The sequence below is a fragment of the Ruegeria conchae genome, assembly GCF_000192475.1.
Lineage (GTDB): Bacteria > Pseudomonadota > Alphaproteobacteria > Rhodobacterales > Rhodobacteraceae > Ruegeria > Ruegeria conchae.
The window spans coordinates 1-57,671 of the sequence record NZ_AEYW01000003.1 but is presented as its reverse complement, the minus strand read 5'-3'; the positions used below and the strand labels follow the sequence as shown (position 1 = coordinate 57,671).

Annotated in this window: 50 protein-coding genes and 1 tRNA gene (1 of these 51 running past the window's edge); 18 read left to right on the top strand and 33 right to left on the bottom strand. The window is 54.3% G+C overall.

All coding sequences use genetic code 11. The annotated features are described in order from the left end of the window. On the top strand, window positions 1-2,059 hold the 3' portion of the coding sequence (locus tag G7G_RS0102315; RefSeq protein ID WP_010437900.1) for a RecQ family ATP-dependent DNA helicase. It extends 3,086 nt beyond the left edge of the window; 2,059 of the gene's 5,145 nt are visible here — the last part of the coding sequence; its start codon lies off the left edge, out of view; it ends in the stop codon at window positions 2,057-2,059. Between the two features lie 438 nt (window positions 2,060-2,497). Here G7G_RS0102315 and G7G_RS0102310 read toward each other — a convergent pair. The 8 genes from G7G_RS0102310 to G7G_RS0102275 form a co-directional block, all read right to left on the bottom strand. Then, window positions 2,498-2,574, bottom strand: a tRNA-Met gene (locus tag G7G_RS0102310). An 82-nt stretch (window positions 2,575-2,656) separates the two neighbouring features. Beyond that, window positions 2,657-3,628 carry an alpha/beta fold hydrolase gene (locus G7G_RS22680; protein ID WP_010437898.1) on the bottom strand — a complete coding sequence of 324 codons (972 nt, stop codon included), beginning with the start codon at window positions 3,626-3,628 and terminating at the stop codon, window positions 2,657-2,659. Then, window positions 3,628-5,100 carry a flavin-containing monooxygenase gene (locus G7G_RS0102300; RefSeq protein WP_010437895.1) on the bottom strand — a complete coding sequence of 491 codons (1,473 nt, stop codon included), beginning with the start codon at window positions 5,098-5,100 and terminating at the stop codon, window positions 3,628-3,630. Before G7G_RS0102300 ends, G7G_RS22680 begins: the two co-directional genes overlap by 1 nt. Window positions 5,101-5,183: 83 nt before the next feature. Then, the gene (locus G7G_RS0102295) at window positions 5,184-5,987 is read right to left on the bottom strand and encodes a PaaX family transcriptional regulator C-terminal domain-containing protein (protein ID WP_010437892.1); all 804 of its coding nucleotides are present in this window, start codon (window positions 5,985-5,987) and stop codon (window positions 5,184-5,186) included. 53 nt (window positions 5,988-6,040) lie between these two features. Next, window positions 6,041-8,065: a phenylacetic acid degradation bifunctional protein PaaZ gene (paaZ, locus tag G7G_RS0102290; RefSeq protein WP_010437890.1), complete on the bottom strand. Its 2,025-nt coding sequence runs from the start codon at window positions 8,063-8,065 to the stop codon at window positions 6,041-6,043. Between the two features lie 28 nt (window positions 8,066-8,093). Continuing rightward, window positions 8,094-9,446: a TRAP transporter large permease gene (locus tag G7G_RS0102285; protein ID WP_010437888.1), complete on the bottom strand. Its 1,353-nt coding sequence runs from the start codon at window positions 9,444-9,446 to the stop codon at window positions 8,094-8,096. Then, the gene (locus G7G_RS0102280) at window positions 9,446-9,949 is read right to left on the bottom strand and encodes a TRAP transporter small permease (protein WP_010437886.1); all 504 of its coding nucleotides are present in this window, start codon (window positions 9,947-9,949) and stop codon (window positions 9,446-9,448) included. Before G7G_RS0102280 ends, G7G_RS0102285 begins: the two co-directional genes overlap by 1 nt. A gap of 54 nt (window positions 9,950-10,003) precedes the next feature. Then, window positions 10,004-11,023, bottom strand: a complete 1,020-nt coding sequence (locus G7G_RS0102275; protein ID WP_010437884.1) for a TRAP transporter substrate-binding protein — start codon at window positions 11,021-11,023, stop codon at window positions 10,004-10,006. 200 nt (window positions 11,024-11,223) lie between these two features. On the opposite strand from G7G_RS0102275, the gene paaG reads away from it, so the two are divergent. The 5 genes from paaG to G7G_RS0102250 all read left to right on the top strand — a co-directional run bounded on the left by paaG (window position 11,224) and on the right by G7G_RS0102250 (window position 14,663). Next, the gene (gene paaG, locus G7G_RS0102270) at window positions 11,224-12,009 is read left to right on the top strand and encodes a 2-(1,2-epoxy-1,2-dihydrophenyl)acetyl-CoA isomerase PaaG (RefSeq protein WP_029621654.1); all 786 of its coding nucleotides are present in this window, start codon (window positions 11,224-11,226) and stop codon (window positions 12,007-12,009) included. Between the two features lies 1 nt (window position 12,010). Further along, complete coding sequence (paaI, locus tag G7G_RS0102265) at window positions 12,011-12,439, top strand: hydroxyphenylacetyl-CoA thioesterase PaaI (protein WP_010437880.1); 429 nt, start codon at window positions 12,011-12,013, stop codon at window positions 12,437-12,439. A gap of 15 nt (window positions 12,440-12,454) precedes the next feature. Further along, window positions 12,455-13,762, top strand: a complete 1,308-nt coding sequence (gene paaK / locus G7G_RS0102260; protein ID WP_010437878.1) for a phenylacetate--CoA ligase PaaK — start codon at window positions 12,455-12,457, stop codon at window positions 13,760-13,762. A gap of 22 nt (window positions 13,763-13,784) precedes the next feature. Next, window positions 13,785-14,381, top strand: coding sequence for a TetR/AcrR family transcriptional regulator (locus tag G7G_RS0102255; protein WP_010437876.1), 597 nt, complete (start codon window positions 13,785-13,787; stop codon window positions 14,379-14,381). Window positions 14,382-14,450: 69 nt separating this feature from the next. After that, window positions 14,451-14,663 carry a hypothetical protein gene (locus G7G_RS0102250; protein ID WP_010437875.1) on the top strand — a complete coding sequence of 71 codons (213 nt, stop codon included), beginning with the start codon at window positions 14,451-14,453 and terminating at the stop codon, window positions 14,661-14,663. A gap of 3 nt (window positions 14,664-14,666) precedes the next feature. On the opposite strand, the gene G7G_RS0102245 is transcribed toward G7G_RS0102250, so the two are convergent. From G7G_RS0102245 to G7G_RS0102210, 8 genes are all read right to left on the bottom strand, one after another. Beyond that, a complete protein-coding gene (locus tag G7G_RS0102245; protein ID WP_029621651.1) occupies window positions 14,667-15,425 on the bottom strand; it encodes a Phenylacetic acid catabolic protein in 759 nt (252 codons plus the stop codon). A 12-nt stretch (window positions 15,426-15,437) separates the two neighbouring features. Next, window positions 15,438-16,511, bottom strand: a complete 1,074-nt coding sequence (locus G7G_RS0102240) for a 2Fe-2S iron-sulfur cluster-binding protein (protein ID WP_010437871.1) — start codon at window positions 16,509-16,511, stop codon at window positions 15,438-15,440. A gap of 14 nt (window positions 16,512-16,525) precedes the next feature. After that, window positions 16,526-16,984, bottom strand: a complete 459-nt coding sequence (gene paaD / locus G7G_RS0102235) for a 1,2-phenylacetyl-CoA epoxidase subunit PaaD (RefSeq protein ID WP_010437869.1) — start codon at window positions 16,982-16,984, stop codon at window positions 16,526-16,528. Between the two features lie 6 nt (window positions 16,985-16,990). After that, window positions 16,991-17,749 (bottom strand): 1,2-phenylacetyl-CoA epoxidase subunit PaaC, encoded by a 759-nt coding sequence (gene paaC / locus G7G_RS0102230; protein WP_010437867.1) that lies wholly within the window; start codon window positions 17,747-17,749, stop codon window positions 16,991-16,993. Further along, complete coding sequence (gene paaB, locus G7G_RS0102225) at window positions 17,749-18,033, bottom strand: 1,2-phenylacetyl-CoA epoxidase subunit PaaB (protein WP_010437865.1); 285 nt, start codon at window positions 18,031-18,033, stop codon at window positions 17,749-17,751. The genes paaC and paaB overlap by 1 nt, the downstream gene beginning before the upstream one ends. 18 nt (window positions 18,034-18,051) lie before the next feature. Next, window positions 18,052-19,044 carry a 1,2-phenylacetyl-CoA epoxidase subunit PaaA gene (gene paaA / locus G7G_RS0102220; protein ID WP_010437863.1) on the bottom strand — a complete coding sequence of 331 codons (993 nt, stop codon included), beginning with the start codon at window positions 19,042-19,044 and terminating at the stop codon, window positions 18,052-18,054. A gap of 15 nt (window positions 19,045-19,059) precedes the next feature. After that, entirely contained in the window at window positions 19,060-20,262 is a 1,203-nt protein-coding gene (gene pcaF, locus G7G_RS0102215; protein WP_010437861.1) for a 3-oxoadipyl-CoA thiolase, read from the bottom strand. A gap of 197 nt (window positions 20,263-20,459) precedes the next feature. Then, entirely contained in the window at window positions 20,460-21,278 is an 819-nt protein-coding gene (locus tag G7G_RS0102210; protein ID WP_010437860.1) for a cyclase family protein, read from the bottom strand. A 266-nt stretch (window positions 21,279-21,544) separates the two neighbouring features. Here G7G_RS0102210 and G7G_RS0102205 point away from each other — a divergent pair, with 266 nt between their 5' ends. Then, window positions 21,545-23,638: a 3-hydroxyacyl-CoA dehydrogenase NAD-binding domain-containing protein gene (locus G7G_RS0102205; protein WP_010437858.1), complete on the top strand. Its 2,094-nt coding sequence runs from the start codon at window positions 21,545-21,547 to the stop codon at window positions 23,636-23,638. Window positions 23,639-23,745: 107 nt separating this feature from the next. Here the strand turns inward: G7G_RS0102205 and rpe are convergent, their stop codons facing one another. From rpe to G7G_RS24500, 4 genes are all read right to left on the bottom strand, one after another. Then, window positions 23,746-24,435 (bottom strand): ribulose-phosphate 3-epimerase, encoded by a 690-nt coding sequence (gene rpe / locus G7G_RS0102200; RefSeq protein ID WP_010437857.1) that lies wholly within the window; start codon window positions 24,433-24,435, stop codon window positions 23,746-23,748. A 180-nt stretch (window positions 24,436-24,615) separates the two neighbouring features. Continuing rightward, window positions 24,616-25,974 (bottom strand): sensor histidine kinase, encoded by a 1,359-nt coding sequence (locus tag G7G_RS22675; protein WP_010437855.1) that lies wholly within the window; start codon window positions 25,972-25,974, stop codon window positions 24,616-24,618. Further along, the gene (locus G7G_RS0102190) at window positions 25,974-26,633 is read right to left on the bottom strand and encodes a response regulator transcription factor (protein ID WP_029621649.1); all 660 of its coding nucleotides are present in this window, start codon (window positions 26,631-26,633) and stop codon (window positions 25,974-25,976) included. Before G7G_RS0102190 ends, G7G_RS22675 begins: the two co-directional genes overlap by 1 nt. A 38-nt stretch (window positions 26,634-26,671) precedes the next feature. Continuing rightward, a complete protein-coding gene (locus G7G_RS24500) occupies window positions 26,672-27,262 on the bottom strand; it encodes a PepSY domain-containing protein (protein ID WP_029621648.1) in 591 nt (196 codons plus the stop codon). A 199-nt stretch (window positions 27,263-27,461) separates the two neighbouring features. Here G7G_RS24500 and G7G_RS23630 point away from each other — a divergent pair, with 199 nt between their 5' ends. Next, window positions 27,462-28,538: a hypothetical protein gene (locus G7G_RS23630; RefSeq protein ID WP_139056588.1), complete on the top strand. Its 1,077-nt coding sequence runs from the start codon at window positions 27,462-27,464 to the stop codon at window positions 28,536-28,538. 264 nt (window positions 28,539-28,802) lie between these two features. On the opposite strand, the gene G7G_RS0102175 is transcribed toward G7G_RS23630, so the two are convergent. The 6 genes from G7G_RS0102175 to G7G_RS0102150 all read right to left on the bottom strand — a co-directional run bounded on the left by G7G_RS0102175 (window position 28,803) and on the right by G7G_RS0102150 (window position 36,884). Beyond that, on the bottom strand, window positions 28,803-28,991 hold the full coding sequence (locus G7G_RS0102175) for a hypothetical protein (RefSeq protein WP_010437850.1): 189 nt from the start codon (window positions 28,989-28,991) through the stop codon (window positions 28,803-28,805). A 390-nt stretch (window positions 28,992-29,381) separates the two neighbouring features. Beyond that, on the bottom strand, window positions 29,382-30,371 hold the full coding sequence (locus tag G7G_RS0102170) for a HupE/UreJ family protein (protein WP_029621646.1): 990 nt from the start codon (window positions 30,369-30,371) through the stop codon (window positions 29,382-29,384). Continuing rightward, entirely contained in the window at window positions 30,368-31,198 is an 831-nt protein-coding gene (locus G7G_RS0102165; RefSeq protein ID WP_010437846.1) for a peptidyl-prolyl cis-trans isomerase, read from the bottom strand. Before G7G_RS0102165 ends, G7G_RS0102170 begins: the two co-directional genes overlap by 4 nt. A gap of 159 nt (window positions 31,199-31,357) precedes the next feature. After that, the gene (locus tag G7G_RS0102160) at window positions 31,358-33,280 is read right to left on the bottom strand and encodes a DUF3604 domain-containing protein (RefSeq protein ID WP_010437844.1); all 1,923 of its coding nucleotides are present in this window, start codon (window positions 33,278-33,280) and stop codon (window positions 31,358-31,360) included. Between the two features lie 273 nt (window positions 33,281-33,553). Next, window positions 33,554-34,720, bottom strand: coding sequence for a reductive dehalogenase (locus tag G7G_RS0102155; protein ID WP_010437842.1), 1,167 nt, complete (start codon window positions 34,718-34,720; stop codon window positions 33,554-33,556). A 631-nt stretch (window positions 34,721-35,351) separates the two neighbouring features. Next, on the bottom strand, window positions 35,352-36,884 hold the full coding sequence (locus G7G_RS0102150; protein WP_010437840.1) for a phospholipase D family protein: 1,533 nt from the start codon (window positions 36,882-36,884) through the stop codon (window positions 35,352-35,354). Between the two features lie 194 nt (window positions 36,885-37,078). On the opposite strand from G7G_RS0102150, the gene G7G_RS22665 reads away from it, so the two are divergent. The 5 genes from G7G_RS22665 to G7G_RS23625 all read left to right on the top strand — a co-directional run bounded on the left by G7G_RS22665 (window position 37,079) and on the right by G7G_RS23625 (window position 42,965). Next, window positions 37,079-38,260 (top strand): adenylate/guanylate cyclase domain-containing protein, encoded by a 1,182-nt coding sequence (locus G7G_RS22665; protein ID WP_010437839.1) that lies wholly within the window; start codon window positions 37,079-37,081, stop codon window positions 38,258-38,260. Between the two features lie 318 nt (window positions 38,261-38,578). Next, window positions 38,579-38,692, top strand: coding sequence for a nitrate reductase (locus G7G_RS24950; protein ID WP_420794970.1), 114 nt, complete (start codon window positions 38,579-38,581; stop codon window positions 38,690-38,692). 31 nt (window positions 38,693-38,723) lie between these two features. Further along, complete coding sequence (torC, locus tag G7G_RS0102140; protein WP_010437837.1) at window positions 38,724-39,911, top strand: pentaheme c-type cytochrome TorC; 1,188 nt, start codon at window positions 38,724-38,726, stop codon at window positions 39,909-39,911. A 10-nt stretch (window positions 39,912-39,921) separates the two neighbouring features. Continuing rightward, complete coding sequence (gene torA, locus G7G_RS0102135; protein WP_010437835.1) at window positions 39,922-42,387, top strand: trimethylamine-N-oxide reductase TorA; 2,466 nt, start codon at window positions 39,922-39,924, stop codon at window positions 42,385-42,387. Continuing rightward, the gene (locus tag G7G_RS23625) at window positions 42,384-42,965 is read left to right on the top strand and encodes a molecular chaperone TorD family protein (protein WP_010437833.1); all 582 of its coding nucleotides are present in this window, start codon (window positions 42,384-42,386) and stop codon (window positions 42,963-42,965) included. Before torA ends, G7G_RS23625 begins: the two co-directional genes overlap by 4 nt. 293 nt (window positions 42,966-43,258) lie before the next feature. Here the strand turns inward: G7G_RS23625 and G7G_RS0102120 are convergent, their stop codons facing one another. Next, window positions 43,259-45,910 carry an AsmA family protein gene (locus tag G7G_RS0102120; protein WP_010437831.1) on the bottom strand — a complete coding sequence of 884 codons (2,652 nt, stop codon included), beginning with the start codon at window positions 45,908-45,910 and terminating at the stop codon, window positions 43,259-43,261. A gap of 1,005 nt (window positions 45,911-46,915) precedes the next feature. On the opposite strand from G7G_RS0102120, the gene G7G_RS0102115 reads away from it, so the two are divergent. Continuing rightward, window positions 46,916-48,751, top strand: a complete 1,836-nt coding sequence (locus tag G7G_RS0102115) for an amidohydrolase (RefSeq protein ID WP_010437829.1) — start codon at window positions 46,916-46,918, stop codon at window positions 48,749-48,751. A gap of 361 nt (window positions 48,752-49,112) precedes the next feature. On the opposite strand, the gene G7G_RS0102110 is transcribed toward G7G_RS0102115, so the two are convergent. Beyond that, window positions 49,113-49,532, bottom strand: a complete 420-nt coding sequence (locus G7G_RS0102110; RefSeq protein WP_029621644.1) for a hypothetical protein — start codon at window positions 49,530-49,532, stop codon at window positions 49,113-49,115. 132 nt (window positions 49,533-49,664) lie between these two features. Then, complete coding sequence (locus G7G_RS0102105; RefSeq protein WP_029621643.1) at window positions 49,665-50,633, bottom strand: ATP-binding protein; 969 nt, start codon at window positions 50,631-50,633, stop codon at window positions 49,665-49,667. Between the two features lie 383 nt (window positions 50,634-51,016). On the opposite strand from G7G_RS0102105, the gene G7G_RS0102100 reads away from it, so the two are divergent. Further along, window positions 51,017-51,517 (top strand): hypothetical protein, encoded by a 501-nt coding sequence (locus tag G7G_RS0102100; RefSeq protein ID WP_010437825.1) that lies wholly within the window; start codon window positions 51,017-51,019, stop codon window positions 51,515-51,517. Between the two features lie 11 nt (window positions 51,518-51,528). Here G7G_RS0102100 and G7G_RS0102095 read toward each other — a convergent pair whose 3' ends face one another. The 4 genes from G7G_RS0102095 to G7G_RS22650 form a co-directional block, all read right to left on the bottom strand. After that, window positions 51,529-54,273: an AsmA family protein gene (locus tag G7G_RS0102095; RefSeq protein WP_010437823.1), complete on the bottom strand. Its 2,745-nt coding sequence runs from the start codon at window positions 54,271-54,273 to the stop codon at window positions 51,529-51,531. Window positions 54,274-54,673: 400 nt separating this feature from the next. Then, entirely contained in the window at window positions 54,674-55,054 is a 381-nt protein-coding gene (locus G7G_RS23620; RefSeq protein ID WP_010437821.1) for a hypothetical protein, read from the bottom strand. A gap of 24 nt (window positions 55,055-55,078) precedes the next feature. Next, window positions 55,079-55,201, bottom strand: coding sequence for a hypothetical protein (locus tag G7G_RS24810; RefSeq protein ID WP_010437819.1), 123 nt, complete (start codon window positions 55,199-55,201; stop codon window positions 55,079-55,081). Window positions 55,202-55,265: 64 nt separating this feature from the next. Beyond that, complete coding sequence (locus G7G_RS22650) at window positions 55,266-55,565, bottom strand: hypothetical protein (RefSeq protein WP_010437817.1); 300 nt, start codon at window positions 55,563-55,565, stop codon at window positions 55,266-55,268. A gap of 696 nt (window positions 55,566-56,261) precedes the next feature. On the opposite strand from G7G_RS22650, the gene G7G_RS0102065 reads away from it, so the two are divergent. Genes G7G_RS0102065 through G7G_RS0102055 form a run of 3 tightly spaced genes read left to right on the top strand, consistent with a single transcriptional unit; the run spans window position 56,262 to window position 57,380 of the window. Next, complete coding sequence (locus tag G7G_RS0102065; protein WP_010437813.1) at window positions 56,262-56,696, top strand: hypothetical protein; 435 nt, start codon at window positions 56,262-56,264, stop codon at window positions 56,694-56,696. Further along, window positions 56,693-57,043 carry an IS66 family insertion sequence element accessory protein TnpB gene (gene tnpB, locus G7G_RS0102060; protein ID WP_010437812.1) on the top strand — a complete coding sequence of 117 codons (351 nt, stop codon included), beginning with the start codon at window positions 56,693-56,695 and terminating at the stop codon, window positions 57,041-57,043. Before G7G_RS0102065 ends, tnpB begins: the two co-directional genes overlap by 4 nt. Before the next feature lie 37 nt (window positions 57,044-57,080). Next, complete coding sequence (locus tag G7G_RS0102055; protein WP_139056586.1) at window positions 57,081-57,380, top strand: hypothetical protein; 300 nt, start codon at window positions 57,081-57,083, stop codon at window positions 57,378-57,380. Window positions 57,381-57,671: the final 291 nt, after the last annotated feature.

Genomic DNA, 57,671 nt, shown 5'->3' with positions numbered 1-57,671 from the left:
GATGGCGGCCTACGCGAGTAAGGGCATCGACGACATCGATCAGGCCCAGCAGCTCGCGCATGACTATTTCGCAATGGAGCAGTCCGACTTCATGAAATCTTGGATGCCGGGGAAAAATTCGGAGTTCAGACGGCAGGCAACGCCCCAGTCCTATGCCGAGATCGTCAACAATCTGGGGAATTCGACACAAGAGCAGATCGTGCGTGACGACCGCGAACAGACCAATGTGCTCGTGCTCGCGGGGCCGGGATCGGGCAAGACACGCGTGCTGGTCCATCGCGTCGCATATCTGGTCCGGATCAAACGCGAAGATCCGAACGGTATACTGGTGCTCGCCTACAATCGTCACGCGGCCGCCGAGATCCGGGAACGCTTGCGTCTCCTGATTGGCGAAGATGCTCGCTTCGTGACGGTCTTGACCATCCATGCCTTAGCCATGCGGTTGGTTGGAGCGAGTTTCGCCGGGCGGGCAGCGGCCGATGAACCTGACTTCGAAACGCTTCTGATCGATGCGGCACGTCTATTGCGTGGCGACGGCCTGGACAAAGTCGAGGCCGAAGCCTTGCGAGAGACCTTGATCCAAGGGTTCCGATGGATTCTCGTGGACGAATATCAGGATGTGGGACCCGAGGAATACGCCTTGATCGCAGCGGTGGCCGGTCGCAGTATCGACGACCCCGATCAACGGATCAGCCTATTCGCGGTCGGCGACGACGACCAGAATATCTATGCGTTTGCCGGCGCATCGGTGCGCCACATCAGGCAGTTCGAACAGGATTACTCTGCCAAGCCGGTCTTTCTGACCGACAATTACCGCTCGTCGAAGAACGTGATCAGCGCAGCGAACGCCGTGATCGAAGGGTCTCGGGAACGTATGAAAACAGGGCATGGGATTACCGTCGACAAATCACGGCAAAAGGACCCGGCTGGGGGTATCATGGAAAGTCTCGACCCTGTTGCGCAGGGGCGGGTCCAAATCCTTGGCTGTCCGGCAGGAAATGACGCTCAGGCCCTTGCGGCGGTCAACGAGATGATCCGCCTGTCAAAACTGATACCGGATTGGAGCTGGAAGGGGGCGGCAATCATTTCTCGTGATTGGCGTAAGCTTCTGCCGGTCCGAGACTTTGCCGAGGCACATGGAATTCCCGTCGAAATGGCGAACGAAAACTTGCCAAGTGTGTGGCGCACCCGTGAGATGCGGAGGTTTATTGACAGCCTACGCGAGAGGCACACAGCCTTGGTTAGCTTGGGCGATCTTACGGAAACCCTGAATGCGATACCAACAAGCCGTTGGACTGACCGGATAGGCGAGGGACTTGGCCAACTTGCGCGTGAAATTGATGGCAAAGCGCTCCCGACCCCTGATGTGATCGAATGGTTTGCTGAATGGTCGAAGGATTCATGGGGCGAGCAGCGCGGCCTCAAATTGTTGACGGCGCACCGCGCGAAAGGCCTCGAATTCGACGATGTCGTGATCTTGGATGGCGGTTGGGAACGGCCCTCGCGAAATGAAGATCAGGACGCGCCCAGGCGATTGTTCTATGTCGCCATGACACGTGCGCGGCGCAATTTGATCGTCATGAGCAATGACAATCACGAATACCTTCCCACCGAGTCGCCTTCCGTCGTCGCGCGTCACGTGGTGCCCGACTTGGCGACAGTCCCCGGCCCCCGACGGTTCTTTCAGTCGCCCGAAATGAAGATGGTCGACCTGTCATTCGCAGGACGCCAAGGTGATCGGCACATTGTTCATGACGCAATCGCCGAAGCACAGGTCGGCGCGCCGATCAGGCTCTCCAGTGTCGGAGATCGCTGGCAGATCGAGGATCTTCAAGGGCGGGCCCTCGGGCGGATGGCAAAAGCATTCGCGCCCCCGATCGGCACGAAATTCGTCGCCGGCGAGATCGCGGCTATAATAAATTGGCGTAAGGAAGATGCTGATGAGCGTTTTCATTACCTGATGAAACGCGCCAATTGGGAAGTGGTGGTGCCTGAACTGGTTTTCGAAGAGGTCAAGGGGGCTGATAGGGTCTTCGGAAAGCATCAGAACGGCAAGTAAGGCGTTCAATCCGTCGTTCGCTGCACTGGAAATAAAGAACTGCTCAGGGCCGTTATCATACGTCCTAACAAACTGACTTATCGCAGCTTTGTCCGCGCACCAGCCGTTAACCGCAATGCCGCTAGTTGACCGCTTCGGCGCAATGCCCGCCACCAACACGACAACGTTTGGAGGCCTAAAAGCTTAGTCGGATTCCCTTGTGAGAATTTCCATAGGCGTATCGAGAAGTTCCAGTATTTTGGATTTTAGGCAGAATTTCCGAGCGCTTATCGCTTTCCGCTTGTTCCAGATTTTCCATATTGCGCCTTACCCGACAAACTACTCAGTTATTCCTGCCGAACGCTGTCAGCTGTCACCCAGAATGTCACCCAGAACAAGGAATCATCGCTACTAGTGATGCCAGAATCCATCCAGTATTTTGATATTGTTAAGGGATTTTGGTAGCGGAGGAGGGACTTGAACCCCCGACACGCGGATTATGATTCCGCTGCTCTAACCAACTGAGCTACTCCGCCACGAGTGAGAGGCGATGTAAGCGACAGACCGGAGAGGGTCAAGAGGGAAATGAGGGTCTGATGGGATTCTTTGTGTGCGCTTTCAGTGAGGGTTTTGTTTTGTCATGTCGGCGTGGGTCATGCCGGCGATCTGGCGGATGAAACGTGCGCAGATATCAGGCTCTGTGATCAGGATCATGTGACCTCGGTGTTCCAGTTTTTCGAAGGTGAGGCCGAATTTCGTCATTGATGCACCGTGTGTCTCAGCCGACAGGATCGGATCTTCGGTGCCGAACAGGATGCCTCCGGGCGTTTTCAGATCACTGTATCGTTGGGTTAATTCACCCATGCTGCTTTCTACGCCGATGACGTCTTGCGACGCGGTTATGAAGGCCGAAGGTCGCAGGCCCAGAGCGCCCCCGGCGCGGTTTAGAAAATCGGCAGGCGCGGGTTCGGGGGCGAAGACATCTTTCAGGACCAGCGGTGCTGTTTTACGGGCCATCGGGACGGCGATGGTGTTTCCGATCAGGCTACGCAACCAATCCGTGCTGATTTCCAGTGACTTAAAGACGGCAGGCGGTTCGGGCATCTGCTGCGTGAGAGGGGCCAGAAGTGCCAGTGCCGAGATAGTGTCGGGATAGTCCAATGCCATTTCCAGCGATAGCGCTCCGCCAAGCGAATGGCCAACCAGTATGGCCTGGTCGACGTTCTTGGTTTCCAGAAACGCTTGGATCATCCGGGCCTGTTCAGGCAGAGCGGCCAGCGCAGCGGTATCACGGGTTGAATAACCGCAGCCTGGTCGGTCGACCGCGAGAACGTGATAGTCCTCTGCCAGATCATCCATCAATGCGTATGTAAAGTGCTGCAATTGGCCCGAGAGGCCGTGGATCATGACAATGGTCGGGTTGGCGGGGTCGCCCTTTTCGACATAGTGGATGCTACCGCCTCGAACGGGCACGATTTGTCCCAATTGTGGCACCATCTCGATCCCTTGACGGGTCAGGTGGCGCGTCCAGAGGTTCATGCACAGCAGGAAAGCCGCCAGCAGCAGGACAATCGTCAGCAGGATCGACATCATGGGTCTCCGATTGTTTCTCTTACAGAATGGTATTGTTCGAGCCCGGATCGCGCCATGCGTTTTCTGAACTCGGACACAGTGCCCGGCCACAGCGTTGTATTGCGCCCCTCAGCGTCCTGATACCAAGAGGTGCAGCCACCTGATTGCCAGACGCTTTCGAGGTGACGGTCCTGCATCTCTTTCGTAAACGCCGCCTGTTTGTCGGTTTTCGGGGTGATGGTGCGAAGACCACCCTCCTGCATTTCTGTTAGAACACGACCTATATGAGCCACCTGTGCTTCGATCATAAGCACGACAGAGTTGTGCCCCAGCCCGGTATGCGGGCCGAGTAACATGAAGAAATTAGGAAACCCGGCAATTGCGGTGCCAAGGTTGGCCTGCATACCCCCTGACCAGGCCTGTTTCAGTGTCCGATCATTGGTTCCAGTTATGTTGAGATTATCGACCACATCAGTGACATGGAATCCGGTTCCCCAGACCAGAACATCAGCGATGAACTCGCGGCCGTCACCCGCGATGATGTGACCTCCGTCGATCCTGGAGACGGCATGCGGCACCACATCCACGTTGTTTCGTGCCAGTGCCGGATACCAGTCATTTGAGCTGAGGATGCGTTTGCATCCAATTGTGTAGTCAGGCGTCAGCGCGGCTTTCAGGTCTGGATCGGTGATCGCGCTGTCCAAGGCCTGGCGCCACATTTTCATTGCAAAATCGACAGCCCGCGGTTCGCCCCGAAACACGCGATGACGAAACTCAAACAGCATATAGATCAGTTGGCGCCGGATGCGGGGCAACACTGGGAAGTACCGATACAAGCGGCGCACCCATGGTGCAATCGGGCCGTCCGGGCGAGGCAGAACATAGGGCGCGCTGCGTTGGAAGATGGTGACCTGCGCCGCAGTTTTAGCGATCTCGGGGACGAACTGAACGGCTGAAGCTCCAGTACCGATCACAGCCACTCTTTTACCAGCTAGCGAGACGTCGTGATCCCATTCTGCGGAATGGAAGCTAGGGCCGGGAAAGCTGTCAGCGCCGGGGATTTGCGGGATGCGCGGCACGTGCAGCGCGCCGATAGCCGAGACCAGAAACCGCGCTGACCAATGGTTGCCGTCCGCTGTCACGACCTGCCATCGCGCACCATCCCACCGCGCAGATTTGAGTTTCCGATGAAATTGACAGAGTTCGTACAGCCCCTCATCCTGCGCGATTTTCTGTAAATAGGATTGGATTTCGGCGCCACCTGCATAGGCGCGGCTCCAATCCGGGTTCAGATGTGTCGCCATCGAGTAGAGATGCGAGGGGATATCGCAGGCGACGCCAGGATAAGTATTTTCTCGCCATGTACCGCCGATGTCGGCTGCTTTCTCCAATATGACAATATCTGCGATGCCGCGCTTTCGCGCCTCAATTGCCATAATTAACCCGGAAAAACCTGCGCCGATGATAAGCATATCTGTTTGCTTCGTCATCCTTCGGCCTCCTCCGTTGGCGCTCCACTTAGCTGATCAGATGATAATGGTCGCAAACGCATTTTGAACAGAGTGCCGTTTGGTCAACCACTCCCGCTTAGAATGGCAGCTGAGGGCCGTGGAAGCAGATCAAGCATGCGAATAATGCTGTTTCGACAGGCAGGGCCGACCCAATCAGGTGGGTAAAAGGCTGCAGGCAGGTCCGGTTGGCGCAGCACCACACGCCGCCATCGATGCACCAGCAGAGTCCGTAATGTGGCGCTCTGCAATGGTGTTGGTGTCCATTCCTCGGGGTGAGTTTTTGCTGCGTTCTGGACTGCAGTTAGCAATGCCCGGCACGAAGCGCGCAGCTCGGGTGGGCATAACCGATCCTGAATCCACTTCGGGGCTGTTTGCGGCGAGATATCCAGCGCAAGTAATCCTTCCGCCTGAAGCGGAGCCGCACCTGCCCTCATTGCTATGTTGCGTCCGATTGGAATGTAGTCATCGCTGAGCATTACATCCTCAAGCACCTGCGTACCCGTTCCGTCCTCGGCAATCAGCAGATGCCAATGTTCAACAGGCGCCGAGTCACGCGCATAAATGCGCGGTGTGACGGCCGCTGATTGGGTTCTGCCAAATTCCGAGAGTACATGACGTGAAACGCGACCGATCCGGTCGCTCTCGATCCAACCATCCTTGCGCAATCGGTGGAGCGCCACCCGGATCGCTTCGGGTTTGATGCCCATCGGTTCAATGATCTGAGTCAGCGCGCCGCCTGAAATCTGCGCGCCCGGTTCCTGTGCCATATCTCCGAACAAAGAGACAATAATCGACCAGACCCGCTGGTCTTGCGGATCCACTAGATCGGCTACGGCCGTTTCGAACCATGAGCTTTGATTGGTCATGGGACCAGTTTAACCCATTAGGCCCAATAAGAAAAACAGGTTACGCTACCGAGTTAGCGGGCATTCATAGTCAAAAGTTCGTATTCTGCGACCGGCTCGTCATCCTGATTGGTCAGGGACACGTGCCAGCGAACCTCGCCATAATCGTCATTGCGTGGGGTTTTCTGCTTGACCGTCAAACGCACTTTGATGCTGTCCCCGGCGACGACCGGCTTCATGAACCGCAACCCGTCCAACCCGGTATTGGCCAACACCGGCCCCTCGTTCGGTTCAACAAACAAGCCAGCCGCGAAGCTGAGCAACAGATAGCCATGCGCTACGCGACCGGGGAAGAACGGATTTCGTGCCGCTGCCTCCTCGTCCATATGTGCATAAAAGGTATCGCCGGTGAAATTGGCGAAGTGTTCGATGTCCTCCAACGTGATTACGCGCGAGGCTGTGTGCAGCGTCTCTCCGACCTGCAACTCACCGAATTTACGGGTGAACGGATGTGCCGGACCTTGGATTTCAGGTGACCCAGTAACCCATTTAGTTCCGATACTGCTGAGCATTCGCGGTGAGCCCTGAATGGCGGTGCGTTGCATATAGTGTTTCACACCGCGCACGCCGCCCATTTCCTCACCGCCGCCCGCGCGGCCGGGCCCGCCATGCACCATATGCGGAAGAGGAGAGCCGTGGCCGGTCGATTCTGCCATCGAATTGCGGTCGTTGATGTAAATCCGCCCGTTATAGGCCGCGGCCCCCATCACCACATCCCGCGCAACCTCAGTGTCGTGGGTGATCAGTGAGGTGACCAGAGACCCCTGCCCGCGATTGGCCAGTGCCACAGCATGATCCAGATCGCGGTAACCCATCAAGGTTGAGACCGGGCCGAACGCCTCGGTATCGTGCACGCGCTGCGCCTTGTCGGGGTCAGCGCAGTGAAACAGCATCGGAGGGACGAATGCGCCAGTTTCAGGGCCGTGCAGGTCGAACGCGTCGGGGTTTCCGTAAACCCGCTCAGCCTCTTGCCCGATCAGGTTGGCCTTTTCCAAAACGTCTGCTTTTTGTCCGTTCGACACAAGTGCGCCCATGCGTGTGGTCTCGGCCCGCGGATCGCCGATGGTGATCTTCGCCAACCGCTCCGAGAGCGCGGAAATCACGGCGTCGACCTGACTATCGGGCGCGATGATGCGTCGGATAGCGGTGCATTTCTGGCCCGCCTTGGTGGTCATTTCACGAGAGACTTCCTTAACGAACAGATCGAATTCCGGCGTGCCGGGCTCTGCATCCCGGCCGAGGATTGAAGCATTCAAGCTATCCTGCTCAGCAACGAACCGGACTGAGTTCTGCAAGATCGCAGGTGTCTGGCGTAGCTTCAACGCGGTGTTCGCCGAACCGGTGAAGCTGACCACATCCTGACAGCTTAAGTGATCGAGCATATCTCCCAACCCGCCTGACACCAATTGCAGCGCACCGGCGGGCAGGATGCCACTGTCCAGAATTATCCGCACGGCCAGTTCGGTGACATAACAACTATTGGTGGCTGGTTTCACGATGGCAGGAACGCCCGCCAAAAGTGTTGGAGCGAGTTTCTCCAACATGCCCCATACCGGGAAATTGAACGCGTTGATGTGGACCGCAACACCCTGCAGAGGGGTGCAGATATGTTGCCCCAGAAACGTGCCGTTGCGCGACAGTTGCTCGATATCTCCATCCAGGTAGACCTGCGCGTCGGGCATCTCGCGCCTACCCTTGGAGGCGAAGACAAACATCGTGCCGATGCCACCGTCGATATCGATCAGGTGGTCCTTCTGCGTGGCACCCGTTTCAAAGCTCAGATCGTAGAGCGCCTGTTTATGCGCTGACAGCTCTTGCGCCAGCGCTTTGAGCATCCGGGCACGGTCGTGGAATGTCAATTTACGTAGGGCTGGGCCACCGGTGTTGCGTGCATAATCAAGCATCGCCTGCACGTCGAGCGCCGTGTTGCCAGCGCTGGCAAACGGTGCGCCGGTGATGGCGGATGCGATGGTGCGTGCGCCTTCTCCGGGCGCGACCCAAGTGCCAGCGGCAAAGCTGGAAATCTGATGCAGGGACATGATGTTCTCCTGTTTGATGAGGCGGGGCTCAGTGCCCCAGCGCGCCCATTTGCTCCGGCAGATACAGCACCACGATGGGCACCAGCACGATCAGCGCAAGGCGGAAGATATCGGCAACCCAGAATGGTGTGACGCCGCGAAAGATGGTGCCTGTCGAGACGTCGCCCACCACCCCTTTCAGGATGAAAACGTTCAGACCAACGGGTGGGGTGATTAGCGAGATTTCGGTAACAACCACAACGACGATGCCGAACCAGATTGGGTCATAGCCCAGAGACGTGACCAGCGGGAAGAAGATCGGAACGGTCAGCAACAGCATCGAGAGGGATTCGAAGACGCAACCCAGAATGATATAGATACCAAGGATCATCAGGATCACGACAAACGGTGCGACATCATAGGCCGTGACCATCGCAATCAGGGCCTCGGGCAAGCCGGCCAGATTGATGAAGTTCGAAAATATCTGCGCGCCGATCAGCACCGCGAACAAGGCAGACGCGGTAAAGCAAGTCTCTTTCAGCACCTCAAAGGTCGAGCCCACAGTAAGACCGCCTCGAAACAGAGCGATCAGGAAGGCCCCGGCGGCCCCCATGCCTGCGGCCTCGGTGGGTGAGAAGGTCAGGTTCAGGGGCTCAAAGTCAAAGGCTCCGTACAGCCCGCCGATCACCAGAAAGAACAACAGCAGCACGGCCCAGACCGAGCCCAGCGCGCGGATGCGTTCGGACCAGGTGGCGCGCTCCCCGGCTGGCCCAGCCTCGGGGTTGCGCCAGACGGTCCAGCGCACGGCGAAAAGGTAGAAGAGGATACCGAGAATGCCGGGTATGATGCCCGCCATGAACAGTTTCCCGATTGAGGTTTCGGTCAACAGCCCGTAAATGACCAGAATGACCGATGGGGGTATCAGAATGCCCAACGTGCCACCAGCTGCAATCGAGGCGGTCGAAAGTTCGTCTGAATAGCCATAGCGGCGCATTTGCGGCATCGCGACCTTTGACATGGTCGCAGCGGTGGCCAGCGACGATCCACAAATGGCCGAGAAGCCGCCGCAGGCCGCAACTGTAGCCATGGCAATGCCGCCGCGCATATGGCCCAAGAAAGCGTTGGACACTGCATAAAGCTCGCGCGCCATACCGCCTTTGTTCACGAACAGGCCCATCAGGATGAACAGCGGCACCACCGACAGACCATAATCCTGAGCAGTGTCAGTAATCTGGCGGCCCACCATAGACATGGCAGCCTTCAACCCACGCTCATCAAAGATCGAGCCGCCGCGTTCGTAGGCGAAGCCCAATGTGCCGACCAGTCCCATGGCAAAGACGATGGGCAGGCGCACCAGCACCAGGATCAATACAATCGCAAATCCGATCAGCGCTGCGGTCATTACATAGGCTCCGACAGAGTATTTGGGGCGAAGGCCTTTAGCAGCCCAGTGGCGATCATCACCAGTGCGGTGATGGCAACGGACAGGGTAATGAACCAGCCGATCAGGTAGGTGGGGATTGAAAGATACTCAGTCACGTCCCCATAATCCCGCGCCCGCTCGGCCAGGACCCAGACGCGTTGGACCGGCCAGAACAGCATGATGCCGCTGACCACATAGATCACCACGTCCCGCGCACGTGACAGGTGCAGACGGTGGAAGAACCCGTCCGTCAGATCGACCGCGATATGGCCGTTGGTGGTTGAGACAATCGGGAGGACTGAAAACACCAGAATGGCCATCAATATCCGCGTCAGTTCGGTTGCGGCCTCAATGGGCGCATTGAAGACCGAACGCAGGATCACGTCGCAAAATGTCATTGCCATCAGGATGAACAGGGCGATGCACGCCACGATCACGGGAAGGGCGCTGGCGCGTCGCACAAGCTGGATTATCGGGGTCATGGGAAACTCGCGCAGGGTAAGTCAGGGCGGCGCAAAGGCCGCCCTGAAGTTGGATCAGTTCGAGGACATTTCCGATTTGATCATGTCATAGGCGGCCTGAGCGTCGACACCTGTTGCGTCAACCTCGGCGATGACCTTGCCGCGGATGTCTTCCGCGATGGCCGAGAACTTCTCCATATCCGCGTCTGTGGCAGCGTTGATGGCGTTACCTTCCGCCGCTTCGGTCGCCTCGCGACCAGTGGCATCAATCTCATCCCAGATCTTGCCGATCTCACGGCTCAGCGGTTCACCGAATACGTTTTCTTCCAACGCCGTCTGCAGCTCGGGCGGCAGATCTGCGAAGGTGTCTTCGTTCATGATGAAGGCAAACGAGCCACGATAAAGGCCACCGGGCATCTCATAGACGTTCTGTGCAACTTCGGTCAGCTTGAAACCCTTGCGCGATTCCAAAGGCATAACGACGCCGTCAGCCGCCTTGGACGCCAGTGTTTCATAGACTTTTGGGGCGGGCACCTGAATGCCGGTCGCGCCCAACGCCGCACCCACGTCTCCGCCAACGCCGCCCGGGATACGTACTTTCAGGCCCGAAACTTCATCCAGAGTTGTGACCGGCGCGCTGGAATGCAGCTGCGCGGGTCCATGTGTGTGCAGGGCGATGACTTTGACACCACGGTGCTCGTCAGCAGCTTTCAGATGCTGGTCATAGGCGCGCCAGTAAGCAACCGAAGCGTCCTCGGCCGAGCCTTCATAGCCTGGCAGTTCGATCAGCTTGGTGGTGACAAAACGCCCGGGCTGATAGCCGTGGAAAATAATCGAGGCATCGGCGGCGCCGTCCATGATCAGATCCATCTGAGCGGGTGGAGGGGCGATACCCAGCTTGAGCTCTGCAGTAACCTGCCCGTCAGTGGCCTCTTCCACCATCTCGACGAACTTGGGCCACATCTTCGCGTTGATGCCGTGGGTGGGTGGGGCCCAGCTGGAAATTGTCAGGGTGTAGTCAGCCGCAAAAGCAATGGTGCCTGACACCGCCAATGTTGCCGAAGTCAGCAGCGTGGTGAGCTTGGTGATTTTCATGACCGGGTCTCCTCCTCAAAAGCGCAAGTCGTGAATGTGTTAATGGTACGTTTTGTAACTATCAACGACGAGAAAGGCAGTTCAACGCGTAGGCCAGAGGGCATTTCTGATCGCCGAGTCACAAACGGCTATAGAATTTATTGACCAACCGTTCGGTTTATGCAAGAAGTTTGTTGTAACTTATGAAAAGCGAACCGGGCATGTCTGATACGATTATTTCGCAGAATATGGGGCAATGGGTTGAAATCACACTCAATCGCCCAGATCGCCTGAACAGTTTCACGGATGAGATGCACTATGCCTTGCGCGCCTCGCTTGAGGCCGCGCGTGATGGTGGAACCCGCGCTGTGTTGCTGACTGGGGCCGGACGCGGGTTCTGTGCCGGGCAGGATCTGGGGGATCGAAACCCCGCAACGATGGAGGGCCCGCCAGACCTAGGCAACACCGTGCGCACGTTTTATGCACCTTTGGTGCGCCTAATCCGGTCGCTGGAATTTCCCGTTGTTTGTGCCGTCAATGGTGTCGCTGCCGGGGCGGGTGCGAATCTGGCTTTGGCATGTGATGTGGTACTGGCCGCCGAATCTGCCAAGTTCATACAATCGTTTTCCAAAGTGGGACTGATCCCCGATACAGGGGGCAGTTGGCATCTGCCCCACCTGCTGGGTGAGGCACGGGCCAAGGGGCTGGCTTTGACCGGGCAGCCATTGCCCGCGCAACAGGCCGCGGATTGGGGGCTGATCTGGAAGGCCATCCCCGACGCTGACCTGATGACTGAGGCGCGAGCGATGACGGAACAGTTCGCCAATGGTCCAACGCTGGGACTTGGCTTGACAAAACAGACGATTCAGGCAGCAGCCACGAATTCCCTGACCGACCATCTGGAGGTTGAGGCAGACGCGATGAAAACCTGCGGTGAAAGTGCGGACTATGCCGAAGGTGTTACAGCGTTTCTGGAAAAACGCGCGCCGGTCTTTCGGGGAGAATAAAATGACGCCAAAGGAGCGCGCCCAAAAAGCCGCGGCCGCCATGTGGGGGCGAGACAATGCCTCGAAATGGGCGGGCATGGAATTGGGCGAAGTTGACGAAGGGACCGCGATCCTGACGCTCGCCGTTCAGGACCATCACTGCAACGGGCACGGGATCTGCCATGGCGGCGTGACATTCATGTTGGCCGACAGCGCCTTTGCCTTTGCCTGCAATAGTCGCAACCAGTCCACAGTCGCCCAGCACAATGTGATCAGCTACGTCGCGCCCGCGCGATCCGGTGACCTGCTGACGGCCCGCGCAACGGAACTGAGCCTGAACGGGCGCAGCGGCATCTATGACGTAACCGTAACCAACCAGACCGGCCAAAAGATCGCAGAGTTTCGGGGCTTTTCCCGCGCGGTCAAAGGCCCAGTGTTTGACGAGACCTGAGATGAGGGGGATGGCATGAAGGATCTTACTCCGAACAAGGCGGATCTTGATCCGATCGAGATCGCCTCGGTTGATGAAATTCGCAGCTTACAGTTGGATCGGCTTAAATGGTCGCTGCGCCATGCCTATGAAAACGTACCTATGTACCGGCAGCGGTTTGATGAGGCTGGGGTGCATCCTGATGACCTGCAATCTCTCAGTGATCTCGCGCGTTTTCCGTTTACCTACAAAAACGATCTGAGGGAAAACTATCCTTTCGGTCTGTTTGCCGTACCGCGTGAGCAGATCATCCGTGTTCACGCCTCGTCAGGAACCACGGGCAAGCCAACCGTGGTGGGCTATACGCAAGGCGATATCGATAATTGGGCCGATCTGGTGGCAAGGTCACTACGTGCCAGCGGGTTGCGCCGGGGTGACATGGTACACAACGCGTATGGCTATGGCCTGTTCACCGGTGGTCTGGGCGCGCATTACGGGATTGAACGTCTGGGGGCCACGGTCGTCCCGATGAGCGGCGGGCAAACCGCCAAACAGGTTGATCTGATCACTGATTTCAAGCCCGACGGGATCATGGTGACGCCGTCCTATATGCTAAATATTCTTGAACAGTATCATAAGGTTGGCCTAGATCCGCGCGAATGCTCTCTGGCTGTCGGCGTCTTTGGCGCCGAACCTTGGACAGATTCCATGCGCTCCGAGGTTGAACAGGCCTTCGACATGCACGCTGTCGATATCTACGGCCTGTCCGAGATCATGGGACCAGGCGTCGCCAATGAGTGCGTCGAAACCAAAGACGGACCGGTGATCTGGGAAGATCACTTCTATCCAGAAATCATCGACCCCCAAACCGGTGAGGTCATGCCCGACGGTGAGATCGGTGAACTGGTCTTCACCACGCTGACCAAAGAGGGCCTTCCGATGATCCGCTATCGTACCCGCGACCTGACGCGGCTGTTGCCCGGTACGGCGCGGTCGATGCGACGGATGGAAAAGATCACCGGCCGCTCGGACGATATGATCATCCTACGCGGCGTAAACGTCTTCCCCAGCCAGATCGAAGAGCAGGTTTTGGCAACCGGCGGTCTGGCACCCTATTACCAGATCGAACTTTACAAAGCCGGACGGATGGACGCGATGCGCGTACATGTAGAGGCAACGCCGGATGCGGCGGATGAACTGAGCAAAACCGCTGCCGCCCGGATGTTGTCGCGACGGATCAAAGAGGTGGTTGGAATCTCGACCGAGATCGATATAGGCGAGCCGGGCGAGGTCGAACGCTCGCAGGGCAAAGCCCGGCGCGTAGTCGACAATCGCGACAGTTAAGACAGAATCGGAGGGTCAGGATTTGGCGCGGACGATAGCAAAAGACCACGACGATAAGCGGGCTCGTATCCTGAAATCCGCCGCCCGCGTCTTCGCGCAGGAAGGGTTTGACCGGGCGTCGATGTCTCAACTGGCGCGCGAGTGTGGAATATCCAAGGCCAATATCTATCACTATTATGACAGCAAGGACGCGATCCTGTTTGACATACTCGACAGCTATCTACGACAGTTACGCGACCAAATTTGCGGCCTTGATCTTGAGAGGCAGGCCCCTGCGGACCGCCTGAGACGGGTGCTGCAGGAAATCCTGCTGGCCTATCAGGGCGTGGATGATGAGCATCGTGTGCAAACCAGCGGCATGTCCGCCTTGCCCGAGGAGCAGCAGAAACTGCTGCGTGGCTATCAGCGGGATCTGGTGGAGTTAGTCAGCGACATCATCGCCAGCGTTGCGCCCCAAACTTTCACGAACGACACCGCCAAGCTTCGGGCGACCACGATGTCCGTTTTCGGGATGTTGAACTGGTTCTATATGTGGAACGCAGGCGCAGATGCCGAGGCGCGTAGTGACTACGCTGCGCTGGTAAGCAATCTGACCTTGTTCGGCGTTGACGGTCTCTGACGCTCGGCTGGCACAGAGTTGATTTGGCTCAGTCACTCAAATGGGTTTGAATGGGGGCGGAGGTCGCCCATGCAAAGCCCTGATCGTTTCGACAAATTCTATTTCGCCAAAGTGGGTTTGGGCGAAGCCTGTGGTTGCGCCGAACGCGTGATTGATGTGTTTGAATTCAACCGGAAGGCTGGCGCGCAGACACAATCAGCGAAGAAGGACCGACGCAAACGGCGATCTCTGCGTGGGTTGGCCGTGAAATACGGATTGCTCAGCCGCAAGCGTCAGCCCTGAAGGTCAGGGCGCTTTTAGCCCCAGATTCGCTACCTGCTCAGTCGCCTTCGCCACCCACTGATCTTTCATCTCGGCTCCGGTCAGTTGTCGTAGCCCCAGCTTGCGCAGCGTCTCGATTTTCTCCGCACCCCCGGCCCCAAAACTGGCCGCCACGCGGGGCCACCAATAGTCAATTGACGCCTGCATCTCGGCAGCCTTCCCCTGTTCGATCAGCTTGAGCGCGCCTTCAAGGGCCAGTTCTCCATGGCGCGCCTCGATCGGAGCGATATCCCGGAAGGCTTCGGCTAGAGGTTGATAAGATATCTGAGAGAATTGAGCGAGTTGAACTGCAACCGCCTGGCTCATCAGCAGGTTCATCACCACAGCGTCCTCCCACCCTTCGATGGGATAGTTGAACACCGCAAGTCGCATATCATGTTCAGACCGGGTGGCCCCAATATCTGCATCGCGATCCAGACGCGTGGTCCAGGGGTGATGGTTTGCATAGCGATCAGTGTTGGCCCCGAACTCGCCCATGATTTTCAGCACACGATCTGCATTGTCGGTCTTTTCCAACACAATCTTTGCCGCCGCGATGCGTTCCTTGATGCCGGGGCCCTGATTGATGATGTCGGCAAAGCCCGCAGCACCTGCCAGCTCACTATCCACGAAGGTCGCCATTAGCTTCATAAGTTCTGCGCGATAGCGTGGCGGAACATTGGTTGGATTGCTCAGGACGCCACCGGCGGCCAGATAGCTCTCGATTGTCATGTCTTCAGCCATCATTCCCTCCGTCTACTGATCGTAGTCCACGACCACGGTGTCGGTCAGCGGATAAGCCTGACAGCTCAGGACGTATCCTTTTTCGACCTCGTAATCTTCCAAAGCGTGATTGGCGACCATCTCAACATCACCCTCAAGCAGCCGGCAACGACAGGTCGAGCACACCCCGGCCTTGCAGGCGTAAGGCGCGTCCATTGCATTCTCCAATGCGGCATCAAGGATCGATTGATCCTTGGGCATGGTGATTGACTGCGTTGCCCCGTCCATTGTGATCGAGGCCTTGGTCTGGTTGGCCTGAGACGCCGTGTCCGCACCACTTACCTTGCGCTTGGCCCGACCGGGTTGGGCGCTGGCGAAAAGCTCGAATTTGATTTGTCCATCATCCAGCCCATGTGCACGCAGGGCAGAAGCGATGCCCAGCATCATGGGCTCGGGGCCGCAAATAAAGGCTGTGTCGACATTCTTGATGTCGATCCAGTGTTCGAACAGGTCGGCACATTTCTCTTGCGTGACCAAACCGGTGAACAACTCGATTTCCTGCGCATCCGTTTCCAGAATGTGGATCACGTTCAAGCGCCCCATATAGAGGTTCTTGAGATCCTCAAGTTCCTCTCGGAACATGATCGTGTTTACGCCCTTGTTGGCATAGACCAATGTGAAGCGTGAATGCGGCTCCCGGGCGAGCGTGGTTTTCAGGATCGACAGAACCGGGGTGATACCTGACCCACCAGCAAAGCCCAGATACTGCTTTTCGGCGGACGGATCGATCGCGGTGTGAAAGCTACCCATCGGCGGCATCGCCTGAACCGTGTCGCCCACCTTCAGGTCAGTGTTGGCCCAGGTTGAGAACGCGCCGCCATCGACGCGCTTGATGCCGACCTGCAGAATGCCTTCATCCTTACCAGCGCAGATAGAGTATGATCGGCGCAACTCTTCCCCGTCGAAATCGCGACGGAAGGTCAGGTATTGGCCTTGGGTGAAATCGAATTCCTCAGCCGAGCCGTTCACCGGTTTCAACGTCACCACCACCGCGTCGCGGATGGTTTTGTGAATGTCGGTGACTTCCAGATCGTGAAAGCGTGCCATCCGGTGATCCTCCCTCAGATGCACTTGAAATAGTCAAAAGGTTCCAAACAGTCGGTACAGCGCCAATGGGCCTTACACGGGGTCGAGCCGAATTGGCTGACCTTCTCGACCGCTTTGCTGCCACAAAGTGGGCAACGTTCGGGTCCGCCAGCGGGCTGGGGCGGAGCGATGCCGTATTCCTCAAGCCGAGCACGGCCCTTGTCGCTGAGCCAATCGGTGGTCCACGCGGGCGCAATGCTTGTTTCGATCCGCAAATCGTCAATCCCGTGATCACGCAACGCGGTTTCGATATCCATGCTGATCACCGAAGTCGCCGGGCAGCCCGAATAAGTCGGGGTAACTGTGACCAACAGCGTGTCATCGTCCCACTGCACATCACGCACAATGCCCAGATCGACGACCGAGATCACTGGGATCTCGGGGTCGGGAACAGCGTCCAGCCACTCCCATACCTGATCAGTCGAGGCCCTCATGCGCTCTTACCAAGAGGCGCCGGGATAGGCGCGTTGAAGCCACTGCATCTGTGTCAGTAAATGGCCCAGATGTTCGGTATGCATCCGCCCGTCACGCCCACCTTTATGGGCAAAGCGGCTTTCGGGAATGGTCAGCGTTGCCTCGCTCAGAACCCGCATGATCAGAGCGTCATATTCTGCTCGCAGAGATGCCGGGTTCGGAGTAATCCCCGCCGCAACCATCTCAGCATCAACATCATCGCTGGCAAACATCTCGCCTACATAGGGCCAGAGATAGTCCAGCGCCTCCTGCATCCGGGCGTGGCTTTCTTCGGTTCCATCGCCGAGCCCGACAACCGTGTCGCCAGAGCGTTCAAGGTGATAGGTGACCTCTTTGCTGGCCTTGGCAGCAATCGCCGCGACCCGCTCGTCGGATGATTTCATTAATCGCCCCAGCATGATCGAATGCCACGCATCGAACAGGAACTGGCGCATCAGAGTGCGCCCGAAATCGCCATTCGGGACCTCGACCAGCAACACATTACGAAAGTCCCATGCGTCGCGCAAAAAGGCCAGGTCATCGGCGCTTTTGCCGCCGTCGATGTCACCGGCGAGGCCCAACCACATCTGGGTCTGACCGATCAGGTCCAACGCAGTGTTGGCCAGCGCGATATCCTCCTCCAGCACCGGCGCGTGGCCGCACCATTCGCTAACGCGATGGCCGAGGATCAGGGTATTATCCCCCATCCGCAGCAGAAACTGCAGGATTGCTTCGTCCCGGGTCATCACATTGCCCCCACTTCATCGGGAATGTCGAAAAAGGTCGGGTGACGGTACACTTTGCTCTCACTGGGCTCGTAAAGCGGGCCTTTGTCGCTAGGCGAAGAGGCCGAAATGTTGTTGGCTTCAACCACCCAAATCGACACGCCTTCGTTGCGGCGGGTGTACACATCCCGCGCATTCTTGATCGCCATCTCCGCGTCAGGCGCATGCAGCGAGCCGACGTGGCGATGGCTCATCCCATGCTGACCGCGGATGAAGATTTCCCACAGGGGCCATTCGTTGTTCATTTGGTATCCTCCTTGGGTTTACTCTGCCGCCAGATTGCGTGTGCGTTTCTTGCGGGCATGGGCCAGCAGGCCGTCACGCACCCATTTTCCATCGTCCCACGCCTTGTTACGCGCGGCCAAACGATCGACATTGCAGGGGCCATTGCCCTTGATCACATCGAAGAACTCGGACCAGTCGGGGTCGGTGTAGTCGTAGTGGCCCCGCGCTTCGTTCCATTTCAGGTCAGGGTCAGGGATGCTCAGACCCAGATATTCGGCCTGTGGCACGGTCTGATCCACGAATTTCTGGCGCAGCTCGTCATTGGTGTTTATCTTGATTTTCCAAGCCATCGACTGGGCGGAATGGACCGATTCCTTGTCGGAAGGCCCGAACATCATCAGCGACGGGTACCAAAGCCGGTTCATCGCATCCTGCGCCATCCGGCGTTGTTCCGGCGTGCCTTCCGCCATCTTGCGGATCGCGTCATAGCCCTGACGCTGGTGAAAGCTTTCTTCCTTGCAGATGCGGATCATCGCGCGTGAATAGGGGCCAAAGGATGTCCGCTGCAGTGGAACCTGATTCATGATCGCGGCCCCATCGACCAGCCATCCGACCGCGCCGATATCAGCCCAGTTCAGTGTCGGGTAGTTGAAGATCGACGAATACTTCATGCGGCCATCCAACAGCATCTCGGTGATCTCGTCCCGGCTGACGCCCAGCGTTTCGGCCGCACAATAGAGATACAGCCCATGCCCGGCCTCATCCTGCACCTTGGCCAATAGGATCGCCTTACGCTCCAGTGTTGGAGCGCGCGTGATCCAGTTGCCTTCGGGTAACTGGCCGACAATCTCGGAATGCGCGTGCTGGCCAATCTGACGGATAAGGGTCGCGCGATAGTCATCGGGCATCCAGTCTTTGGGCTCGATCTTGATATCGGCGTCGATCTTGTCCTGAAAGGCGCGCTCCTGCTCGGTCATCTCCTCGCGGGATTTTACGCCTGTTCCGGCTGTCTTGATCATCTGAGCGTACATGTGAGGTCTCCTCCCTTACACGCGTTCAAGAATAAGTGCAGCACCCTGCCCTACCCCGACGCACATGGTGCAGAGCGCATAGCGCCCGCCCGTGCGGCGCAGTTGATAAGCAGCGGTCATAACCAACCTTGCGCCGCTCATCCCAAGCGGATGCCCGATCGCAATGGCGCCTCCGTTCGGATTTACATGGGGCGCATCATCGGGCACCCCCAGTTCGCGAAGCGTGGCAAGGCCTTGCGAGGCAAATGCCTCATTCAATTCTATCACATCCATCTGATCGATGCTGAGACCCGCGCGGGCCAGTACCTTGCGGCTGGCTGGAACAGGGCCGATGCCCATCACGCGCGGCTCAACCCCGGCAACGGACATTCCGACAACGCGGGCAATTGGGGTCAGATCGTTCTTTGCCGCTGCGGATTCATTCGCCATCAAGATCGCCGCCGCGCCGTCGTTTACGCCCGAAGCGTTCCCAGCCGTGACGGTCTTATCCAACCCGTTGATGCCCTTCAGGCCCGACAGTTTCTCGGCTGTGGTTCCAGGACGCGGATGTTCATCCGTGTCGACCACCACAGGATCGCCCTTACGTTGCGGGATTGTGACCGGGGTGATCTCCTCCCGAAACACCCCGGTCTGGTGCGCCGCGGCCCAGCGGGCCTGGCTGCGTTCGGCAAACGCATCCTGATCGGAGCGGTTGATACCGTAAGCTTCCGCTACGTTATCTGCTGTTTCGGGCATCGAGTCGATACCAAATTCCTGCTTCATCTTGGGATTCACAAAACGCCAGCCGATCGTTGTGTCGTAGACTGAATTCGCGCGCGAGAAGGCGGACGTCGCTTTGGGCATCACAAATGGTGCGCGCGACATGCTTTCAACACCCCCGGCGATGGCCATGTCATAGTCCCCGGCGCGGATCGCGCGGGCCGCCATACCCACGGCATCCATCCCAGAAGCACAAAGTCGGTTGATGGTCGTTCCAGGCACATCCACCGGCAGCCCCGCCAGCAACGCCGCCATGCGCGCCACGTTGCGGTTGCTTTCCCCAGCCTGATTGGCGTCGCCGTAGATCACGTCGTCTATGCCTGTCCAATCAACCTGAGGGTTTCGCGCTATCAGCGCAGCAATCGGGATCGCTGCCAAATCATCCGTGCGAACTTGGCTGAGGCTGCCGCCATACCGTCCGATTGGTGTGCGCTGCGCGTCGCAGATAAAGGCGTCCATTGGGCGAGGGCTCCGAGAATTATATCGCGTGATTAAGTGACCGATAGGTCGGTTAATAAGCAACACCGCGATTCGCAGCAAGTAAAATGTAACATGATTTTAAGTTTTAGAGGATAATGGTAACATATTAGGGCTCCTAAATTATTAAAGCCCGCAGATTTGCGGGCTTCAATAATTGGCATGAATGACGACGAAATTCAGACCATCGCAAATATGCGGGCCGGACCGCCAGACCCCCCGCGATGAGCTGGCGCACCCACAATCAATGTCGTTCCGCTGGCTGGCACTTTGTCCAGGTTTGCAAGATTTTCGATGCCATACCTGTTCGTAGGTAGCCACGCGTAGTGAGTAGCAAAATCGGCTGATGGTCCGTGATCGAGGGATAGGGAATCCACCGCCAAGGCAACAGCGCCTGTGCCATCCATCAGCATCTGTGCGGCTTCGACATGGAAACCCGGAAAGTGCATTTTGCCTTCGGCGTCTGCGTTGCGGAAGTCTGGCGTTGCGGATTTAGCTCCCCACCCTGAATGCATCGCGACGCAAGCGCCGTCTGGGATCGGACCGTTTGCAGAGATCCAGGCCTCAAGATCGTCAGGCGTAACCTGAGCATCCGCATCCTCTGCTGCCCGCGCAGCGATATCAATTACGCAAAGTGGGCATACCAGATTGGATACAGGAATTTCATCAACCGACTGACCATCGGCCGAGAAATGTAGCGGCGCATCGATATGCGTGCCTGTGTGTTCATTTACAGCGAGATTGAACAGATTGAAACCGTGGTCCTTGAAGTTGAAGGCTTGAGTTGCCTCAATTCCGGGTTCGCCAAAATAGGTCGGAAAATCAGCATCATATATATGTGTCATGTCTACGACTTCGCCATGGCCCATCGCCATTGCAGGTGTCGTCGCAGCCGAGCTTAGTGCGGTTCCAGCCACCATTGCGGCCCCGGCGTTAAAGAAAGAACGCCGAGATAGCATCCGATCTTTTACCGCATTCATTACGCATACATCACACATCTTGTAGCTCCCTTATTAAATGACACCGACAGCGGAATACTGCCCGACATGCTTGACTGAGTCCAATTCAGCCCCCTTAAGTTCAGTTTAGCCCGACGCTGATGAAGTGCGTTTCACATGTTCGTAACGCTGCGACCGTAGCGCAAAAACCGAACGGTTGGTCGATTATAGGGTTGAATACTGTCTCAGTACGGTTCAGTCTCTGACTGCGTGGCAAATCGGGTTGAATGGACCACAACGCATATCTTTTCAGGAGGCAGGAACAAATGTCCCAGGTAATTGGCTATGAAAAAGTGGGCGACATCGCGGTTTTGTCGGCGAATAACCCGCCGGTAAATGCTCTGGGTGCAGAAGTACGCCAAGGCCTCCTGGCAGGGATTGAGCGTGCTGAAGCTGATGGCGTACAGGCCGTTTTGATTTACGGTGAGGGGCGGACCTATTTTGCCGGCGCTGATATTCGCGAATTCGGCAAGCCACCGCAGGATCCTTGGTTACCCGCGCTCTGCGATCGCATTGAAGCATCACCGCTTATGGTGGTTTCATCTCTACACGGAACAGCCCTTGGCGGCGGGCTTGAGGTTGCACTGTCCTGTCACTACCGTATTGCGACCCCATTAACAAAAGTCGGGCTACCTGAGGTCAACCTTGGCATCATCCCCGGCGCGGGTGGAACCCAACGATTGCCACGGGTCGCTGGCGTCGAGGCCGCATTGGAAATGATAACGACAGGCCGCCATGTGCAGGCCTCTGAAGCGTTACAGATGGGCGTGCTGGACAAGGTGCAGGACGGAGATCCGCGCGAGATTGGTTTGGCCTTCGTACGAGATCTACTTGAAACGGGCGCACCGCGCCGACCTGTCTGCGAAATGGCTAAACCGACGCCGATCGACTTTGACGCGACCTATGATGCCGTATTGAAGAAAGGACGGGGGCAGCTGTCGCCTGCGATTGCCGTGCGTGCTGTGCAAGCCAGCTGTGAAGCCCATGATTTTGCAGCAGGACAGGCTCGCGAACGGGAACTGTTCACCGAGCTGATGGCGTCAGATCAGCGAAAAGGGCTGATCCATGCCTTCTTTGCTGAGCGCGCTGTCTCCAAACTCCCGGAACTGCAAGGGATCAACCCCCGCGAGCTTCATCAGATAGGTGTTGTCGGAGGGGGTACGATGGGCGCAGGCATCGCCACATCCGCTCTGCTGGCGGGGCTTACGGTTGTATTGCTTGAAATGTCGGTGGACGCAGCCAAGGCTGCAAAAGACCGGATCGCAGCAAATCTGGCGGGTGCTGTGAAACGGGGGAAGCTGAGCCCAGACGCGCAAGAGGAAATTCTGGAGAATAGGATAACCCTGTCCACGGACTATGATGGGCTGAGTGGCGTTGATTTGGTGATAGAAGCCGTTTTTGAGGATATGGAGATCAAGAAACAGGTTTTTGCAAAACTGGATGCGACCTGTAAATCCGGTGCCGTGCTGGCAACAAATACCTCATATCTCGACCTGAACGAAATTGCAGCATCCACAGGCAGGCCCAGTGACGTGATCGGTCTGCACTTTTTCTCACCTGCACATGTGATGAAACTGCTTGAGATCGTTGTTGCGGACCACACTGCGCCCGAAGTTATTGCGACAGGATTTGCTTTGGGCAAACGGTTAGGGAAAGTGTCCGTCAGGGCTGGCGTATGCGACGGTTTCATCGGTAACCGTATTCTCAACGCCTACCGAACCTGCGCGGATCACATGGTTCTGGATGGGGCAAGCCCTTTTCAGATTGATGCCGCGTTGACCAGATTTGGATTTGCAATGGGGCCATTTGCGGTATCCGACCTTGCCGGGCTAGACATCGGTTGGGCCGCGCGCAAACGCAAACGGGCTACGGGCCTGGACCCGCGCGCGCGTGAAAGCTTCTATGCCGATAAACTATGCGAAGCAGGGCATTTTGGTCAGAAGACCGGCAAAGGTTACTATGTCTACGAGCCGGGAAATCGAAGCCGAAAACCCAACCCTGAAATCATGCCTTTGATCGAAGCCGAGCGCGCCGCCAAAGGTATCTCTCCACGAGAGTTCACCGACGAAGAGATCGTGCGTCGTTATATGATTGCGATGGTGAATGAGGCGGCAAAGGTAGTTGGTGAGGGGATCGCCCGCAGACCACTGGATGTGGATATCACGCTGCTTTATGGCTATGGATTTCCACGATATTGGGGCGGACCATTGAAATGGGCCGACTTGCAGGGACTGTCAGACGTGGTGGATGACATTCGCCGGTGGTCTGGAGAAGATCCATATTATTGGCAGCCCGCGCCTTTGCTTGAAAAACTGGCAACCGAAGGTCGTTGTTTTGACGATCTCAACAAAGCAAGTTGAGATCTAGGCCTCCTTGCCCGCCAGATATTGAAATTGCCAATGTTGCCGGGCGGAGCAAGAGAAGGCGTTTCCAAAGAAACGCCAATACCTGACAGGTGCGTTTGGGATTAGTTTAGTACACCTTCAGCAGCTGCGCGAACTGCACGAATATTGTCGCCATAAACAGACGGATTTGAAACTGACCCGCCCTTGAAAACAGCCGAGCCAGCGACCAGCACATCTGCACCGGCGGCTGCAACCAGAGGTGCGGTGCTGGGATCGACACCACCATCTATTTCGATATGCACCGGGCGGTCACCAATCATCTGACGCAAACGGCGCACCTTGGCGGTCATATCAATGAACTTTTGCCCGCCAAAACCGGGGTTAACGGTCATAACACAAACCAGATCGGTCAGATCCAGCAGATGCTCTACCGCCTCAGCTGGTGTTCCCGGGTTCAAGGCAATACCTGCTTTCATCCCGGTGGCGCGAATGGCCTGTAACGTGCGATGCGAGTGCGGCCCGGCCTCAACATGAGCTGTGAGCACATCAGCCCCAGCATCGGCATAAGCCTGAATGTATGGATCGACCGGTGAGATCATCAGATGCACATCCATAACCGTCTTCACATGTGGTCGGAATGCTTTGACCGCCGGGGGGCCAAATGTGAGGTTGGGCACAAAATGCCCATCCATAACATCCACATGAACCCAATCGGCGCCTTGCGTTTCAATGGCCTGAATCTCTTGTCCGAAGTTTGCGAAATCTGCCGACAGGATCGACGGTGCGATCTTGATGGAACGGTCAAAGTTCATGGCGGGCCTCATGCGGATATGCAGTTGCGAGGGGATATATCTGTGATGGGCAAGGAGCGGTAGACCCGAGATACAAAAATCTTACCAGTCTCCCCTAACCTGCCGCCGCTCACCCAAGCCTCGGAATAAGTATCCTATTTATCGAGAGCGGGAGTGGGATTTCATACCTAAAAGTGAAATCTATATGCGACTCAAATGTCGGTCGTCCTTCCGTTCAGGTATCAGTATTTCGCAACCAAGACCGCCGAGGCGTTCCGAAACGCCAAGTTTAAGCGTGCCACCATAAGCCTTCAGCAGATCGACAGTAATAGCCAATCCCAAACCAGTCCCGCTGACAGAGGTATCCAGACGCTCGCCAGATCGTAGTACGGCTGATTGTGCCTCTTCAGGAATGCCGGGTCCATCATCCTCAATACAGATTTTTATGTTGCGCCCATCACGATGTGCCGAGATATGAATTGTCGTTCGGCACCACTTGAGGGCATTGTCGAGAAGATTACCCAACACCTCTTCAATGTCCTGAGTGTCGATGCTGACCCAAAGACCGGCTTGGTAGTCTGAAGTTAGAGATTTGCCTTCGCGCTCTGCCATAATTGAAAAAAATTTAGACAGCCTCTCGACCGAATTGGAGATATCCGTTCGCGAATGGGTCAATTCGGCGGTATTTGACGCACGCATGCGTGCAAGCGCTCGACCAAGTTGGGAATCTATACGTGCCAGCGCTTCTTCCGCGGACCCGGTATCGGATCCGGATTCCGACAAGTTCAACAACTCGTTTCGGAGAATCGATGTTGGTGTCTTAAGTGCATGGGCCATATCTGCGGCCTGACGTCGAGAATTCGAAACGATCTCGCGATTTCGGTGCAACAGCTGATTGAGGTCTTCCACAAGCGGCGATACTTCTTCAGGATAATCATCCGGCTTCAGGTCGTCTCCGTTGTCCCAGCGATGGGCAACGTCAGCACGCAATTTCCTGAGCGGGCCAATGACCGCAGACATCAACAAAAGAGAGCCCGCAACACCAATCAGCCCAACCAGCCCAAAGACTGGAAGCAGGTTTGATTGTGCAGCCCGGCGTTCGCTTAGCAGTTCAAGCCTGCTTTCCGCAACGCTCACGCCCCATTCCGTTCCGTCTTCAAAGGTGATTTTCTGATAAATGCTGCGAACAGCTTCATCGTCTGGTCCCAGCGTGTTCCAAATGGTTGCTTCGTTGCCAGTACGCGTGGGCTCTGCGATCGTTTCGTCGAACAATGAGGCCGATGTATAGATGTCGCCTTTGTTATTCGTCACCTGCCAATATCTGCCTGAATAAGGCGTACCATATGCGGGGTCGAATATCAGCTCTCTCAGAACATCCGGAGCGTCGGTGGTGACACTTAGTCCAACAACTAACTGAGTGTGACGGTCGCGTAACGTTTCATCAAACTGCTGGAGCACCCTCGTATTAATGTAGGAGAAAACGACCAACGTTCCGACACCTACCGACACTGTGGCAGACGCCAGCCCGCTAAGTAGGGCGCGATGGCGCAGCGATAGCATCAGGCGGTATCGATCATATAGCCGCGTCCTCTGACCGTAGTGATGAGATCAGGCCCCAATTTCTTGCGTAGCCGGGTAATGAATACGGCGATAGTGTTGGAATCTCGGTCACCGTCGTATTCGTATATATGTTCCGATAATTCGGTTCTGGAAACCATGCGCCCCAAGTTGTGTGCAAGGTAGGTGAGAACCGCGATCTCCTGCGCGGTTAGATCAACCGGAATCCCCGCGACACTGACCCGCCCGTTCCTGGTATCCAGCGAGACGTCTCCCATTTCGATAACCGGATTGAGCTGACCACTCTGCCTGCGCAGAATTGCCCGCACACGCGCGGCCAGTTCCGGCATGTGAAACGGTTTGGTCATGTAGTCATCTGCGCCCGCATCAAGACCATCGACACGCTCGCTCCAACCGTCACGGGCCGTCAGTATCAATACCGGTGTCTTAACACCTGAGCTGCGCCATTCACGCAAAACGGAAATTCCATCCCGTTCAGGCAACCCAATGTCGAGTATGATCATGTCATATGGTTCGGTCGCGCCCATATGAAGAGCGTCCGTTCCGTTATGGGCCACATCCACCACATGACCCTCGACCCCCAGAAGTTTTTTAATCTGTTCGCAGAGCTGGGGTTCGTCTTCAGCCAGAAGTATTCTCATATCTTAAAACTACAGGCACATTCGCGTTGGTTTAAGCCCTAATTTCTGCCATTCCCGTTCCCACCGGAATTGCCGCCGCCATTTCCACCGCCGTTCCCGCCAGCATTACCTCCGCCGTTTCCGCCAGAATTACCACCGCTGTTACCGCCGCTGTTACCGCCGCTGTTTCCACCCGCATTTCCGCCGCCTCCGGGACCATTTCCATTGCCACCAGCATTCCCTTTACTGCGATTTGCAGCTGATCCGGCCCCATTGCGGTTACCACGATTGCTATTGGCTTTGGTCGAATTGGAACGCGCAGCATTCGAAATCTGGTTACCCACCCCAGACTGGTTGGACACAACAACTCCCGTCTGCGCATTCACAATCACGCTAAAGATTTTTCCATCCGGCTTTTTTACAAGAATTCGATAATAGATCTCACCCGCCTGAAACGCGCGGGCATCGACCGGGGTGCCTCCGTAGGTTTTTGCGACGCCTTTGATGACCCGTGCAAGCCGAATCGTATTACCCGATAGGGTCGCCCTGCGCAGTTCACTCTGTTTGAGCTCACGGACGTCTGCGGCTGCTTCCTTAACAGGTATAGCAACAAGCAAACTTACCACCGTCAATAAAACCGCTACACGCATCTACTTCCTCACACTTGCAGGTCAGAAGATACGTCAATCGACGTGAACCGGTGATGAACAAGCAGTTAGCCCTGCGTTCAAGCGCTCCCAAGTTAAATGATTGAGAGATCAGATGATTCGCACGTGGATTGCAGCATTCGAACACAGCACGCCATTTCATAGATTAAAGCGCCGCTGTTGTTCCATCAAGGAGACCGATATGAAAACCTCTATCCTCAGCCCTATAAAAGCTTCTGCGGTGGCTATTGCTTTGCTGGGATCGACCGCCGTTGTTGTTACAGTCGCAATGCCAGATGTTGCAATTGCCAAAGAAGGAAAAGGCAACGGCGGGGGTAATGGCGGCGGCCAGGGTGGCGGAAAAGGTGGTGGAAACGGGAACAGCGGGAACAATGGTGGTGCCGACAAAGGCGATCGCGATTCAGCCAGTAACAATAAGAAAGGGTCTGACGGAAACCGCAAAGTTGGAAAATCCGGGGGGTCCATTTTCGGCGGTTCAAAAAGCAAGTCTTCGCGTTCCACTTCAGAGAACCGCGGTCGATTTTCACTAAAAGATCTTTTTAATGGAGGCGGCAAAGCAAAAGGCGCTGCAAATTCCAGGACGCGCACGACCACCAGCAGTGGAAAGCAATTATCCAAGACCAACAAGCAGACTACAGAAAATTTGATTGTCGACGAACCTGTTCGCCCCGCAGTTCGGCCCACTGGTAACAGGGTGGCGGCGCTTCTTGGTGCCCACCCTTCTGAACTGGGTGCACTTAATGCTGCGAACGCAAGTGCGACAGCCTTGGCCAATGCTTCACCTAATTCACGTGTCGGAAGAATAGCGACATATCGTGACACGGTGCTGGCCGGAGATCTCTTGCGGGAGGATCTTGCAGAACAGTTGGAAGAGCTTACCGGACTGGAGCCACCAGAGCGCACTGTCGCGGAGATCGAAGAAGATTTAGAAGTCGCATTGGATGATGTTCAAACCAATCAAGAGCTTGTTGACGAACTTGAACAGGCTTTGGAGGATGCCGGTGGAACGGACCCTGTGATCGAAGAGCAGCTCGATCAAGCGCAGATGGATCTGGAAGGTTCAATTGAGGAGGCGCGGGACCTCAATGAGGAACGTCAGGCAGCGTTAGAATATGAAGAAGCGACAGAAGAGGTTCGGGAACTGGTTGAACTTGTTGAAGAACAAGAATTAGCCGAGCGCGAAGCCTTGGAAGCGGCGGCCAACAAACCTGTTACCGATGCCGTGGAAGAAGAGGTCAAGTCGCTTCTGGGTCTGTAATCGAAGCCTCAAATCTCAGGAAAAACTGTCTAACGGTGCAGACAACTCACGGAAGCACCATAAGCCGGGGCGGTCATTTACTTCATCAGAAGCGGAATGGCCGCCCCTTGGTTTACCGGCATTGAACTATGCTTTGTGAGCTACAAACCACGATTTCATTAGCACCAAACGAAAGAATCCCGCCTAAGTTAGGCGGGATTCTGTTGTCAATTCCGTTGTTTAGGACGAGTATCAGGAATTGAACAAGGGTCGACTGAACTACCTTCAGACGTTGGTTTGCGCCTCAGAAAGTCGCTTGTTTTTTACAATTTCTATTAGTGCATTTTCGATAGGAGGGAAGCGACCGCTGATTGTAGAGCGTTTGGTTGGCAACTTGTCCGCAGCGATACTGCCAGAGGTTTGCATCACAGAAACAGTGTCGGACTCTTCGGTCATAAAGGCAGACTTGATCATGCGTTTCCCCTCATTTGCAATTGAACGACAACTCGCTCGTTCAACTCTATAGAGCACTATGCCTCATCTCGGTTGAACGTCGCGAAAATACATTGTTCATGTTCGGTTAATGTTGTCCCCAAAACGAAAACAATGGGATAGTATGACCATTTGCCGGGGTTTGTTGCGCAGATCAGGGCGTGCCTTTGCTTCACTGCGATCTGTCAATGGTCTTAATAGGCTATGCTAAATTACTTGATTGACCCTCGTTTGCCTCAGCTCTCTCGAATTGTCGGCCTCCGGGATCGTCTAGTTGTGTTCAGCGCCCTGAGAGTGGTCCTTTGTTCAAGCCTACAGTGTTATTTATTGACCCGCACCTCTTGGGTGATTTCTTGATTGGGGTCGTAGACACTAGAAACCGCTTAAGCGCTCGATAAGCCAGTACATCGAAACCGATCCGATGCCATAGGCGGTGAGTACGACCGGTCCTCGACCAGTCGGCGAGGCAAACAAGCGCCAAATCGCAGTGAAGAGGGCCAGCGCAGCGATGAAACTCATCTGACCAGCCTCAACACCGAGATTAAATGCCAGCAACGCTGCCGGAATATCGTTTGGTGGTAGTCCAATTTCTGCCAGGGCACCTGCAAAACCAAGGCCGTGCAAAAGGCCAAACCCAAAGCAAACAATCCACGGTTTTTGCTTGGAAAGTCGGAAGCGACCTTCGCCACCTTTGACAATCTCCATTGCCAGAAACACGATTGAAAGCGCTATTACTGCCTCGACCGGTGGCCCAGGAACATTCAAAATACCAAAGGTCGCCAGCGCCAGAGTTATTGAATGCGCTAGTGTAAAAGCTGTTACGGCTCCTACCAGTCTCCAGACCTCTCGGACCAGAATAAACAGCGCGAACACGAATAAAAGGTGATCCCAACCTTCCAGTATGTGTTCAAATCCCAATTGAAAATAGGATATGAAAACTGACCATGTCGTCTGTTCAAGAGGTATGGTTTGGATTGCTGTATCTGAGGTGAGACGAAGGGTCGTCGGTGCGGCCTCTAAGGGGTGCAAGCGCACCAAAACATCGTTTCTTTGTGCCTCCAAGCCTTCAATCGCAATGGATTTCCCCGCAATATCTTCACGACACTCCATGACCCATGATGAAACCCAGGCCCGACTGTCACGTGTTGCTTCCGGACCACGTGACGGAGCGCAACCATTTGGCAGCACTGCATCAATCGCCATTGGCTGACCATTCACATCGGGCTTTCGCCAATGAACGCTCCATGTGTTTGATGCGATTTGACGGATTTCCAAATATCCCGGATCAAGCGCATGTGCGTTGGCGTCGCCTTCGGGCCACACGAACAACAACGCAATTAACATACAGACCAAATGTCTCATTTGGTTGGTCCCGCGATATCGGGCACCACAATCTCATAGGCATCAGCAAGCGCCTCATATTGCGCTTGCGCCAGATCTGCACTCATGGTGCGACGCCAATCCTGTAGGACCGCATTGCGTATCTCTGATAACGGCGGTGTTTGAGCAGGCTCGATAGCGACCACTTGAACAAGATGAACACCGTAACCTGATTGGATCGGCCCTCCCCATTGACCTGGTTCGAGTTCAGTTAGACCGTTCGAAAACCCGGCACCAAACACCGAGTCGACAACCCGAGTTGCGGTCAAAGGCATTGAGGCAGGCAGTAATGTTGAACGCCCAAATTCAGGAAGCTCTTGTTCCTCACGCACCGTGCTCAACGCGTTTGCGATCGCAGCGTCACCTGGCGCTTCGCCAAGAAAGATCTGATTGAAGGCTACCTTTTTGGACGTCGCGTATCTTTCACGGTTCTTCTGAAGATAGGCCTCCAAATCTTCGTCTTCAGGGGTAACTGATGCAGCAATCGCTTCAGTAAGAAAATCCATCTTTTGGCTTAGCCGCGATCTGATCACGCTATCTCCGCGATCCAGCCCAAGCTTTCTTGCTTCTCTGACCAAAACTTCTTCACGAATTGATGCATCGATCAAAGCTTGCAGTTCAGCTTCGTTTGGTTGGCGTTTCCACCTGGCCTCAAATTGAGTAACCAGAAGCGCGACATCATCTTTGTCGATTGATATTGTCACGAGATTTTCGGTGGTCTCATTTTCCGGCGCGACGATATGGAACCAAATGAATATAGCCGCCCCAATCAGGAAGAAATGGAACAAAGGTTCTTTCAATAGGCGCATGCAGGCTCCTGCGTGAAATGCATCAGGTTCTACGTACCAATGCTGACATCAGCGAGTTAGTTTTTGCAATAAAGTGGGCTCTTGTCGCGCTGCAGAAGTATAGGCATCTGCCGAGGTAACAATCGCCACCTCGACTTATACTAATGTGATTAATGCTGATCACTCTGCCGGCGTGTACCAAATCGGTGATGAATACGCGCGTTCCTGATGCGTCAGCACCGCATCCTCGGGCAAGTCGATGCCATATCTCAGCTTGTCATACAGTATCCAACGCGGAGTCGGAATTTCCAAGGCGCGCACATAATAAAATACCCGTGCATTTGGGTCGAATTCAGGGTCGGACCAAACGGTCACAAGCTCGGAGGCACCGATTGTGTTGGCCCAACTGGCGGCTTCGACATCCACAGTATTCCCCACAGCGGGAACCTTTCCGCTATCATCGGCAATACGATCATCCGACCACGCAACGTCGTAGACCTTTTCTTGAAGGGCGCCTTCAGAATCAAGCCAGCCTTTGATCACCTGAACACGATCCAAGTTAGCACCCACTGGGTCGCGCAGCGCAGCGATCAGGAATGAAGGTGCACCATCTCCCTCGCGTGGGCGCAGGTCCGAACCCATTGGAACGCCTTTGGTATAACCGACATTAGCAAGAAAACGGGTCTCAACATCAGCTTCACTGAAATCCCAACCACCAAAAAACCTCAGGCCGATCCGAGGACCTGTTGTCGCGTATGTCTCACGTCGTTTAAACGCGTCGAAGATCGCAGCACGCGTATTGTCGGTGGCCCAAACAGCCGTGTATCCGGATGCCACCAAAAGGTCGCCCGGTATTTCACCGAGATCATTCGCAATGAAAGGGTGCTTGATCCGCGAGGCTGACGGTTCAACGCTGACCGACTTGCCAAAGAAGTTGTCTTCTTCGGCAGTGGCCAAAGACGTATGGCTGTCCGTCGCGCCCCCCATGCCAAATTTATAGGGGTTCACGCCAAACTTTTCTTCCAGCAGCAATCCTCGTTTCAGAGCTTCTCGGGCGTACTCGCCTGCCAGCATGTCATCGGTCTTCAGCTCGGTTATGTCGAGATTGCCGACGTCCCAGTTCTCGTAATCCGCAAATTCGTCGTCTGGGCTCAGGAACGGATGCGCTTCTCCGTCACCTTTGATTTGAGTGACTTCATAGTGAGGCTCCCATTTTGCGCGGGCGGCTACGTAATCCGCGTCGACCTTGCCACCGTGATAGGTATCTTCGGTCGGGAACATCCACCCGTTTGAAAGGTTGCCGTTATGCGCAAACGCAACTGCGCGTCCTCCGGTTTTCTCCTGATATTCTTCAAGCCAAGCATATAGCGCTTTTGGGTCGGTATCGCCGTAGGGTGGTTGTGTGACCGGTGGCACCATCTGCAAGGCACGGATCGGCCCATCGCGCAGCATGACGTTCCGGTGCAGGTTGAAACCCTTAGGCACCGAAGTCCATTCGAACCCGATAAATGCAGTAAAATTACCCGGGTCGTTGTGCCGCTCGGCCGCAAGCACAATATGTTCCCAGGTAAAGGCAAAAGCGTCGGCACCGGGGCTGTAAGACTCCAACAGAATTTCTGGCAGGGTCATTTGCGAGAAATTGGTTATTATGTCGAAGGCTGCTTTCCCGGCCTCTTCGCCACCTGCTTTGTAGCCTTCGTACCATTCCAGCCCTTTTGGATCAGCCAGAACACCGGGTTTCCCAGCCTGCAAATCCGGAGCAAAGCCCATGAGGTCCGTATGATCTGTCAGAACCATCCAATCCAATGGTCTGGCCAGCCTTACGGGCTGCCCTGTGGAGGAAATGACCTGCTCTCCCTTTGCAAAACGCCAAGCTTCATCGGGTAGCAGGGTATTTCCAAATGCTCCCGCATCTAATGACAGCCCGGTATGTAGATGTGTATCACCCCAAAGCGGGCGTTCGGGGAAAGAACGCTGTGCGTACGGCGAATATGGTTGATTGGAAAACAGCCCTTCGACTGCCTGTTCGCTTGGAACCGCGTCAGAAAGCACAACGGTCGGCGCAAGAATAAGAGATAGAAAACAAGCAGAAATTCGATACATAGTGCCTCCCAAAAAGCAAAAAATACTCAGCGAGTTCCCAGAGTCTTTTGTGACTCCAATATATTCGATTTTTATGATATCATATCTGAGGGGCTCGTGGAAAAAATTTTGCCGCTAAGTCTTTGAGCTAATTGTATTCGAGGCGGTCGGCTCCTTGTTCCCGGATCAAAAATGCTGTCTTTCGCGCTTGAATACGTGTCCAACAGTCCGGGGGAGCACCGGAGCGGACCGCTAAACGATTGCTTCAGTGATCGGCCAAATTTCATGTTGAACTCAGGGGTTTTCCCACCAATCGGTCGGCTTGGCGCGTTTGCCGCGGTTACGGTCAAGCCAAAGGGCAAATCTACGCAAGGGTGAAAGCGCCAGTGCCAACCAGAAACGATGACGCCATAGCGTAAAATCGCGGTTGAACGGACAGACGCGCATGCAAATTGCGCAGTCGGAAGACAGTTTGGCCCAGAACCCAAAGCACCTAGCCGCGTCGGAAGTCCACTTGCGCACACCCTTTATGGCCGAGGGATCCTCCGTTGTCTCCGGCGCTCCGTAAGGGAGCGCTTTGACCGGGCAGGCATCTGCGCATTTGGTGCAAATGCTACAGAAAGCACGTACACCCAAAGGCCTGGGGGGATCATGTGCCAGTGGAAGATTGGTGAATATCTTGGAGAACCGCAATCGCGGACCATATTCAGGTGTTATCACCATCTGGTTGCGGGCATATTCTCCCAAGCCCGCCTTGATCGCATAAGGGATCACGAGACCGGTGTCATTCATAGAGGCTGTGGCCTCATAGCCCAGATTACGGATGTAGGCTGCAAGCTGCATCACGATACTGGCCTCATGGGAGTATTCGCGTCCAGTGGCAGCCCCCGCGAGAGCAGACGGATAGGTAGCCACAAGGTCTTCATCCATCTGATGGCCCATCACGATGACGGATGTCATGCCTTCCGGCAGGTCGTTGGGCGCATCAGAGAAGTCGCGAGTGTCAACTCGGGCCGCGTAAAGCCAACGGTCATCCATATCGGTGATGCCACAGAGATCGGCCCCAAAGAATTTCGCAATTCGTTTGACCTCCCTTGCCATCGCGACAGGGTCGTCTATCGGGTGCTGTGTCGGGGCCACAGGTGTGTCATTGTTGATGGGGGCTTGGAAGCCCTCGCGCCTGCCGGTCTCGCCTCCTCTTTCGGAGATCAAGTCTGAAATCAACCAAGCCGCGTTTCTAAGCGCAAAGTCGCGTTGGGTGAAACCATCCCCACGACGCGGAATGGCTTCCATGCGGTACGAGGCAAAGAAGGCGTCGGTCTGATTGCTGCGGATACGCTCATCCCAAAAAGCGCGGGTAAATATATCATTACGCTGATTGAAGCGCTCAAAGTCATCGGTGACATCAATGCCTGCGGCAGCATCGTCGGGTCGTTGGGGGTGGTTGGAGGGATAGCCCATTGCGAGACGATGCCGCGTGATAGGTCAGTTGTCAAAGGGGAGCAGATGCAACGTTTACATTTGCCCGTGTGAGTTTCCGGTTATGGTGCTGAGGAGGATTGGTCATGAAGCAAGCAGTTTGGTGGACTGTTTGTAGATCGAACGGGTTGTTTGGAATTTGGTTGCGGGAGTAGGATTTGGCCTTTGCCGAACAGCAACGAAACTTTTCACCTAACAAGCTATCTATGTGTAGCCCTTGGGCGTTCGTGCAGGGCCATAAAGAAGGAACTCTAGAAGTTGATTGATTGAAGCGGTCGACAGATGGCCACTCCGCTTGGGTAAATTCAAGACCAAGGTTGTCCCGGAGACCAACGCTGTGCAACCCCTGCAATGAAATGGCCGAGGTGACCGACCATTGTGTCCGCATGGCAGACATCAGGCTGAAATCACTGAACATCCGCTTCGAGCCCAAAGTTACCGGGTGCTGCGGTCCGCGCCAAGGACGGCAATGCGCAGGAAGGCAGACTTTGCAAATTCTAGCTATCGGACAAACCAAATGACAGGCTGGAAACGATCAACAGGCGTTTTCTACCCAAAGCTGCCGTTTTACAGGCCGGAGTTCTCTGGTAGCGTCGGCTATCTGCAAAAAAACCTAAAGCTGCGAACCAATTGGTAAAATACTTAGAAATCCAGCAACTATGTGATCCCAGGCCGATCCCGTCGGCTCGGATTGGTATTCAATTACATTGCCATCATCGCCTTTTGTCGTCCATTTAAGCTGACCAGCTTTCTCGAGCGTCACGTTATATGTGTATGCGGGTAGCGCGTCGTCCAAGGCACCCATGGTCTGTGTAGCCAATGCTGGCGAGTCAATCAGAATTCCCATCTCGGTGTTGATGTTGACAGAACGTGGGTCCCAGTTGAATGACCCTACGAACAAGTATCGGTCATCAACTGCAAACGCCTTGGAATGTAGACCTGACCTGGATTGAGCCCAGTTAATACCCCGGCGTTGGACCTGATAGGCGTCGGGTCGCAGCTCATAGAGTTCTACCCCACCGCGCAGAAGTGCCCGGCGTTTCTTGGCGTAGTGCGCGTAAACGGGTGCGACGTCGTTAGATGCAAGTGAATTGGTTACAACCTTTACTTCGACCCCACGGTACTCGAGTTCGGTCAGCCATTTCACACCCTTGTTGCGCGGCACGAAATAGGCGGAGACGATGTTCACCTCACGGCTGGCATTCTCAAAGTACGGAAGCAATTGAGATGCCAGAACGGGACTTGAGTTCTCGAGACCAGCGGCTTTCGACGGAGGATCAGCATAAAGCTTCGCAGGCAGCCAATCCAATGACAGAGCTCCATCCGCGAAGTTCTCTTGTGCTGACTTTCTGAGAGCCGCGCCATACTGCGTTTGCTTCGCTTCATCGACCAGTTCGTTCAACCTGACTCGCGCATCACCAAGGTCAAATTCCTGAGGTTCTCCAACAACCACCCGAGCTGGAACGGCAAACTCGCTGTTCCAGTAAGAGTCAAAGCTACGCGACACCTCCCGCACAACGGGGCCTGCGGCCAGCACATCCAGATCAGCATAGTTCATTTCTTCCCGAGCGAGAAAGTACTCGGCACCGATGTTTCTCCCACCCACAATCGTGAACACGTTGTCTGCCGTCATTGATTTGTTGTGCATTCTGCGATTGATGCGTTTGAAGTCCGTCAGCCCCGCGATCAACAGGCTTTGATCTCGCCAAAAAGGATTGAACAACCTGATCTCAATATTTTTGTGATTGTCCAACGCGGCCGTCATCGCGTCATAACTGGACGTATCCATGTCATCCAGTAGCAATCGGATGCGAACACCCCGATCTGCCGCCTGCAAAAGACTGGCTGCAAAAAGGTGGCCCGTTGGGTCGTTGTGCAGCAGGTAGTATTGCGCGTCTATCGTTTGCTCAGCCGCAGCCGCTAACAGCAAACGTGAAACAAGCGCTTCTTCGCCGTCACTGATCAGCTTGACCCCCGACCGACCGTCTTTGGGATCGCCAAGCCGGTTGGCTGCCTGACTAAGAGCTGTGCGCGAGTTTGCCGGAAGTGAGGCCGATACCGTCTTTTCATAAGTGCGAGTTTTTGGAGCGCAAGCAACAAGAGTCAGCGCGCACCAAACACAAACCACAAACTTCCATCGCGTCATCAGCTTCCTCCATCCCTGTATCCTAGGTGACTACGCCGAGACGGGTGATTGCAAGTTTGTTCTGTGAAGCATGAGGTTGTTTCGCTTGTCGTTGTTGATTTGGTGAAACCCTCAACTGCCCCACGCAGGTATGTGATTTTGACGCAACCTCAATTCAAACGTACTCTACCAGCAGCCAAGCGCAAACGAGAACCATGTCTGATCCCGAACACAGAAATGACTCTGCCGCGGAACCTTCGCCGCGTGCCGTGGACGACGGTATCGGCGTGGCAACAGAGGAGTTCAGAATTTCGATGCCAATCGGGATCGGAGCTGTCTTGGCTGCTCTGGCTTCTTTGGCCACGTGCTATTCCGGGATTCTACTGACCTATTTGGTTGGTTATGAAGCGCTTTCCATAAACCCTCATGTGCAAGCGGTGCTCATGTGGGTGTTTGCATTATTGGCGGTTAGTTTCTTATGGAGAGACCGGAAACGGCATGCCAAGGAGCTTCCACTCGTCCTCGGAGGGATTGCTGCCGTCATCCTGATTGTCACGCTGTACTTCGGCTATGACGAACGTGTCGAAGCGCTCGCCTATGTGCTTCTGGTGATCGCGGCTTTGCTAAACCAGAACTTTATACTCGATGCTTTGAACCACACGGTTCGCAACCAGACACATGAAATAGAGGCATTGAACGACAGACTGACCGAGAAGGTAAAGCGCCAGGAAGGCGAGATTGACAGGCTGGCACGACTCAAACAATTCCTTGCTCCTCAGGTTGCGGAGCTTGTCGTAGAAGAAAATTCTGACGAGCTTCTTAAAACTCATCGTCGATACATCGCTTGCCTATTCTGCGACATCCGCAATTTCACGGCGATTTCCGAGGCGATTGAGCCAGAAGATGTCATTACGCTTCTCCAGCATTTCCACGATGAGGTTGGCCATTTAGTTGCACAACACAAGGGAACAATCGGATACCGAGCCGGAGACGGATTGATGGTGTTCTTCAATGATCCGGTTCCCTGCGATCAGCCCGTTCTGCAAGCCGTGCGGCTGGCTAAAGAAATAAGCGAAGCCTTCGAGGGAATACGTGCACCCTGGCAGAAACTCGGGCACGCGATGGGTTTGGGTATTGGGATCAGTAGTGGTTACGCGACGCTTGGGCTTATCGGGTTTCATGGTCGCGCCGACTACACCGCAATCGGTGGAGTTGTGAACACCGCATCCAGGCTTTGCGACTTTGCCAGCGACGGGCAGATCCTTTTGAACCAACGGGCGCTTCTAGACATAGAACAACATGTGGAGACCGAAGAACTGGGGGAACGGGAACTGAAGGGCATCGGTGGCCTTGTGCAGATTTTTCGCGTTATCAGTCTCTTTGATCAAGCAAAGTGATGCCCTCTCTTGTTAGGACTTCAATCGTTCTTTGCATTTTTGAAGGTCCGCTTAGGGCTGCGAGCGGTCAATCTTGCTCGTCGCGGAAAATGGCAGCGTTGAGCCCAAAGCCGATCTTTTTCAAAGGATAATATTCAAAGTCAGCAAGTTAAGTCGGCCTCTTTGTGCGACATTCCGACGCGCCGTTTGCTTCAGGCAAGTTTATCTATGATACTAATATTTCCATAATTGAATTTTTCTTAGCTGAGCGAGATAGCTATGTCAGACCAATCCGTCAGCAGCTCGAGAGGCGCAGCCAGACGCGAATGGCTGTCCTTCTTGTTTATTACTTTGATATTATTGCCAGGCATTACAGTCCTGGGAGTAGGAGCTTACGGTTTTACCGTTTGGATTCTGCAAATGATCTACGGCCCACCAACTGGATCTCTATAAGCCCAGAACATGAACCGAGGAGCACGTTCTCATGTCTCTGAAGTCCACATTGTCATCATTTTGGAATACGGTTTCGCGCCCAGCTACGACGATTAGTCTTGGTGTAATCAGCCTCGGCGGCTTCATTACAGGGATAATTTTCTGGGGCGGCTTTAATACCGCGATGGAGCTTACCAACACAGAGGAATTCTGCGTTTCCTGCCATGCAATGCGCGATAATGTCTACGTGGAACTTCAGTCCACTGTCCACTGGGAGAACCGTACGGGTGTGCGTGCAACATGTCCGGATTGTCATGTGCCACACGAGTGGACCAATAAGGTTGCCAGAAAAATGCAAGCCTCGAAGGAGGTGTGGGCAGCTGTATTTGGAACCATAAACACCCGTGAAAAGTTTGAAGAGCGCCGTGCAGAATTGGCAAAACACGAATGGGCTCGACTGGAGGCAAACAACTCTCTCGAATGTCGCAATTGTCATGATTATGACAGCATGGATTGGGACGCTATGTCGGCCGAAGCGCGGTTTTACATGGAACCTGCAGCGGCACTAAATACCGGCTGCATCGAATGTCACAAAGGCATAGCCCATCACTTGCCAGACAACGTTGCGGTCGGAAGCCCGGCCATGGCCAAATTGGAAAACAAGGCAAATTCTGGAAGTGTAACCGTCGGTGAAGACTACTTCGCCATTCGGGATATTCCCGTTTACGACAGCGCAGAGTCGACGGAACCAGTAGGCAACCTAACCCTCGGTGCTGCAGTCGAAATTCTGGATGAAAGCGGCGACCGTATTCAGTTTGCACTGAAAGCGTGGCGAAAAGATAAAGGGTTTGGCCGCGTCATATTTGACGAGTTTGGGCACAATATTCGGGTTGCGGTTCTGTCCAAGGACACCGCGCAAGACGCACAGTTGGTTGAGGCTTCTGCGCCCCAAACGGATGAGGCGACAGGGCTCGATTGGGCCCCTGTTACAGTGACCCTCTGGTCAGACAAACAGGGATACGTGGACGAGATAGATGAGCTTTGGACTGTGGCAGAGGAAAGCTATGCTTCAAATTGCTCGACTTGCCACGCACAACCGGACCCAGATCACTTTGGCACCAATTCCTGGCCAGCACAGTTCAACGGTATGGTCGGCTTTACCAACATGGATGAAGATCAGGCCAATTTGGTGCTGACCTATTTGCAAAAACATTCCGCTGATTATGGCGGCTCTCATTGAGGAGAAACCAATGTCCACGCGCCGTGATTTTCTTAAAGGCACCGGGGCAGCAGGACTATCTGCTCTATTAGGCCCCAGCTTGCTCCAGCCAGCCGCTGCTCGAGCTGAGCAACTAACGTCTGCGGGCGTTTGGAAAACATCAGGTTCTCACTGGGGCGCTATTGAAGCTCTGGTAAAAGGCGGACAAGTTGCCGAAGTCCGCCCTCTCGCCGACGATCCGCATCCGACAAACATGGTGAACGGCATCCAGGGCCTGATCTATTCACCGTCCCGCGTCCGCTATCCCATGGCTCGTGCAGAATGGCTCGATAAACGCAAGGATGCTGATCGGACGTCTAGGGGCGACAACCGGTTCGTTCGTCTAACCTGGGACGAGGCTTTGGATCTGTTCTTTGAAGAGATGGAGCGAGTTCAGGTTTCGCACGGGCCTTCGGGGCTCTATGCCGGTGCGACCGGGTGGCGGCAGACGGGTCAGTTCCACTCGTGCATCAATCACATGAACCGGGCCGTATCCATGTATGGCGGATATGTGAAAAAAGCGGGCGACTATTCAACTGGCGCCGGTCAAACTATTCTTCCATATGTGCTGGGTTCCACTGAAGTGTACTCTCAGGGAACTAGTTGGCCGCTGATCTTGGACAACGCCAAGACCATCGTATTCTGGGCAAATGACCCGCTGAAAAACCTGCAAGTCGGCTGGACGTGCGAAACACACGAACCTTTTGAGTATTTTGATCAGTTGCGGGACAAGATCGCTTCTGGAGAAATCCGGTCTATCAGCGTGGATCCAGTGCGCACAAAAACGCAAAAACACATCGGAGCGGAACAGCTCTATATCAATCCGATGACGGATGTACCTTTCATGTTAGCGTTGGCACACACACTTCACACCGAAGGCCTGCACGACCAAGAGTTCCTGAGTGTCTACACGCTCGGTTATGAACCTTTCATCGCCTACGTCATGGGTGAAGCTGAAGACGGAGTTGAAAAAACGCCCGAATGGGCTGCACCAATTTGTGGCGTGCCTGTTGATACGATTAAGGAGTTCGCTCGTCTTCTTGCTTCAGACCGAACTCAATTGATCTTCGGCTGGTCTGTCCAGCGGCAACAGCACGGCGAACAGCCGTATTGGATGGGAGCGATCATAGCGGCTATGCTGGGGCAAATCGGGCTGCCAGGTGGTGGTATTAGCTACTCTCACCATTATAGCGGTATCGGTGTAGCACCTTCCGGTGCCAGCATGCCTGGGGCGTTTCCCCTTAACCTGGATATTGGTGTCGATCCTGTGCGAACGGACGACAACTTCATGGGAGCAAGCAGTACGATCCCCGTCGCCAGATGGATTGATTGCCTGATGAACCCCGGTGGGACAGTCGAACACAATGGTCATACGGTTACTTATCCGGACATCCGTATGGCAATCTTCACTGGTTGCAATCCCTTCCATCATCATCAGGACCACAACAAAATGCGTGTGGCCATCCAAAAACTGGAGACCATTGTTGCAATAGACTATGCGTGGACTGCCACATGCAGACACGCAGATTTGGTACTGCCCGCGTGCACTCAGTTTGAGCGAAATGATATCGATAGCTACGGTTCCTATTCACGCTCCGGTGTGATCGCGATGAAGAAACTGGTCGATCCGTTGTTCCACTCCAAAACCGATTTTGAGATATTCTCGCTATTCTGCAAACGCTTCGATCGCGAAGAAGAATACACACGCGGTTGGGATGAAATGGAATGGGTCAAAAGCCTTTATGAAACGACCCGCAGCGCAAACGAGGGAAGCTATGAGATGCCGTCCTTCGACGAGTTTTGGGAAAAAGGCATCGTTCGGTTTGAGAGGGGTGAACCCTGGGTCAGGCACGCCGATTTCCGCGACGACCCGGAAATAAACGCTCTTGGAACGCCTTCAGGTTTTATTGAAATCTCCAGCCGTACCATCGGCAACTATGGGTACGATGACTGCGGAGAGCATCCTAAGTGGATGGAAAAAATCGAACGTTCTCATGGGGGGCCGGGGTCGGAGAAGTTTCCGCTATGGCTACAATCCTGTCACCCAGATCAGCGGCTTCATTCGCAAATGTGCGAGAGCGATCCGTACCGCGCGACGTATGCGGTTAAGGATCGAGAGCCTGTATACGTCAACCCGGAAGACGCGGCCGAACGAGGTATAGAAGACGGGGATATCGTGCGTGTTTTTAATGATCGCGGTCAACTTTTGGCGGGTGCAGTTCTGAGTGAAGATTATCCGAGAGGAGTAATTCGCATTCATGAAGGTGCTTGGTACGGTCCAGTCGACGCATCGCCAAACGCTTTAGACACTTATGGTGATCCAAACACCGTCACTTTGGATGTGGGGGCCTCAAAACTTTCTCAAGCTACTTCAGCCAATACCTGTATAGTTGAGATGGAGAAGTTTAAAGGAGAAGTTCCGCAAGTAACGGCTTTTGGCGGGCCGACTAGTATATGAAAGAAGTTTCCCCGGAACTGATACGCTTTCTATCGAATGCATTCGCGCGTGAACTTGACTTGGCAACAATTGCGGCATGCTACGACGGAGTCGCAGACGAGCTTTTGCATGGTGCTGCGGGAACAGATCAACTAATCCAGGAAATGAAAACGTGGTCTAATGCTCAGGAAACGCAAAGAAGGCTCGCAATTAGTTACGGAAGTGTGTTTCTGGCAGGTGGAAGGGAAGCGGCGCCACTATATGCTTCCGCCTGGCAAGGAAACGGGACACTCATGTCCACCCCACATTACAGAATGCTGTCACTTCTGAAGCAAGCCGGAAAAGAAGTTGCCAATAGCTACTCTGAACCAGCCGATCACTTGGCAATAATGCTCGAGTATCTCGCGATTTGTTTGGAAGGGCATCACGCCGCACCAGACGCCGCACAATTTGCTTCCAGTGACATATCGCCATGGTACCGAGGTTTTTCAAAAAAGGTCCATCGCCATAGCGAGTCCGATCCTTTTTACTTGTCGCTTGTGAAGATTACTGAAGCCGTGGTGGAGGACCTAAAAACGAGTATAGTCAAAGTGGAATAAGCGTTTTGTGAACAGATTATTGCTAGGCTAACGGGACATCTTGGTTTGCGTAGAAGAAGATCAGTCCGCATCTCAGAACCACATGGCGGCGAATGACAACTTTGTCCCGCGAGGTGGACGTTCAGATCATTGCGCATTGCCGCACAGCAGCGAACGGCCAATTTGTCCGCAAAGCGGATGCTCATACCGAGTGCAGTGAATGACCGCCATGAGCCCAGAGCAGAAATTGCATTTCGGAAGCAAAGTCTGCCTTCCTGAACTTTAGATTTGACTTTAACTGATCGCCTCCGCCACTACTGCAGTTGTAAAATATCCGGAACGCAAAGTTTTCTTTTTACCGGCATTTTGTCCGCACCATCCGATCGTTTCAGTCTTTTAGGCCCGTCTTTGACCTTAACCTTCGGCTTAGCCAGCGGGCCCTTTAAAGTCACTGGCCAGGGGCTTTTCGAAAGAGGTTCTCCGATTTTACGGGGTTGTAGATTTAAGTCCAAGGCCTTGCGAGTCAAATCAACAGCGCCAAAGACGACAACCTGGACGTGATCTGTTTCCAATGTGGTTTGTTTCGTCGAGAGGTTTCCATTAGAAATAATAATCGGCGCTCGCAAACATACAATTGGAGCTACCTTTTGTTTGTCCTTGGTAAACACCCAAGGTAGCACCCCAAGCCCCGCCAGATCTAAAAGCTGAGTCTCGATCGAGCCATCACGCAGTGAGACTGTGGCATTGCCGCTCATGCTGTTAGCAAAATGCTTGGGTGAATCGGTTCCGCCTGTAATCGAAAAATCTGCATAGACTGTACCGCTTGCGCCCTTTTTGAAGTTCAGGTTGTGAAGAATATCATCCAGCTGCCAGCCACCTGCATTGCCGGTCAAAGTGAGTAGATTCGCGTCGTTTGATAGATCCATTTGCCCGCTAACGTCGAAGCTTGCGCCTCCGTATTCAAACTTCAAAGGCCCAGCCTTAAGCTCGTTTTTGTTGAGCGTCAGTTCGCTCTGCAAACTGCTGATGCCTTTCGCACCCTCTATGTGACGAAGGTCTACGTCGACATCCATATCCATACCGGACAAGAGAATTGAACGTCCGATAGGTTTAAGCGTTACATCTCTCAACGCACCTTGATCGCCTTCGTCTTCTTGCTTAGACCCTTTCTCCTCTGGCTCTGGACCGCCTATTTTCCGCAACTGTGCAGCGGCCTGTACGATAGTTCGGATCTGATCTATCTTTATCAGGTCACTCTCAATGGAACCCCGCAGCACCGGCTCACTTGTTGCATCATCTAGATCGGCCAATATCTGTAAGACAGAGTCGGCGACCTCAACATTGGCACTAGCGTTCCAATCGGTGCCTTCGCTAACAAGGTCGATTTCAAGGCGTGCCTGTCCGGTTTCGACGCGTTCAAGCGACAGGGCTTCCAAAAGGTCCGCTCCGGATGGGACTGAGACATCAATTCCCAAATCCAGGTCCTCGAATTTGAGTACATTCTTGACAGTGCCATGCACTTCAAGGTTCCAGACGTCCGTATCGCTTGTCTTCCCATCCAAATTCGTTAGCGAAAGCTGATTGATGTCACCGTTCAAGTGGAAGTCACCGGAAAACCTGCCAAGCTGGTCGTCTGGTCCCAACAATTCTGGCGAGATCAAACTGCTTGCCGGTATATCGATTAGGCCTTCTGCTGATATGCCTTGCAACTGAAGCGTGTCATCGACCGAACCGTTCAAAATGATAAACGGATCGGCGGGGTTTCCAATTCTCAGGTTGATGTTTCCGACCTTTAACGCGCCTTCTGGTGTTCTGGAAAGCTCGGAGAACTTAATCGGTGGCGGGCCTTCGCCGGACGTGTCCAACGTGAAGCCATTGGTCTTAATGACCATTTGTCGCTGCGGCACCTGCCCGGGTACGCTGTCAATAACCATGTCGACCGCGATAAGCTTAAGATCATATCGCGAGGCGGCTGGCGCTGGTTCCGCATCTTCTGGGTACAACCTAATTCGGGTTGTCAGCGATACGTCTTCCGGGTTGCCCAGTTCCCCGATCTGCCCCGTCAGCGAAAGGCTTTGCCCGCCATCCAACTCAGCCAATACAGATAGGCCGTCAATCCGTGCTACGCCGTCGACTGATTTGAACGTTGCACCAATATTCCCCGTACCGTCCAAGACTCGGTTAAGCTTCAGGATATCGAGAAGCTGGCCAAGTTCTGCAATCTCTATGCTCGTCTTCACTTGTAGGCCGTTTTCTTGAGGGACTTCATCTGCGGCAATCGCAATCTGTTCAAAGTTCACCGTCACTTGAAACGGGTCTTCCGCGGGAAATGTCGCGTTCAGCTCAAACCTCTCTCCGTTTAGCGAACCGGCCCCGACTGCCGTCGCAACATCGGTTTCTGTATCACGCTTTAAGAGCAGCTCAGGAAGCTGCAGATCCAACTCAAGTCCGTTCAAATCGTTCTGATAAGTAATGGCGATATCAGTCAGATCAATTTTGCGGTCCGTTAGAATTCCGGCTAACAGCGGCGTCGGGGAATTTGCAGGTTTCCCGGCTTCAGCTTCGGTTTGGGAAATGGACTGCCAGTTTCCGAAGCCGTCTTTGTCTGTGATTAGGTTTAGATGAACACCTGAGAGCGAAAGACCACTCAGTGACAGTTTACTGTTCCAAAGGTCGCGCGCGGAAACTTCAAACTCGATCTCATCGATTGCTGCAAGTTTCACATCAGCATTCTGAGAACCGGGTAGTTCCAGCCCTGTCGCTGACACCTGCAATTGCCAACCAAGTCCCAGACGCACTTCATCTTCAATTCTAACGTCCTGACCAAGTTTCTTAGAGATCAGATTTTCGACGAAAGTAGTCCTGATCGAAGAAAACAACGCAGAAGACAGAAAAAGCCAAGCTGCCAACATAGCGACACACGCGACAACGAAACAAATCAATATACCTTTTGCAACGTATCGCACGTACTTCTCCTAAATTTCCGATTCACCCAGTGGACAGCCTAGACCATTTAATCATTAAGTTAATGGAGTATATGGTCAGTAAATGATCTGAAATCTGAATGATCTTGACTATATAGCCGATATTCTCGCCTATTTAGTCGAACCGCTAAGAAGCGGGTAATTGATAGACGTTCGACTAGTGCTTCACGCCCGGTTTCTAAACGACAGGCTTGAGCGTTGCATGAGTGCTGACTAAATCGGTCCGACTATCCCTCCAACCGAGAGAAAGCAGGGTTCTTTCGATACCCTTCATTTATTCAGTAACTGCTACAAATGAATTCATAAAACAATGATGACACGACGAGCTCACTAGCCAGAAAACAAGAGGGTCAGGCTGCGTTTTGTTCCAGAGCCGGGGCCGTTACGAGACAGATTGTTCACATTGTCCGGCTCCTTAGTCGGAGTCAATATCGGTCTATTGCATCTCTTGGGTGGGGCCGATGGATCAAAGAGCGCTTTATGAGGCCTTGCGTTGGAAATGCTTACCGTGTTGCTGCAGCTTGGCTTGGTGCCGTGTCATCACTAATGCTGGCACTTGGCTTATCAGGTATAAATCTGCCTACGTGAACAAAATAACTCCCTCCCGCTTAGGATCGGGTGCCCCAGCATGGGAAGAGTTGGCAATTCGCCGCTCGGGGCAGTTTGCGTCAACAAGTGAAGTTCGACTGAATGCTAGCTTTGTCCCGCACTGCCGCCGTTGACCAGTTCGGGACAGCTCATATCCCCAACCAAAACTGTCAGATGACCACTGTGAGCCCAAAGCGGTCGGGGTCAGTCGCTAATTCAGAACATCATTTTGATTTAGAAACTTGGCCCGCAATCCAAGATCGGCATTAATTTTCCTTTCTGCCTTAGATCATCTCGATGCTAGGCTCAGACAAATATCGTCTTACTGAGCATCGAAAAATTATAACCAAACTGAATGTTACCCGCCGCACTGCATTGACCATCCTTGGAAGCGCGTCAATGATCGCTATTTCTCATGCCACGTCTACGCAAGCGGCCTCGTCATTGCAGGATTTTGGAAGCCAGCTTCAAACACTGCCCGAAATCACTGTTTACACAGCGCAGCGCGTCATCACCATGGAGGACAACGACCCTGCTATCAACGCGGTTGCCGTGGTCGGAGACCGTATTCTGGCCGCCGGTCCGCGCGACACACACGTTGACCGGATTGGTTCGCAGCCGTTTCGACTGGACGATCAATTCTCCGAGAAAGTCATTATCGCCGGTTTGATAGACCAGCACGTGCATCCTTTCCTCGCCGGATTGACCCTGACCTCCGAGATCATATCCATCGAGGATTGGAACATTCCGACTGGTTTTTCGAAGGCCGCCGAGGATGAGGCGGATTATAAGTCTCGTTTGCAAGCCGCCGAAGCGGTAATGGATGATCCCGACGCTTTGTTGCTGACATGGGGGTGTCACCACTTCTTTCATGGCGAGATCAGGCGCGCGCAACTCGACGAGATCAGCAGCACGCGCCCAATCATTATAGTCCACCGATCTGCACACGAGTTGATCCTTAACACTCCCGCATTGGAGTTGCTGGGCATCACCGAAGACTTTGTTAATGGCTTTGCGGGGCTCGCGCTTGAGCAATCGAGCTTTGAAGACGGGTATTTCTTCGAGGCAGGCATGTTCGCCGTTCTTCCGGCGGTCGCACCCGTATTGGCAACTCCTGAACGCTTGGGCGCGGGCCTTAGACTGGCCCGAGAGTACATGCACCGTGCCGGCGTCACCGTTGCCGCTGAACCGGGAGGTGTGCTGTCTCGACCTCTGCAGGATGCAACCAACGCGGTTTTTTCAGGACCCGATACCCAGCTCAGGACCTATTTCATACCTGACGGGAAGTCTCTGGCCACCTTGCACTTTCAAAGTGGTTCGATGATTGAGGAGACGGAAAAGCTGCTGGATTGGGGCGAAGGAAAGACGGCGTTTATGCCGAAGCAGGTGAAACTCTTCGCGGATGGCGCTGTCTACAGTTTGGCCATGCAGGTCTCGGAGCCTTATGTGGGTGGCGATTTCCACGGCGAGTGGATCATGCAACCCGACGAGTTCAATCCCGTATTCGATGCATATTGGAACGCGGGTTACCAAATACATGTTCATCTGACCGGCGACCTAGCTGTCGATTTGATTTTGGACGCCGTCGAGCGAAACATGCGCCGGATGCCGCGAGCTGATCACCACACGACATTGGTTCACTTTGGTTATGCGAGAGAAGATCAAACAAAACGGATCGCTGAGTTGGGCTGCATCGTCAGCGGCAATCCATACTACGTAACCGCGCTGTCAGATCGATATAGCGAGCTTGGACTTGGTCCAGAACGTGCAGATGACATCGTGCCCCTTGGGCCAATTAAGGCCAACGGCATTCCCATCTCATTCCATTCTGACGTACCAATGGCTCCCGGTGAACCGCTATTCCTTGTTTGGGCTGGCGTAAACCGAACGACCTTCTCCGGCCGTGTCGCAGGCCCAGAACACCGCCTGTCGGTCGAAGACGCTTTGCGGGCTGTGACTATTGATGCGGCCCAGTCCTTGCGATTGGAGGATGAGGTTGGCTCTATCGCTCCCGGCAAGTTGGCAAACTTCACCATCCTTGAAGAAGACCCATTCGAGGTGGAAGCCTACAAGATTAAGGACATCGGTATCTGGGGTACCGTACTTGAAGGTGACATTTTTCCAGTGTCAGACGACTTCGATCTCGACCGCGCGTCATTATCGCCAACCCGGGATACAATAAATCCGCCAACAAAGCCGCTGTATGCGCTTGCTGATGTATCGGGCATCGCCTAGAAAGGCATGCTTGCCGGATGCTCGTGTTGCGCTTCACCCGTATCTCAGTCGTGCACGACATCTGCGGCGGGGCAAATCTCTGCAGTTAGCTGTTGCGGGACCAATGCGTTGGGGTGGGCCGTCGTGTCTGAATGGGCCTCCAAAGTTTAGATTGGAGCCAAGTTGAGATCGCGTAATCAAGTGTCCGGAATGTCCGCGTAGAAGGCATTCATTGAATTCTGCCGAACGACTGCTTCGAGCCCAAAGCGGAAGCTTTCAGGTCTTTAAGTCAGCAGCCCCACTGCTAAAATCATTCGCCACTTTTCAACCTCAACCGCTGGTGCTAGTGGGCGCGAGATTGCCCTCTCAGAACGCAACCAGCCTAAGAGTGTTCCTGAGCGAATTTTTGACCCAACAATATGTATTGGTCGGTCCACGGGAGAGGCTCAGCGCGAGTGAAATCTGCCAAAGCTTCAGCGTGCCGGCTCGCCTCTGTGAGGTCGTGTCCGGCTATGGCAACTTCGATCGCAAGGCGTCTGAACCAGAAATGATTGCGGCTCATCGAGCCAAGCTCTAACAAATGCTCACACTCCTGCAATAACTTCAGCTGGATATCGCGATCGCGCTCAAGTCGTGCCATTTCCGCGAGTACCATTGGCCCACTATAACTCATTCCCGCACGTCGGCATGTCGAGAGAGCCGACTCCAGCATTTCCCGTGCACGTTCGGTGTTACCGCAATCCTCCTGCACCAGCACTTCGTACATCAGCCGACGGCCCTGGAACCGCATGGCTCCAAGCATCTGTTCCAGTTCAGATATTCGCGCGCGTCTTTAGCGAGCTCGAGGCTATGGTTATAGGCAGCATCGGCTTCCGTTGTGCTGCCGAGTTCGAGCATCAGTTCGCCCTGCAAAGACACGAGTTGGAACTTGTCATCATGGCTCTTGGCGATTCTGATCCCACGTTCGACAAGCGCAATCGGATCTAATCTTCAAACGCTCTGCGTAGGCGGCCTCAAAATAAGCCCGTGGCGCACTCTCGTCTTTAGCACTTTCGAGATGCGCAGCCATCAGAGCTGGTTCGTCATTGTCGATCAAACTGGCGATCCGCGCATGCAGTTTAAAGCCGCGTTCTTTGAGCGGTGATTGATATGCACTGTCGCGGATCAATGCATGCGCGAAGCGGAGCTCGTCGCCGGACTTCACGACAAGACTTTCAGCAATAAGCCGATCAAATGCGTACTCCGGATCTTCAATCAACTGCCTTACCAGTTCCGGTCGAAAGCGTTGCCCGATGACCGACGCCACCTGCAATGCTGACCTGACAAGTTGCGGAAGGCGATCTGTGCGGGACAAGACGATGCTTTGGATTGAACCGGGAACGCGTTCGCCTCGAGCTGCTTCACCTTCAAGCAGCAGTTGTTCAAGGAACAAGGGATTGCCACCAGCGCGGCGGATGCACTCGAGCACATAGTCGTCATGGCGCAATCCAAACGGAGTGGCGAGTGCCTCCGTTTCGTCCTTCGATATTGGCGCGAGATCAATAGTGGTAAGTGACGCTGGCCGAGCTCTGTCCCGCCAAGTCCGGTCCAGCGGATCGCTGTCGATGCGTGTTGTCAACAAGATCAGCACGCGATCTGTCGAAAGTTGAGCGGCGAGGTCGGCCAATGCGTCCATTGTAATCACATCTGCCCAATGGAGATCTTCGACTACTAGGACAAGCGGACGCTCCTTGCAGCGATCCCGTGCAAGAGCGCCGAGGATCGCTCGTTTTCCTGTGTTTCGGGCGCTGTAGCCCATGGCTTGATATAGGTCGCTCAACATGCGCGGCTGGGGCAAATCAAGCAGATCGGTAAGAAACACCTCTTGATCTTCGGGTAGCCATTTTTGGAGACTCGAAGTCATCGTGGTCTCGCCGTCCCGTCTTGCTCCACCCTATTCAAGCAGTGGCTACCATCGTAGCGGGAAAAGCTAACATTCGGGCGCAGTCATTTTAGAGACTTGATCTTACGTCAGGTCTGCGAACAAAACCGCCTGTCGATCAAACGTATTCAATGACCGCTTCGCGCCCCATAGCGAACGACGCTTAGGTTGCCATCAACGTCAGCGATGCGCAGAAAGCGGACATTGCAAAGTTTGGCGTGCAGCCCACAACTGTCGTTGGACAAGTTCTCTGGATGCCGTCGGCGTTGGCTCAACATTCCATAAATCGAATGGTTGTATTTGAATAATCCAGCGCGATACTCTGAATGCAGCTTTATATCTTCGGAACAAGTGTGGGGCATCGAATGAACAAGTTGGCGCTGACGGCAATGGCATTGATCTCCACTGGTGCGGTGTGGGCCGCCGGTATGGAACGGTGGGGTGAATCCGGGGACTGGACAATCCTGATTGATCCCGAAAAGGGCAATGGTTGTCTCGCGTGGAAGCCCTTTGAAAATGAAATGACCGTTGAAATTGGCGCGGTGCCCAATCAGGCAGGTGGTTTTTTTGCCGCCTACAATCCGGCCTGGGTGCAGATCGAGGACGGCGCGACTGGCATCGTAAAGTTCGACTTTGGTGACGCAAAATTCGAAGGTGAAGCGGTTGGTATCTTCAAGAATGGAGTTCCCGGTGGCTACGCTTTTTTCGATAACCCGGCGTTTGTAACCGAGTTTGGAAAACGCCAAAGCGTCACGATTATTGGTGAAAGTGGCGCCGAGGTTGAACTCGACCTCAGCGGGTCTGCAAAAGCCATTGAGGCCGTTCTGACGTGTCAGGCTGAACAGCCGGAACCACTGAAGAACTAGGTTGCGTCCGACTATTGCAATTGATTGATGTCCGGCACACAAGGTTGCCTGTCGACAGGCATAGCATCAGCGCCTTCCGGGGCCCGGTTTCTCGACCCACCCACATCCAGCTTGAACTTTGGCGACGAAAGCTGGCCCGTCACATCAAAGGGCCAGGCGCTTCTGGATAGGGGTTTACCTACGCGACGAGGCTCTGCTCTTAATGCGATGCGATCGTTCAGCCAGTCTACTTGCCCCCTGGCTACCAATTGAACCGATCCTGTTTCGATAACGATCGAGTTTGAACTGACCCGCCCGGCCTGGATATCGACCGGGGCGACCACGCAAGTGATGTCGGTGTAACCCTGCCGAAACTCCTCTGAAAACAGCCAAGGGAAGATGCCCAGCCCCGCCAGTTCCAAGAGGCTGGTGCAGATATAGCCCTGCGACATCGACATAGACGCTTTGCCGCGCATCGAGTTGATGAAGGCCTTGCTCGAGGTGGTATTGCCCGAAACGTTGAACTCACCGCTTAAACGTCCATAGGCCTCAATACCAATGCCCAACTCATCCAAGATTTCGCCGAATTCCCATCCGGAGGTCGATCCCGACAATGAAAGCCAATCAGGTGAGTCAATCAAATCCATCACCGCCCGCAGGCTGAAGTTTCCGCTGCCATAGGCCATTTGAAGAGGTCCGAAATCCACGGTTCCTTCTTTGGCAGACAATTGGCTGGAAACTGATGTTACGCCTTGCTGGCCTACAATCTCTTTGAATTCGATCTGTACCTCGACGTCAGCTTCTCGCAGCACGCGCTGCACATCCAGAAGATCGGCAGGTTTCCCTTTTTCCTTTGGCAACACTAAGGGCTGGACGTCTGTCTCCTTCGGTAAAACCAAAGGTTGAACCTCGGCTTCAGGTTCCTTTGTGGTCTCGCCTACCAAGCTTTTCAGTTGGTCCAGCACGGCAGTCAGGTTCTTCAGGTCGTTGAGATCGAGCCTTTCGCTCGTGATGTTGCCCCGAACAACAGTAGCGCCCTCGGGGAAATCAGCGTCTAAAGCCGCAAGAAGTTGCGAAGACCCGGCTTCAAACTGGATTGCGGCATCAAAGTCCTCGCCCTGTTTGGAGGTTTCAGCATCGATAGCTAGTGCTCCGATCTCGACAGGTTGCAGATTCACTGCGGTTAGAAACTCGGCGCTGTCGTCGACGTCCAATTTCACGTCGAAATCGAGACCGGCAAGCCCTTTTAGCTCGTTGACAGATAGTGCGAGATCGAGCGCCCAGAGATCGGTCCCGTAGGTGGTCGCGTTAAACCTATTGAGAGAAACCGGACCGCCCGCATTGGATATGTTGAAATCGGCTTTGATGCCGCCGAACTGATCAACGTAACCCTCATCTAGGTTCGGCAAAATCAACTTGGCGGGCCCGTTCAGCACACCATCGAATGTTACGTCCTGAAGCTGAAGCAGATCGAGGATTTCACCTTCAGCTTTCAGGACAGGCTCTTCAATTGGACCGGCTTGCAAGGCAATGCCCAGCATGGCGAGTCGGCCATCTGGCATGCGGCGAATGCTTTCGATGGATGCTGGACCGATTACGTCCAGCCCCTGTTCGAAGGCATTGGTTTGAAAAAGCAGCTGCTCAAACTCGAAGGAAGCCAGGGATCCGACCATATGCATTTCAAAGCCCGTGAACTTCAGATCCTGGATACTTTTGGCTGCTGGCGGCGGCTGTCCTTTGGGATGAAGTCGCGCGTTGAAAAGCAGATCGACGCCCTGAGCGGTGTAGAGGTCATCCATTGAACCTTCGGCTTCGAGTCTCTGTCCATCCTCCAGGCTTACCGTGGTTGTAAACGCTTCGATCTTCAGGGCGTCCTGAGACACGAGTTCAGCCTGCAACTGGCCATTGCCTTCCAAAACGCGTTCCAATCCAATGACATCTAGAAAATCGCCGAATTCACCGGTGTCCATCTCCAATACTGCTCGATAGCCACCACCTTCGTCCTCCGAGAAAGGCTCACCATCGTAGTTTACGGTCATTTCCCCGAAACTGGCGCGTGTCGTAAACGGTGCGGCGTGTGGGTAGTCGCCTTCGATTTGGAAACCCTGACCGTTGACGGAGCCGGAACCAGAGACCTTCGTTCTTTTTTCATTATCCGCTTGTTCAAGAGCGAGTGACTTTAGGTCAAACACAAACGAGAAGCCTGAGACCTTGTCGTCGATGTTTAACCCGATTGACGTGAAACTGACGTTCTTGTCGCTCAGGAAGTTCAGGATCCCACTGCTTTCGGTGTCGCTTTCATCGATACTATCAGCGCTAGCGACGTCTTTTTGATCATCCGCTGATACAGATTCCTCGGACACGGGCCTGGGTGTTGGCCTATCTATTCGCCAACTTGTGGTGCCGTCTGCGGCTGTAAGAATATTCGCTTGGAGGCCTTCCACTACCAGATTGTCAAAATGCAGACGCCCGCTGATCAAAGCGGCAATGTCCAACTCAAGTTGCAGCAGGTTCAATTTTACAAGTGGTGAATCCGGCATTGTCTGGCTCGGGATGACCACCCCACCGACGTAGATGTGACTAATACGTCCAAGCGCGACGCTTACATCATCATTGACAAGAAGTGGCCGACCAATTTGTTCCGAAAGAACTCTTTCCACAAGGTCGCGCCGCATGTCCGAGAACATCGGAGCAGCAAACAACAACCAAACAAACGCGACTGCTGCGAATGCGAGAAGTGCGACAAGCCCAATTATCCTAAATAGCCAAACCCTCATGCGCCCCCCTATCGCCGCTTTCGCCCTTCAGACTCTGACAAGCAGATATTCGGCCCACCTAACTGAACGCTCGTTCTGAACCATATTCAGGTCAATTGGGCTGTGTCACTAATCGTCTCTGGTAGCCCCGCCAGTCGCTTTTGTTCTTCCCATATGTACACTTGCCCTATTGGTTTTAGCCTCTTCGGACGTCTGGATTGGTCCAAAAGTCTGAACGTCATCGACCTATTGGACGCGCGTTGCTGAAAAGGTAGTAAGCGCAAAATGTACAAGAAGGGCTTTTTTCATCGCCAGGTCCAGTGTCCGGGTTTTCAACTTGGGCCGGGGTTCACAGAAAGATCGCCCCGGCCAGCGTCAGGACAAACGAGGTAGTTCTTGCCCTGAAACATCGTAATTTCGTCTAGTTGAGAAGATCACCGACGATGCCGACCGCATCGACTACGGTAGACAGGTCATTCGTAACTTCGAGGACTTCGCCATCGACCTGAATGTAGCGGTTTCCTTTGCCCGGCTCCCCCAGCTTCCATTTGGAAAGGTCCCCAATATCCTCGAACTCCAGATCAGATGGGAGCTTGGCACCGCGCGTGTAGCGTTTGATCTGACCAGGTGGGATAGTCTTTGGGCCTTTGCCGGGTTTGTCTTCAATCTGAATACTGACATCACCGTCCTTGCCCCCCTTGTTGGGCTTTTTACCCTTGTTGTCTTTGGCATGGGCATCGCTGCCTCCAAGGGTGAAAAACACAACTGATAAGGCTGCGAGAATTCCGTATACGATCTTCATAGACTTTTCCTTTGCTTCCTAACTTCATTCAACCGGAGTTGAAAATTCCGGCACGCGCTTCAGGGCTTCGATCATGTCCGCGCTCGTCATCAGTTCGATGAATGTGTAGTATTTCAGAACCCCTTGGCTCAGACGCGAAGAATACATGGCCTGCACTATCCGAAGAGCGAGCCAGTGCTGCGCAGCCGTTTTCAGCTACGCAGCAGACAGGTCACAATGCGCCTTCGTCGCCCAGGAATTCGATACCAGCTGTCGCGCCATCAGTGTAAGCAATGCAATTCCAAGGAGCACGATCCTCGCCAACACCGACAGTGACTTGTGTTCCAGCTTCGCTAAACGCAGACGACAGCACAACGACTTGCGAATTGTTCGTTGTGTTAGCTACATCTCGCAAACACGCCTGCTGAGCGGGCGTGAGCTCGGCGGATGCGCTTGATGTACTCGTATCGTCGCAGGCTGCAAGCAGTGCGAAACATGTCGCGCCTGCAATCATCATCACTTTGTTAGTCATTTTCTTCTCCCTCTGGGTTCGTTGATCTTAATGGAATTGGAGGCGACTTTTTGAAGCTCTCGCGTCTATGCAGCCAATAGAACATACCTCGATCCGGTGCCTACCTTTCCCAAATACTTGCTGTGGAGGGCTTCGGCGGCAGAACGAAATTAAGTTGATTACCGGGGCCGCCAACAACGCGTGACGACCAAGTAATATCACCGGCAAAAGCCAGAGCGAACTTTGGAGCGAGGGCCAGAACCTTAAGTTTGAGCATTGCATCCTCCCAAGCTCGATGATTGTAAAAAGCCTTCCGACCGCCAGCACTCACTCCAGCAGTCGGAAGGGCCCGACAAATCGGGCGACAGCGACATCAACGAAGATAAAATGAAAGTTGTGTCGAATTCGCATGTTTGAATCTATTTTTTCATAAATCAACATTTTTTCCGCGCGTAAACTTCGTTACGCTCTCGTATGATAAGCGTCTGCTTTCAAAAAAAAATGGATAGTGAGCGCATCCTTAGGGCGAGTGCGTTCTTCTAAGCGGCGAAGCTTTTTTCGGCGCACAGAAAGATAAACAGGAGTGAAAAATGGGAATTGGGGAAGCCGTTAAAACGTGTTTTTCGAAATACTTCCAGTTCTCTGGTCGGGCTCTACGCTCAGAAGTAAGCGTTGCATCTGACCCCTTAAATAGCCCCTGATCAGCCATTTGTTTCCATGGCATATTGCCAAAAACGAGAGGCGGCAGCCAAGGGGCAATTCCCACAATCATTCGAAGTCTATGGCTTCACCATCGAAGTGCATGCGGGCGGACGCCGTGTCTGGCCGCCAAGCTTCAAGCGGTTTGTCAAAACCAAACTTGATCTTGGTGAACTGATCGTCGGAGACATCATGGAGGACTGCAACGTTTCGCAGTCTCTCGTCTATAAATGGAAGTCAGACGTGAAATCGTCACGGGTCAGAAGCGTCGCACGGAGCGAAGAACGGATTTTTTCGGAAGTTCTCGTTAACGAAGCGACACAGCCAAACCGCGATCCGGAAACTGACAATCGCATTCTACTGACGCGCCGGGAAAGCAATTTGTCTTTTCCAGTCGATTACCCGGTGAACGATCTGGTCACAATCGCACTTGCGATGGATAGCCAATCATGATTTCCCCAGCCGGTAACTTCAAATATTACGTCGCAACCAAGCCGGTCGATTTTCGTAAAGGCATGGACGGTTTGGCAGCGATCGTTCTGAATGAATTCGATCTCGACCCATTTAGCGGCACCATATTTATTTTCCGGTCAAAACGCGCAGATCGACTGAAGCTCATAGTCTGGGATGGGACGGGTCTGGTGCTGGTCTACAAGCGGATCGAGGGTAAGGGTTTCGAATGGCCTCGCGTCGCTAACGGAGTGATGACCATGACCAAAGCACAGTTTGAGGCCCTTTTCGAAGGGCTTGACTGGAAACGTGTGGTCGCGCGCGGTACACGGCACCCGGTCGCTGTCTGACGCTTAATATCAACGGCAGGGATCTGTCTTGTCAGATTTGGTCATCACCGGCATTCCTGAATCCGTCTGGGGGACGCTTTTATCTGATGCTGCGGAGAGCAATCTGTCAGTCGAAGATTACGCCAGACAGCTTGTCTGTGATGCCGCCGCGCGTGCTATCCTGGCGAAGAGCCACGATATCTCGGCCGCACAGCTTCAAGACAACCTGAGTGCTTTTCTTAGGATCGCCGAGTCTCAACCGATCTTCATCCATGATGAGTTAGGAAGACGATTTGCTTTGATATCATTTTCCGAATTCGAACGTTTGACCGGGACTTCAGAAAACGCTGACAACTGACGTTGCACGGGTACATCATAGGTCTGTATACTGTCATTTGATACATGGAATACCGCTGAGGTACCGGGCCACAAGGAGGGCGACCAACCAAGATGTTCATGGTCAATCCCTATGTTTTGCGAGCCACCTCCTGACCGCTGACAAAACTGACTGAACTGACAAAACCATGATTTTGGCCGCTTGGCCCAATGCCGGCTAGTATTTGCTCCCCAGCGTAGCACCGTGCGGCTATGCCCAGAACGCATCAAGCGCCCCTTGGGGCGTTAAGTGTTTGATATCTGACCTAGAAGA

Bases quoted from the DNA above. Each gene is read 5' to 3' on its own strand.
- paaB (WP_010437865.1), bottom strand. From the start codon at position 18,033: ATGAACAACGAATGGCCCCTGTGGGAAATCTTCATCCGCGGTCAGCAT.
- paaK (WP_010437878.1), top strand. From the start codon at position 12,455: ATGAAGGATCTTACTCCGAACAAGGCGGATCTTGATCCGATCGAGATC.
- torA (WP_010437835.1), top strand. From the start codon at position 39,922: ATGTCCACGCGCCGTGATTTTCTTAAAGGCACCGGGGCAGCAGGACTA.
- G7G_RS0102245 (WP_029621651.1), bottom strand. From the start codon at position 15,425: ATGGCTGAAGACATGACAATCGAGAGCTATCTGGCCGCCGGTGGCGTC.
- G7G_RS22650 (WP_010437817.1), bottom strand. From the start codon at position 55,565: ATGACTAACAAAGTGATGATGATTGCAGGCGCGACATGTTTCGCACTG.
- G7G_RS22680 (WP_010437898.1), bottom strand. From the start codon at position 3,628: ATGTCGATCCTGCTGACGATTGTCCTGCTGCTGGCGGCTTTCCTGCTG.
- G7G_RS0102160 (WP_010437844.1), bottom strand. From the start codon at position 33,280: ATGTATCGAATTTCTGCTTGTTTTCTATCTCTTATTCTTGCGCCGACC.
- G7G_RS0102285 (WP_010437888.1), bottom strand. From the start codon at position 9,446: ATGACCGCAGCGCTGATCGGATTTGCGATTGTATTGATCCTGGTGCTG.
- G7G_RS0102250 (WP_010437875.1), top strand. From the start codon at position 14,451: ATGCAAAGCCCTGATCGTTTCGACAAATTCTATTTCGCCAAAGTGGGT.
- G7G_RS0102300 (WP_010437895.1), bottom strand. From the start codon at position 5,100: ATGACGAAGCAAACAGATATGCTTATCATCGGCGCAGGTTTTTCCGGG.
- paaA (WP_010437863.1), bottom strand. From the start codon at position 19,044: ATGTACGCTCAGATGATCAAGACAGCCGGAACAGGCGTAAAATCCCGC.
- G7G_RS0102115 (WP_010437829.1), top strand. From the start codon at position 46,916: ATGATCGCTATTTCTCATGCCACGTCTACGCAAGCGGCCTCGTCATTG.
- G7G_RS0102210 (WP_010437860.1), bottom strand. From the start codon at position 21,278: ATGTGTGATGTATGCGTAATGAATGCGGTAAAAGATCGGATGCTATCT.
- G7G_RS0102280 (WP_010437886.1), bottom strand. From the start codon at position 9,949: ATGACCCCGATAATCCAGCTTGTGCGACGCGCCAGCGCCCTTCCCGTG.
- G7G_RS0102065 (WP_010437813.1), top strand. From the start codon at position 56,262: ATGGCATATTGCCAAAAACGAGAGGCGGCAGCCAAGGGGCAATTCCCA.
- G7G_RS0102105 (WP_029621643.1), bottom strand. From the start codon at position 50,633: ATGACTTCGAGTCTCCAAAAATGGCTACCCGAAGATCAAGAGGTGTTT.
- G7G_RS0102175 (WP_010437850.1), bottom strand. From the start codon at position 28,991: ATGATCAAGTCTGCCTTTATGACCGAAGAGTCCGACACTGTTTCTGTG.
- G7G_RS23630 (WP_139056588.1), top strand. From the start codon at position 27,462: ATGAAAACCTCTATCCTCAGCCCTATAAAAGCTTCTGCGGTGGCTATT.
- paaC (WP_010437867.1), bottom strand. From the start codon at position 17,749: ATGACCCGGGACGAAGCAATCCTGCAGTTTCTGCTGCGGATGGGGGAT.
- G7G_RS0102155 (WP_010437842.1), bottom strand. From the start codon at position 34,720: ATGGGCTATCCCTCCAACCACCCCCAACGACCCGACGATGCTGCCGCA.
- G7G_RS0102150 (WP_010437840.1), bottom strand. From the start codon at position 36,884: ATGACGCGATGGAAGTTTGTGGTTTGTGTTTGGTGCGCGCTGACTCTT.
- G7G_RS24810 (WP_010437819.1), bottom strand. From the start codon at position 55,201: ATGTATTCTTCGCGTCTGAGCCAAGGGGTTCTGAAATACTACACATTC.
- torC (WP_010437837.1), top strand. From the start codon at position 38,724: ATGTCTCTGAAGTCCACATTGTCATCATTTTGGAATACGGTTTCGCGC.
- G7G_RS0102275 (WP_010437884.1), bottom strand. From the start codon at position 11,023: ATGAAAATCACCAAGCTCACCACGCTGCTGACTTCGGCAACATTGGCG.
- G7G_RS0102095 (WP_010437823.1), bottom strand. From the start codon at position 54,273: ATGAGGGTTTGGCTATTTAGGATAATTGGGCTTGTCGCACTTCTCGCA.
- tnpB (WP_010437812.1), top strand. From the start codon at position 56,693: ATGATTTCCCCAGCCGGTAACTTCAAATATTACGTCGCAACCAAGCCG.
- paaD (WP_010437869.1), bottom strand. From the start codon at position 16,984: ATGAGGGCCTCGACTGATCAGGTATGGGAGTGGCTGGACGCTGTTCCC.
- rpe (WP_010437857.1), bottom strand. From the start codon at position 24,435: ATGAACTTTGACCGTTCCATCAAGATCGCACCGTCGATCCTGTCGGCA.
- G7G_RS0102165 (WP_010437846.1), bottom strand. From the start codon at position 31,198: ATGCGCCTATTGAAAGAACCTTTGTTCCATTTCTTCCTGATTGGGGCG.
- G7G_RS23620 (WP_010437821.1), bottom strand. From the start codon at position 55,054: ATGAAGATCGTATACGGAATTCTCGCAGCCTTATCAGTTGTGTTTTTC.
- G7G_RS0102190 (WP_029621649.1), bottom strand. From the start codon at position 26,633: ATGAGAATACTTCTGGCTGAAGACGAACCCCAGCTCTGCGAACAGATT.
- paaI (WP_010437880.1), top strand. From the start codon at position 12,011: ATGACGCCAAAGGAGCGCGCCCAAAAAGCCGCGGCCGCCATGTGGGGG.
- G7G_RS0102100 (WP_010437825.1), top strand. From the start codon at position 51,017: ATGAACAAGTTGGCGCTGACGGCAATGGCATTGATCTCCACTGGTGCG.
- G7G_RS0102295 (WP_010437892.1), bottom strand. From the start codon at position 5,987: ATGACCAATCAAAGCTCATGGTTCGAAACGGCCGTAGCCGATCTAGTG.
- pcaF (WP_010437861.1), bottom strand. From the start codon at position 20,262: ATGGACGCCTTTATCTGCGACGCGCAGCGCACACCAATCGGACGGTAT.
- G7G_RS0102205 (WP_010437858.1), top strand. From the start codon at position 21,545: ATGTCCCAGGTAATTGGCTATGAAAAAGTGGGCGACATCGCGGTTTTG.
- G7G_RS0102110 (WP_029621644.1), bottom strand. From the start codon at position 49,532: ATGCTTGGAGCCATGCGGTTCCAGGGCCGTCGGCTGATGTACGAAGTG.
- paaZ (WP_010437890.1), bottom strand. From the start codon at position 8,065: ATGTCCCTGCATCAGATTTCCAGCTTTGCCGCTGGCACTTGGGTCGCG.
- G7G_RS22675 (WP_010437855.1), bottom strand. From the start codon at position 25,974: ATGCTATCGCTGCGCCATCGCGCCCTACTTAGCGGGCTGGCGTCTGCC.
- G7G_RS0102240 (WP_010437871.1), bottom strand. From the start codon at position 16,511: ATGGCACGCTTTCACGATCTGGAAGTCACCGACATTCACAAAACCATC.
- G7G_RS0102170 (WP_029621646.1), bottom strand. From the start codon at position 30,371: ATGAGACATTTGGTCTGTATGTTAATTGCGTTGTTGTTCGTGTGGCCC.
- paaG (WP_029621654.1), top strand. From the start codon at position 11,224: ATGTCTGATACGATTATTTCGCAGAATATGGGGCAATGGGTTGAAATC.
- G7G_RS22665 (WP_010437839.1), top strand. From the start codon at position 37,079: ATGTCTGATCCCGAACACAGAAATGACTCTGCCGCGGAACCTTCGCCG.
- G7G_RS24500 (WP_029621648.1), bottom strand. From the start codon at position 27,262: ATGCGTGTAGCGGTTTTATTGACGGTGGTAAGTTTGCTTGTTGCTATA.
- G7G_RS23625 (WP_010437833.1), top strand. From the start codon at position 42,384: ATGAAAGAAGTTTCCCCGGAACTGATACGCTTTCTATCGAATGCATTC.